Origin of the sequence: Eubacterium sp. AF34-35BH (assembly GCF_003477765.1) — a bacterium.
In the GTDB taxonomy this organism is placed as follows: domain Bacteria; phylum Bacillota; class Clostridia; order Lachnospirales; family Lachnospiraceae; genus Eubacterium_G.
The window spans coordinates 173,014-230,684 of sequence record NZ_QUDZ01000006.1; the positions used below are offsets into that span (position 1 = coordinate 173,014).

43 protein-coding genes, 1 riboswitch and 1 other annotated feature (2 of these 45 only partly in view) are annotated in these 57,671 nt (G+C 33.8%); of the genes, 38 read left to right on the top strand and 5 right to left on the bottom strand.

Translation table 11 applies throughout. The annotated features are described in order from the left end of the window. The 4 genes from DWZ69_RS08550 to DWZ69_RS08565 form a co-directional block, all read left to right on the top strand. Positions 1-720: the 3' portion of a carbohydrate ABC transporter permease gene (locus tag DWZ69_RS08550; protein ID WP_243002597.1), read on the top strand. Its footprint begins 204 nt before the window's first position; only the last 720 of its 924 coding nucleotides appear in the window; the start codon falls outside the window, past its left edge; it ends in the stop codon at positions 718-720. Between the two features lie 20 nt (positions 721-740). Continuing rightward, positions 741-2,231: a 4-alpha-glucanotransferase gene (gene malQ / locus DWZ69_RS08555; protein ID WP_117999780.1), complete on the top strand. Its 1,491-nt coding sequence runs from the start codon at positions 741-743 to the stop codon at positions 2,229-2,231. A 143-nt stretch (positions 2,232-2,374) separates the two neighbouring features. Continuing rightward, on the top strand, positions 2,375-3,403 hold the full coding sequence (locus DWZ69_RS08560) for a LacI family DNA-binding transcriptional regulator (protein ID WP_117999781.1): 1,029 nt from the start codon (positions 2,375-2,377) through the stop codon (positions 3,401-3,403). Positions 3,404-3,415: 12 nt separating this feature from the next. Next, a complete protein-coding gene (locus DWZ69_RS08565; RefSeq protein WP_022164838.1) occupies positions 3,416-4,030 on the top strand; it encodes a DUF624 domain-containing protein in 615 nt (204 codons plus the stop codon). A 162-nt stretch (positions 4,031-4,192) separates the two neighbouring features. Here DWZ69_RS08565 and DWZ69_RS08570 read toward each other — a convergent pair whose 3' ends face one another. After that, entirely contained in the window at positions 4,193-5,179 is a 987-nt protein-coding gene (locus DWZ69_RS08570; RefSeq protein ID WP_022164837.1) for a sigma-70 family RNA polymerase sigma factor, read from the bottom strand. Between the two features lie 128 nt (positions 5,180-5,307). Between DWZ69_RS08570 and DWZ69_RS08575 the strand changes: the two genes are divergently transcribed. From DWZ69_RS08575 to metK, 9 genes are all read left to right on the top strand, one after another. Next, positions 5,308-6,447: a hypothetical protein gene (locus DWZ69_RS08575; RefSeq protein ID WP_118436739.1), complete on the top strand. Its 1,140-nt coding sequence runs from the start codon at positions 5,308-5,310 to the stop codon at positions 6,445-6,447. Between the two features lie 37 nt (positions 6,448-6,484). Then, positions 6,485-7,075: a flavin reductase family protein gene (locus tag DWZ69_RS08580; protein WP_118436741.1), complete on the top strand. Its 591-nt coding sequence runs from the start codon at positions 6,485-6,487 to the stop codon at positions 7,073-7,075. Positions 7,076-7,158: 83 nt separating this feature from the next. Beyond that, the gene (locus DWZ69_RS08585) at positions 7,159-8,397 is read left to right on the top strand and encodes a DNA polymerase IV (RefSeq protein ID WP_278286614.1); all 1,239 of its coding nucleotides are present in this window, start codon (positions 7,159-7,161) and stop codon (positions 8,395-8,397) included. Positions 8,398-8,423: 26 nt separating this feature from the next. Continuing rightward, the gene (locus tag DWZ69_RS08590) at positions 8,424-8,927 is read left to right on the top strand and encodes a shikimate kinase (RefSeq protein WP_117999836.1); all 504 of its coding nucleotides are present in this window, start codon (positions 8,424-8,426) and stop codon (positions 8,925-8,927) included. Between the two features lie 71 nt (positions 8,928-8,998). Then, on the top strand, positions 8,999-9,580 hold the full coding sequence (locus DWZ69_RS08595) for a M23 family metallopeptidase (RefSeq protein ID WP_158573374.1): 582 nt from the start codon (positions 8,999-9,001) through the stop codon (positions 9,578-9,580). Between the two features lie 294 nt (positions 9,581-9,874). Further along, positions 9,875-11,167, top strand: a complete 1,293-nt coding sequence (locus DWZ69_RS08600) for a UDP-N-acetylglucosamine 1-carboxyvinyltransferase (protein WP_117999786.1) — start codon at positions 9,875-9,877, stop codon at positions 11,165-11,167. Positions 11,168-11,254: 87 nt separating this feature from the next. Further along, positions 11,255-11,483: a binding site (T-box leader), on the top strand. 256 nt (positions 11,484-11,739) lie between these two features. Then, on the top strand, positions 11,740-13,728 hold the full coding sequence (locus DWZ69_RS08605; RefSeq protein ID WP_117999787.1) for a 2-isopropylmalate synthase: 1,989 nt from the start codon (positions 11,740-11,742) through the stop codon (positions 13,726-13,728). A 198-nt stretch (positions 13,729-13,926) separates the two neighbouring features. After that, positions 13,927-14,847 carry a hypothetical protein gene (locus tag DWZ69_RS08610; protein WP_118436745.1) on the top strand — a complete coding sequence of 307 codons (921 nt, stop codon included), beginning with the start codon at positions 13,927-13,929 and terminating at the stop codon, positions 14,845-14,847. Between the two features lie 87 nt (positions 14,848-14,934). Beyond that, a riboswitch (SAM riboswitch) is annotated at positions 14,935-15,040 on the top strand. Between the two features lie 166 nt (positions 15,041-15,206). Beyond that, the gene (metK, locus tag DWZ69_RS08615; RefSeq protein ID WP_118436747.1) at positions 15,207-16,397 is read left to right on the top strand and encodes a methionine adenosyltransferase; all 1,191 of its coding nucleotides are present in this window, start codon (positions 15,207-15,209) and stop codon (positions 16,395-16,397) included. 125 nt (positions 16,398-16,522) lie between these two features. On the opposite strand, the gene DWZ69_RS08620 is transcribed toward metK, so the two are convergent. After that, a complete protein-coding gene (locus DWZ69_RS08620; RefSeq protein WP_118436748.1) occupies positions 16,523-17,359 on the bottom strand; it encodes a pyridoxamine kinase in 837 nt (278 codons plus the stop codon). Between the two features lie 373 nt (positions 17,360-17,732). On the opposite strand from DWZ69_RS08620, the gene DWZ69_RS08625 reads away from it, so the two are divergent. From DWZ69_RS08625 to ispE, 8 genes are all read left to right on the top strand, one after another. Then, a complete protein-coding gene (locus DWZ69_RS08625) occupies positions 17,733-19,124 on the top strand; it encodes a hypothetical protein (RefSeq protein ID WP_118436750.1) in 1,392 nt (463 codons plus the stop codon). Positions 19,125-19,452: 328 nt separating this feature from the next. Further along, on the top strand, positions 19,453-20,859 hold the full coding sequence (locus tag DWZ69_RS08630) for a PLP-dependent aminotransferase family protein (RefSeq protein ID WP_347497501.1): 1,407 nt from the start codon (positions 19,453-19,455) through the stop codon (positions 20,857-20,859). Between the two features lie 24 nt (positions 20,860-20,883). Beyond that, positions 20,884-22,254 carry a CCA tRNA nucleotidyltransferase gene (locus DWZ69_RS08635; protein WP_118436753.1) on the top strand — a complete coding sequence of 457 codons (1,371 nt, stop codon included), beginning with the start codon at positions 20,884-20,886 and terminating at the stop codon, positions 22,252-22,254. Between the two features lie 55 nt (positions 22,255-22,309). After that, positions 22,310-23,293 carry a CotS family spore coat protein gene (locus DWZ69_RS08640; protein WP_117999793.1) on the top strand — a complete coding sequence of 328 codons (984 nt, stop codon included), beginning with the start codon at positions 22,310-22,312 and terminating at the stop codon, positions 23,291-23,293. Between the two features lie 173 nt (positions 23,294-23,466). Further along, positions 23,467-25,206, top strand: a complete 1,740-nt coding sequence (locus tag DWZ69_RS08645; protein ID WP_347475110.1) for a phospho-sugar mutase — start codon at positions 23,467-23,469, stop codon at positions 25,204-25,206. Between the two features lie 83 nt (positions 25,207-25,289). After that, complete coding sequence (locus DWZ69_RS08650) at positions 25,290-25,703, top strand: protease complex subunit PrcB family protein (protein ID WP_117999795.1); 414 nt, start codon at positions 25,290-25,292, stop codon at positions 25,701-25,703. Between the two features lie 51 nt (positions 25,704-25,754). Then, positions 25,755-27,299 (top strand): SPOCS domain-containing protein, encoded by a 1,545-nt coding sequence (locus tag DWZ69_RS08655; RefSeq protein ID WP_118436755.1) that lies wholly within the window; start codon positions 25,755-25,757, stop codon positions 27,297-27,299. 190 nt (positions 27,300-27,489) lie between these two features. Next, positions 27,490-28,350, top strand: coding sequence for a 4-(cytidine 5'-diphospho)-2-C-methyl-D-erythritol kinase (ispE, locus tag DWZ69_RS08660; RefSeq protein ID WP_118436757.1), 861 nt, complete (start codon positions 27,490-27,492; stop codon positions 28,348-28,350). Here the strand turns inward: ispE and spoIIR are convergent. Then, entirely contained in the window at positions 28,347-29,030 is a 684-nt protein-coding gene (spoIIR, locus tag DWZ69_RS08665; protein ID WP_158573375.1) for a stage II sporulation protein R, read from the bottom strand. The genes ispE and spoIIR overlap by 4 nt on opposite strands. A 163-nt stretch (positions 29,031-29,193) precedes the next feature. Here spoIIR and murI point away from each other — a divergent pair, with 163 nt between their 5' ends. The 3 genes from murI (at position 29,194) to DWZ69_RS08680 (ending at position 31,153) form a co-directional block, all read left to right on the top strand. After that, positions 29,194-30,009 carry a glutamate racemase gene (murI, locus tag DWZ69_RS08670; RefSeq protein WP_118436790.1) on the top strand — a complete coding sequence of 272 codons (816 nt, stop codon included), beginning with the start codon at positions 29,194-29,196 and terminating at the stop codon, positions 30,007-30,009. Positions 30,010-30,046: 37 nt separating this feature from the next. Then, a complete protein-coding gene (locus DWZ69_RS08675; protein WP_118436761.1) occupies positions 30,047-30,466 on the top strand; it encodes a DUF1934 domain-containing protein in 420 nt (139 codons plus the stop codon). A gap of 345 nt (positions 30,467-30,811) precedes the next feature. Continuing rightward, the gene (locus DWZ69_RS08680; protein WP_118436762.1) at positions 30,812-31,153 is read left to right on the top strand and encodes a hypothetical protein; all 342 of its coding nucleotides are present in this window, start codon (positions 30,812-30,814) and stop codon (positions 31,151-31,153) included. Positions 31,154-31,665: 512 nt separating this feature from the next. Here DWZ69_RS08680 and DWZ69_RS08690 read toward each other — a convergent pair. Continuing rightward, a complete protein-coding gene (locus tag DWZ69_RS08690; RefSeq protein WP_117999808.1) occupies positions 31,666-32,130 on the bottom strand; it encodes a hypothetical protein in 465 nt (154 codons plus the stop codon). A gap of 240 nt (positions 32,131-32,370) precedes the next feature. Continuing rightward, positions 32,371-33,087, bottom strand: coding sequence for a lysophospholipid acyltransferase family protein (locus DWZ69_RS08695; protein ID WP_117999809.1), 717 nt, complete (start codon positions 33,085-33,087; stop codon positions 32,371-32,373). A gap of 438 nt (positions 33,088-33,525) precedes the next feature. Here DWZ69_RS08695 and DWZ69_RS08700 point away from each other — a divergent pair, with 438 nt between their 5' ends. The 14 genes from DWZ69_RS08700 to DWZ69_RS08765 form a co-directional block, all read left to right on the top strand. Further along, positions 33,526-34,320: a hypothetical protein gene (locus DWZ69_RS08700; protein ID WP_118436764.1), complete on the top strand. Its 795-nt coding sequence runs from the start codon at positions 33,526-33,528 to the stop codon at positions 34,318-34,320. A 484-nt stretch (positions 34,321-34,804) separates the two neighbouring features. After that, entirely contained in the window at positions 34,805-36,493 is a 1,689-nt protein-coding gene (locus tag DWZ69_RS08705) for a hypothetical protein (RefSeq protein WP_118436766.1), read from the top strand. A gap of 84 nt (positions 36,494-36,577) precedes the next feature. Further along, a complete protein-coding gene (locus DWZ69_RS08710; protein ID WP_118436768.1) occupies positions 36,578-39,700 on the top strand; it encodes an extracellular solute-binding protein in 3,123 nt (1,040 codons plus the stop codon). Beyond that, positions 39,700-40,653: a sugar ABC transporter permease gene (locus tag DWZ69_RS08715; protein ID WP_118436770.1), complete on the top strand. Its 954-nt coding sequence runs from the start codon at positions 39,700-39,702 to the stop codon at positions 40,651-40,653. The genes DWZ69_RS08710 and DWZ69_RS08715 overlap by 1 nt, the downstream gene beginning before the upstream one ends. 16 nt (positions 40,654-40,669) lie before the next feature. After that, positions 40,670-41,539, top strand: a complete 870-nt coding sequence (locus DWZ69_RS08720; protein WP_118436772.1) for a carbohydrate ABC transporter permease — start codon at positions 40,670-40,672, stop codon at positions 41,537-41,539. Positions 41,540-41,549: 10 nt separating this feature from the next. Next, complete coding sequence (locus tag DWZ69_RS08725) at positions 41,550-43,613, top strand: L-dopachrome tautomerase-related protein (protein ID WP_117999815.1); 2,064 nt, start codon at positions 41,550-41,552, stop codon at positions 43,611-43,613. Beyond that, positions 43,597-46,116, top strand: a complete 2,520-nt coding sequence (locus DWZ69_RS08730; RefSeq protein WP_118436774.1) for a DUF5696 domain-containing protein — start codon at positions 43,597-43,599, stop codon at positions 46,114-46,116. Before DWZ69_RS08725 ends, DWZ69_RS08730 begins: the two co-directional genes overlap by 17 nt. Further along, positions 46,116-47,204, top strand: a complete 1,089-nt coding sequence (locus tag DWZ69_RS08735; protein WP_117999817.1) for a sugar ABC transporter permease — start codon at positions 46,116-46,118, stop codon at positions 47,202-47,204. Before DWZ69_RS08730 ends, DWZ69_RS08735 begins: the two co-directional genes overlap by 1 nt. After that, complete coding sequence (locus DWZ69_RS08740) at positions 47,194-48,150, top strand: carbohydrate ABC transporter permease (protein ID WP_117999818.1); 957 nt, start codon at positions 47,194-47,196, stop codon at positions 48,148-48,150. The genes DWZ69_RS08735 and DWZ69_RS08740 overlap by 11 nt, the downstream gene beginning before the upstream one ends. Positions 48,151-48,210: 60 nt before the next feature. Then, positions 48,211-49,614, top strand: coding sequence for a family 16 glycosylhydrolase (locus DWZ69_RS08745; protein ID WP_117999819.1), 1,404 nt, complete (start codon positions 48,211-48,213; stop codon positions 49,612-49,614). A 72-nt stretch (positions 49,615-49,686) separates the two neighbouring features. Beyond that, positions 49,687-50,685: a LacI family DNA-binding transcriptional regulator gene (locus DWZ69_RS08750; RefSeq protein ID WP_117999820.1), complete on the top strand. Its 999-nt coding sequence runs from the start codon at positions 49,687-49,689 to the stop codon at positions 50,683-50,685. A 13-nt stretch (positions 50,686-50,698) separates the two neighbouring features. Beyond that, on the top strand, positions 50,699-53,878 hold the full coding sequence (locus tag DWZ69_RS08755; protein WP_118436776.1) for a cellobiose phosphorylase: 3,180 nt from the start codon (positions 50,699-50,701) through the stop codon (positions 53,876-53,878). Positions 53,879-54,370: 492 nt separating this feature from the next. Next, entirely contained in the window at positions 54,371-57,067 is a 2,697-nt protein-coding gene (locus DWZ69_RS08760; protein ID WP_117999822.1) for a cellobiose phosphorylase, read from the top strand. 213 nt (positions 57,068-57,280) lie between these two features. Further along, on the top strand, positions 57,281-57,671 hold the 5' end (the start) of the coding sequence (locus DWZ69_RS08765) for a glycosyl hydrolase (protein ID WP_118436778.1). The gene runs 512 nt beyond the window's last position; only the first 391 of its 903 coding nucleotides appear in the window; it begins with the start codon at positions 57,281-57,283; the stop codon falls past the right edge of the window.

Below are 57,671 nucleotides of genomic sequence, written 5' to 3' on the forward strand. Positions count from 1 at the left end.
ACAGATACATTTGCATGGCCTATAGGAAAAGCTTTAGTAGGTTGGGCTAATTACATCAAAGGTTTTACATTTGGAAATTATCCGTTTTTTAAATCAGTATTATACAGTTTTGTAATTACAGTTTTATCAACGGCTTTAATATTAGTTTGTACATCAATGGCAGCATGGTATATTGCCAGAGTTGATAGTATAGTTTGTAAGATTGTTTACTATCTGTTTGTATTCTCAATGGTAGTGCCATTCCAGATGGTAATGTTCACATTGTCAAATACAGCAGATTCATTGGGACTTAACACACCTTGGACAATCCCGGTTATATATTTGGGATTTGGAGCCGGTATGGCGGTGTTTATGTTTACGGGATTCATCAAAGGTTTGCCACTTGAAATCGAGGAGGCAGCAGCAATTGATGGTTGCGGACCTATCAGAACATTTTTCATCGTTATTGTACCAATGTTAAAACCAACATTAATTTCAGTAGGTATTCTTGAGATTATGTGGATATGGAACGATTATCTTCTTCCATATTTAGTTCTTGACTTGGATCGATACAGAACTATTCCAATTCATATTCAATACTTACAGGGAAGTTACGGTTCAGTAGATTTAGGTGCGATAATGGCACTTATTATATTAAGTATTATACCTGTTATATTATTCTATCTCACATGTCAGAAGCATATTATAAAAGGTGTAGCTGCAGGAGCAGTAAAGGGTTAAAGATTATTTAAGGAGGAACTATGAGGGCTAGTGGAATTTTATTACCAATTTCAAGTTTGCCTGGAAAGTATGGTATAGGAAGCTTTTCAAAAGAAGCATATGAATTTGTGGATTTTCTAAAAGAAGCCGACCAGAAATACTGGCAGATATTGCCTATAGGACCTACAAGCTACGGAGATTCACCTTATCAGTCTTTTTCAACATACGCAGGAAATCCTTATTTTATTAGTTTAGAAGACTTAATAGAGCAGGGACTTCTAACAGAAAAAGAATGTGATAAAGTGGATTTCGGTAGCAAAACAGATAAAGTAGATTATGAGAAATTGTATAATGGCAGATTTGAACTTTTAAAAACTGCTTATGAAAAAAGTGATATAAGCGAACGTGAAGAGTTTAAAAGATTTAAAGCTGAAAACGCTTATTGGTTAAAAGATTATGCAATGTTCATGGCTATTAAGGAAAGGTTTAATGGGCAGAGTTTTGACCATTGGGCGGAGGACATAAAACTCAGATGGGAATATTCCATGGAATATTACGAAAGTGAATTAGCTGATGAAATTACTTTTTATGAGTTTATTCAATATGAGTTTTACAGACAATGGTACAAACTGAAAAAATATGCAAACGATAATGGAATAAAAATTATTGGTGATATTCCAATATACGTTGCATATGATAGTGCTGATGTGTGGGCACATCCTGAATTATTCCAAATAGATGATGAGAGAAATCCAATTGCAGTTGCAGGATGTCCACCGGATGGATTTTCAGCAACAGGACAGCTTTGGGGAAATCCATTATACAAATGGGATTATCACAAATACACTAATTATGACTGGTGGATAAAGAGAATAGAGAGAAGTGTGAAATTATATGATGTTGTAAGAATTGATCACTTTAGAGGTTTTGATGAATACTATTCAATACCGGCAAAGGACAAAGATGCTATAGGCGGGCATTGGGAAAAAGGCCCGGGTATAGATTTGTTCAATGGAATTAAATATTGTTTGGGAGATATTAATATTATTGCTGAGGATTTAGGTTATATAACTGACACAGTAAGACAGTTAGTTAAAGACTCAGGTTTCCCTAATATGAAGGTATTAGAATTCGCTTTTGATAGTAGGGACTCATCAGGACCAAGAGATTATTTGCCATATAATTATGATAAGAATTGTGTAGTTTATACAGGCACCCACGATAATGAAACATTAAAGGGTTGGCTTGATGACATTGAACCTGAAGAAGTACAAATGATAGAAGAATACATAGGAAGAAAAGTTGAAACAAAAACACAGTTAGTGGATGAGATTATAAGAATGGCTCAGGCTTCAACTGCAAATACTTGCATAATTCCTATGCAGGACTATTTACATTTAGACAATAAGTCGAGGATGAATACACCATCTACATTAGGAGACAATTGGAGATGGCGTTTGAAATCTACACAATTAACAAAAAGGTTAAACAACAAAATTAAAAAGTTGACTGTTCTTTATGGCAGAGCATAACAGAATACAGATAATAATTTCTTAAAAGAGCTGCGAAGGGACAACTTTCGCAGCTTTTTGCATAAAGTACAGCTATGTGGTAAAATGCTAAATTGTGGAAGAAATGAAACTTATTAATTTATGCTAAATGAAAGGGGAAAGACATGGCAAATCTTACTATCAAAGACATAGCAAGAATATGTGGGGTTGGAATTAGCACTGTTTCCCGAGCAATTAATGATGACCCGGGAATTAATCAAAATACAAGAAAAAGAATACTAAAAGTAATTAAAGAATATAATTATGTTCCAAATAACAGTGCGAGAAATCTAAAAATGACAGAGTCAAATACAATAGCATTGTTAATAAAAGGAATTGACAATCAGTTCTTTCAAGGAATGCTTAAGATATTTGAAGAAGAATTGAAGAAGTTAGAATATACATTTTTAATTCATGCGCTTGGAGAAGACCAGGATGATGTAAGTGTAGCTATACAGCTTGCTAAAGAAAAAAGATTAAAAGGCCTTATTTTTCTTGGGGGCCAGATGGATTCTCTAGACAACAGACTGGAAGAAATCGGTGTACCTTATGTTTTGTGTACAGTTGCAGTTAATATGATGGCACCAAAAAGAAATTGTTCATCTGTATCAATTGATGACGAAAAGGAAAGCTATAGAGCAGTTGATTATTTATGTAAAAAAGGCCATAAGAAAATCGCAATGATTTCAGGCAGAAGCAATGATCAGGCGGTTGGTGGTCTTCGTTTAAGAGGCTATAAGAGAGCTTTGAAAGACAACGGCATTGAAATAAAAGATGAGTTAATAAGATATATGAAGGATGATATACCGGAATATTCAGTAGCAAATGGTTATGAAGTAACTAAAGAATTGCTTAAATCTAATGTAGACTTCACAGCGCTATATGCAATTTCAGATTTAACAGCTTTTGGGGCGTACAAGGCAATTATGGAAGAAGGTAAAACAATTCCCGGGGATTATTCGGTTTTAGGATTTGACGGCCTTGATATGTCAAGATATTTTCAACCATCATTGTCAACAATGAAACAGCCTTGTGAACAAATGGTTAAGTCGTCAATAAAACTTTTAATGGATGCTATAAATGGAAACGATGAAAAGAAACAACTGATTTTTGAAGCTGAATTATTAGAGAAAGAATCAGTAAAAGAATTGTAAGGAGAAATATTTGTGTTTGGAATTGACAGCAAACTATATGAGTTTTTATCAAAAATAGCAGATTTAATAATAGTAAACCTGCTATTTATTATATGTTCGTTACCTATTGTTACTATAGGAGCGTCAACAACGGCTCTTTATGGAGTAACAAAAAAAATGGCAAGTAACAGTGAAGGCTACATATTTAGGTCATACTTTAAACTGTTCAAGGAAAATTTCAAACAATCAACAATAATGTGGATTATTTTATTGGTGCTTTCATTAATCCCAACAGCCGATTTATATATAATCAATTATATGCCAAAAGGTCTGCTACCTACAGTATTAAGAGGGTTTATGTTAGCAGCAGCTTTAGCAATACTTTTCGTATTCCTTTATGCCATGGCATTACAAAGCACTTTTGAAAACACAGTGAAAAATACATTGAAAAATGCCTTCTTAATGGGAATAGGTCATTTTCCATGGACTTTGTTAATTGTGACCATTACATTACTCCCTATTATTCTACTGGTAACATTAGGAAGCGCAGCATCCTCTGTTATATATGTAATGTCATTTGTCGGATTTTCGGTACTTGCATATTTGAATTCTTTTATATTTAACAGAATATTTAAGAAATATATGTAAAGAATAAAATGTTGTTAAAGTTGAAGGTATATGTCCTGAATTTCAGATACATATCTTCAAAGTTAACAACATTTTTGATATTTGATAACCAAATACGTTTATGAAAAAATATAACTCTTTTAAAATAATAAATTACAAAATACTATAAATTACTGTACTGAATTATCTTGTATGTTTTCTCCAGGTTAAAGGATCACTACCACTTGCCGGTTTAGTAATATCCATTGAGTCATCTGTAGAAGCATAGCTTTGTCCCATAAATCCATCTGCAGAAACAGAATTATTATTAATTAAGTCTTCAACGGAAACAGTACCTTCTTTTGCAATTTCTTCAGCTGTTTTGGCATCTGTAATCTGGGTATCCTGATTAACTGATAAAGTATCAAGTGATGTTTTAAGCAATAAAGAAGCCTCATCTTCTGTAATTCCCATTGCATCAGCAAGTTCAGAAATTTCAGGCACACGACCAAGCTCTTTGCTAAGCTTGCTTGTTGTGTTGTCAAGCTGATTTAACTTGTCAGCAAGATGCTGTCCGATTCGATCAGAATTAATCTGACTGTTAATTACGTTGCGGATACCCTGTTCAATGCGTTTATCAATATAATTATTAAAATCACCACATTCCTTAGTGTATTCAGAAACGGCAACCATAAGTTCTAAGTTACCTTCCTGAATTAAGTCACCAAAAGTAACTCCCTTTCCACAATATTTTTTTGCAATATCTGCAACCTTCTTTAGTTTAGACTCTACAAGTGGAGTAGATGCAGATGCATCTCCGGCTATTAGTTTATTTACAAGCGCAGCCTGTTCTACATCTGATACAGTTTGAAGAGCGTCCATATCATCCATATACATTTTTATAAAATCAGTCTCTTCCTGTGACTGCCCATTTTCATCTTTTGCTATGTTTTCTGAGATGGCATTCATTCCATGACTGTCGTCAAAAATATTGTCGTCACTAGGAGTAAAGCCTTTAATTTCTATTTTATTAATTGATAGATAGTCGTATATAAGTTTGTACTGACTGTCATCGTCAATAAGACCATTAAAGAAAGATTTAACATCCTCCATAGTAATTAAATTATCGTGAGCTGTAGCATAAGAAACTAATTTTGCTAAAGCTTCATTAAACATTGTTTTTTTATCCATGTTTTTTATAACCTCGTCTTTAAAATATTACATCATACTTATGTAAATGATACATAAAAGCCTTGCAAAAATCAAGGATAATGGGTAACATTTAAGGTGTATGCCTTGAAGGCAAAAAAGGAGTAAATATGAAAGAATTAATTAATAAAATAAGAAAAAGCAGAATCTTTTCCCTTATATGTATTTTACTGTTTATAAGTATATGTTTTGGGATAGGGGCAGCGGCAGCATATATTAACCATGAATCAGATCCAACAGATGTGGCATCTAATTATTTTAGAGCTTTCGTTGCCATGGATTATAACAAAATGTACAGTTACATAGACAAAGAAGATGCGTATGTGGAAAAAACATTATACACTAAGAAAATGGAAAATTTGAGAAAACAATATACCATTGATTCTTATGATATAAATAAGCCTGAAACAAAAGATGGGCAGAAGTCAGTAACAATTAAATGCAAAAACGAAGAAACAGGAAAAACAAAAGATTTCGTAGTAAAAATAACATCCAAAAGAAAAGGTTTAAATATTGTACCTGACTTTTATGTAAACATAGATGATATTTTAACCAACAATTTTCAGGTTACTTTACCGGCAGGTAATGAATTACAGTTAAATGGCATTACAATTACAAACAGCAATGCAAAAGTTTCAAAAAATTCAAGTGGCCAGGAAGTATATCTTTTTAATAAAACTTTAAAAGGAAACTACAAAGCTGTAGCTACAAATGCAAGTTACGCTATGGTAAAAACTTTGAATGTAAGTAAAGACGATACAAAACTTGATTTGTCAAAGATTCAACCTGTAGCTAATGATAATTACACTAAGATAATTAACAAAAATTGTGATAGTCTTGTAGACCAGTTCTACAAAGCTGTTAGAACAAAAGACAGTAAAAGAAAAGAACTGTTGAAGTTATTTAGCACAAAGAAAACAAAAAATAAAGTCTCATCACTTGTTGACCAATCAATGGAAATCACATATCCATCTGATGACAGAAATGTATCAAAGCTAAAAGTAATTGATATGAAAATTAATAAAAAGGACAGCAGGATTGTTTATAATAAGAAAAACAAAGAGTACACTTTAACTTACAAATATTCTTACAGCTATGTATCATCAACAGATACATCCCTTACAAGCAGTTACATATACAGCATATCAGGTAAATGTGACAGCCAATTAACTGTTGTTTACACAGCTGATAAAAATCAGGTAAAAATAAAGAATATTAAGTTAAAAAATAAGGATAAAAAGAGTCAATAAGATTTAATAAAAATAATCAATTTTTAGGGAGAAAAATATGGCAAAGGAAACTTGGAAACCGGGCAATATGTTATACCCACTGCCTGCTGTTTTGGTAACAGTGGCTGACAATAGTGGCAACGAAAATATATTTACAGTAGCATGGACAGGAACTATATGTACTGATCCGGCAATGGTTTATATTTCAGTAAGACCATCAAGATATTCTTACGATATGATTAAGAAATCAGGCCAGTTTGTAATTAATCTTACAACAGAAAAACTGGCTAAGGCTACAGATTATTGTGGCGTGAAATCAGGTCGTGATGAAAACAAATTTGAAAAAATGAATTTGCAGACTGAAAAGGCTGAGTATGTTAAGGCACCACTTTTAACAGACAGCCCTGTAAATATTGAATGTGAAGTGACAGAAATTAAGCATTTAGGAACTCATGATATGTTTATTGCAAAAGTTCTTTGCGTTCATGCAGGCAAAGAGTATATGGATGAAAAAGGCAAGTTTGATTTGGCAAAAGCAAAGCCTATAGTTTATTCTCATGGTCAATATTACAGCACAGGCAAGAAACTTGGTAAATTTGGATTTGCAGTTAGAAAAACTCAAAAACCAAAAAGAAAGAAAAATAAGTAGACAGCAAATAAGTGGACAGAAAAGAAATAGACAACAAGGAAATATAGACAGTTTAATGAAAAATTATTAATAGGAGAATAGTGTTGAAGCATGATAAGATAATTTTTCATATAGATGTAAATTCAGCGTATTTAAGTTGGACAGCAGTTAAGATGTTAAAGAACGGTTATCCAAAAGACATCCGAAATATTCCCTGTATTATAGGTGGAGATAAGAAGAACCGTCATGGAATTGTTCTTGCAAAATCAATTTCTGCAAAAAAATACGGTATAGTTACAGGAGAACCTGTAGTAAATGCTTTGAAAAAATGCCCCGGTTTGGAAATTGTTCCACCGGAGCATGATTATTATTCTGAACAAAGTCATAAGTTAATGGAACTTTTGAAATCATTTACACCGGATATAGAGCAGGTAAGCGTTGATGAGTGCTATATGGATTATACAGGAATAAGAAACAAATTTTCTAACGAAATAGAAGCTGCATATACAATAAAAAACAAAGTAAAAGAACAATTTGGCTTTACTGTAAATGTAGGAATTTCAGATGTAAAAGTTTTGGCAAAAATGGCATCAGATTTTGAAAAGCCGGATAAGGTACACACTCTTTACAAAGAAGAAATCCAAGAGAAAATGTGGAAGCTTCCTGTGGAAGACTTATTTATGGCAGGAAAATCCAGCGTGAATGTGTTACATAAACTAGGAATTTTTACAATTGGTCAGTTGGCAAAAAGCCCTGTTACCATATTAGATGCTCATTTAAAAAGTCATGGCAGGGTACTGTGGGAATATGCTAACGGAATTGACGAAAGCGTAGTAAATACCAAAAGGGAAGATTTAAAAGGCGTAGGAAATTCCACAACCCTTCCAAAGGATTTAGACAATATTGTTGAAATAAACAGAATTCTTCTAAGACTTTCAGAAAAAGTTTCAGGAAGGTTACGAGAGGGAAAACAAAAGGCAAAAACAGTTGCTGTTGAAATTAAATATAATGACTTTACAAAATGTTCAAAACAAATTACAGTAGATATTGCTACTGACTCCGGAACAGAAATATATAACATTTCAAAAAATCTCTTTAAAGGTTTGTGGAGTGGCAGACCGGTTAGGCTTTTAGGTGTGAGAACAGCTAATTTAATAGAAGAAGACGAGCCGGAACAACTGACTTTTATGGATATTGATTCATGGAACAAAGAAGAAAACAATATATCCAGAGAGAAAATGAAAAAATTGGACAAGGCATTAGATTTAATTAATGCAAAGTATGGAAGCGGTGCTGTTAAAAGGGCAAGCCTGCTTAATGAAAATAGGACAAAAAATAAATAGTATACTTAATGGAAAGGGACACAATTATGAATAAAGAAAACATCGTATTAATAGGAATGCCTGGAGTTGGAAAAAGTACAATAGGAGTAGTGCTTGCAAAGGTTTTAGGTTACAAATTCATGGATTCAGATTTAGTTATTCAAGAACAGACAGACCGTTTGTTAAAGGATATTATTGCAGAAGAGGGAATTGATGAATTCATCAATATAGAAAACAAGGTTAATGCTTCAATTAACACAGAAAAATCAATTATTGCAACAGGCGGCAGTGTGGTTTATGGAAAAGAAGCAATGGAGCATTTGTCAGAAATAGGAACAGTTATTTATTTAAAACTTGATCTTGATTCACTTTCAAAAAGACTAGGAAGCTTGGAAAAAAGAGGGGTAGTTCTAAAGGACGGACAAACATTAGAAGATTTATTTAATGAAAGAACACCGTTATATGAAAAATATGCGGATATAATAATAAATGAGCATGGACATACAATACAGCAGACAGTAAAACTAATTGAAGCAAAATTGGGGGTATAGAAATTAACAGATTTAAACTTTTTAACAGGCAGATGAAAATATTGTTTCTGCCGATTTTATGTGTTTTACTTATGATAGGAATCATTATTTTTGAACAAACTACAATGGAAATATATGCATACGGTTACGTTATTAATAGAAACACAAGAGAAAAAGATTTAAATGAAAAAAAGATTAACCCGAAAATTTATAAAAAGAAAATAAAAAACAAGTCCAACAAAACATCAAAAAAGAATTTAAAAGATAGCACAAATGACAAATTAAAGAAATCATCTGTGCTATTTTTTATAAAACCGGTTAAGGGTGGAATTACATCTTCGTATTTCGGAGACGTTGTTGACAGAAATGCCTGCCACAAAGGACACGACTGGGCAGTTCCCGTTGGAACAAAGGTGTATGGCGCAGAGGCTGGCATTGTAGAACTTGCATATTATAGTGAAAGCTATGGTTATAACGTGTTAATAAAGCATAAAGATAATATGGAAACCAGGTATGCACACATGAGTTCTTTGTGTGTCAAAAAAGGTGACATTGTAAACAAAGGAGAGTTAATAGGCTTTTCAGGAAATACAGGTGACAGCACAGGACCACATTTACATTTTGAAGTAATCAAAGAAGGAGTGAAGGTCAATCCTTTGAAATATGTAGAGTAAAACAAAAATGAAACATAGCGCATAGTTTAAACTTAATTTAAGCATGCTGTATAGGTAACATAATTTGCAAAAAAACATATATATAACAATATATATTATTTAATAGTGAAAAATTTATAATAATTGGAAGAATTTGCCTTGAAATTGTGTTACTTATACAGTTTACAAAGTTGCACTTTATGTTATAATAGATGAAAGTGCGTAAAAATATATTTGTATTAGTGCGCGCAAAAATAAAAAACGATAATTAACATTTTTTAGATATAGATTTTACATATAACCAGAGGTGCATAAATGGAAAAGTATGTTATTAAAGGCGGAGTTGCCTTAAAAGGTGAAGTAGAAATTAGTGGTGCAAAGAATGCAGCATTGGCCCTTATTGCTGCAGCAATTATGGCGGATGAGAACGTAACAATAGAAAACTTACCTGATGTAAGTGATATTAATCAATTAATAGATGCAATAGAAACAATAGGAGCTACTATTAACAGAGTAGACAGACATACAGTTATTATTAACGGAGCAACAATTACTTCTCACATTGTTGAAGAGGAACAAATGAGAAAAATTAGAGCTTCATATTATTTGCTTGGAGCTTTACTTGGTAAGTTCCACAAGGCAGAAGTGGCTCTACCGGGTGGCTGTGTAATTGGAGCACGTCCAATTGACCAGCATTTAAAAGGTTTTAGAGCTTTAGGCGCCGAAGTAATTCAGGACCATGGAATGCTTAATGCATTTTCAGAACAGCTTAAAGGAAATCACATTTTCTTTGATGTGTCATCAGTTGGAGCTACTATTAACGTAATGTTAGCAGCAGTAAGAGCAGAAGGTAGAACTGTTATTGAAAATGCTGCAAAAGAACCACATGTAGTAGACGTTGCCAATATGCTTAACAGCATGGGAGCTGATATTAGAGGTGCAGGAACTGATAAGATTAGAATTACAGGTGTTCCAAAATTACATGGAACAGTTTATTCAACTATTCCTGATCAGATTGAAGCAGGTACATTTATGTGTGCAGCAGCAGCTACAGGGGGAGAAGTTCTTGTAAAAAATGTAATTCCAAGACATTTGGAATGTATTACATCAAAGCTTATAGAAATGGGTTGTTCAGTAGAAGAATATGATGATGCCGTTAAGGTAAAAGCAGGTGAATTCATTAGATGTGCAAATATTAAGACATTACCATATCCGGGCTTTCCAACAGATATGCAGCCACAGATGGCGGCAGTCTTATCAATGGCAAACGGTGTAAGTACAGTTACAGAAAGTATTTTCGAAAACAGATTTAAATATATGTCAGAACTTGGAAGAATGGGTGCTGTAAACAAGGTTGAAGGAAATACAGCAATTATAACAGGGGTAGGCAGTTTAGAAGGAGCCAGTGTGGCAGCACCTGATTTAAGAGCAGGAGCAGCATTGGTTATTGCAGGATTAGCTGCAGAAGGATTTACAACAGTAACAGATATTGTATATATCAAGAGAGGCTATGAGAAATTTGATCAGAAATTAGCAGGACTTGGTGCAATTATTACTGAAGTGGACACGGATAAAGAAGAACAGAAATTTAAATTAAAAGTAGGATGATATATTAAAAAAAATCAATAAAACTGATTAAATTTGTCACTACACAAAGAAAATGGCTTATGTTAATATATGTTCATCCTAAGAATTATAAAAGCAGTGAAGAGGAGTAGTAATTGTAGAGTGACCTTTAGAGAAGCATTGGTTGGTGCAAAATGCCAGGCACGAAACAACGAACTCGCCTTAGAGTTTCCCGCTGAAAACGTCAAGTAGGTTGGGACGGTTTTCTCCGTTATAGGAATCGGATGCATTATCATCTTGAGAGCATGTAACACATGAAACAGAGTGGTACCGCGTATGTAAAGCTTACGTCTCTGTGCTGAAAAAGCACAGGGACGTTTTTATGCATTAGGAAATTGTTTAGGAAGTTCTAATACATAAAAAACGTTCCGCTAGGGATGCACATTTCCGCGAAAGGAAAATAGTTGCTGGAGCAACCGCGCTCAGTGCATAGAATGTCGCAAGCGACATTCTATCTTATTCCGTTTATTTAAATAGGTTTTACTTGAAAAAAAGTACCATAAAGTATAGGAGATATATTGGTTTTTAGATATAAAGAAAGAAGAGGTTTTACTATGAATTGCAAAAAGTATACAAGACAGTATTTTATGCCACCGGAAGTCACATATGACTGGGTAAAAAAAGAGTACATTGATAAGGCTCCAATTTGGTGTAGCGTAGATTTAAGAGATGGAAACCAGGCTTTAATTGAGCCAATGAGCTTAGATGAAAAATTAGAGTTTTTCCAGTTACTTGTAGACATTGGATTCAAAGAAATAGAAGTAGGTTTTCCTGCAGCATCAGAAACAGAATACAATTTTATGAGAGCTCTTATTGAAAGAGATATGATTCCTGATGATGTAACTGTTCAGGTTTTAACACAGGCAAGAGAACATATTATTAAGAAAACATTTGAAGCTGTAAAGGGAGCAAAACATGCAGTAATTCATCTCTACAATTCAACATCTGTTGCACAGCGTGAGCAGGTATTTAAGAAGAGTAAAGAAGAAATCAAAAAGATTGCTGTTGACGGAGCTGTACTTTTAAAACAATTAGCAGACGAAGTAGATGGAAACTTTTCATTTGAATATAGTCCTGAAAGTTTCTCAGGCACAGAAATAGATTATGCATTAGATGTATGTAATGCAGTTCTTGATGTATGGGAACCAAAGGAAGACAACAAAGTTATCATCAACCTTCCGGCAACAGTTGAAAATGCAATGCCACATGTTTTTGCAACACAGATTGAATATATACACAAGAATTTAAAATACAGAAATGCAGTTACAATTTCAGTTCATCCACATAACGACAGAGGATGTGGCGTAGCTACAGCAGAGCTTTCAATATTAGCAGGAGCTGACCGTATTGAAGGTACATTATTTGGAAACGGTGAAAGAACGGGTAATGTTGACATTATTACATTAGCAATGAATATGTTATCACATGGTGTAGATCCAAAGCTCGAATTTGGTAACATGCCTGAAATCGTAAAATTATATGAACGAGTAACAAGAATGAATGTTAGTCCACGTCAGCCTTATGCAGGTGATTTAGTATTTACAGCTTTCTCAGGTTCACATCAGGATGCTATTTCAAAAGGAATGGCTTGTAAGGCAAAGGATCCTGAAGGAAAGTGGAATGTACCATATCTTCCAATTGATCCTGTTGATGTGGGAAGAACATATGATTCTGATGTTATTAGAATTAATAGCCAGTCAGGTAAGGGTGGCGTAAGCTATATTTTAAAACAGAACTTCGGATTATCCATACCTGAAAAAATGAGAGAAGAAATCGGATATAGTGTAAAACATGTATCAGATGAAGAACATAAGGAATTATCACCTGAATGGGTATACCAAATATTTGAAGATAAATATATTAATGAAAGCAGTGTATTTACAGTTCCAGAAGCACATTTTAAACAGACAAACGGAATCGTTGCAGAAGTTACTATTGCACAGAATGATACAGTTCGTATCGTAAAAAGCACAGGTAATGGACGTTTAGACGCTGTAAGTAATGCTTTTAAACAATACTTCAATATTAGCTATGAACTTGCTGTATATGAAGAACATTCATTAGCAAGAGGTTCATCATCAAAGGCTGTTTCATATGTAGGAATTAATTATCATGGAACAATGTATTGGGGTGTTGGAATTGATGAAGATATTATTAAGTCATCGATTCATGCATTAACTGTAGCAGTTAACCATTTAGTAAAGGCAACAGGTGATACAGCACTTCAAGATGAAAGATTAACAGAAATCATTAATTATATTAATACAAATTATTTAACAGTAACACTTGATGAATTAGCAGACCAGTTCCATTTATCAAAACCATATTTATCAAAGTACATAAAAGATAAATCAGGAAAAACATTTGGAGAATTGGTTAAGGCGGTAAGAATGAAAAAAGCCAGAACTTTATTGAAAGGCGGTAATATGACAGTTGAAGCAATTGCTGAAAATGTCGGCTACCAAAATGTAGAACATTTTAACCGCTTATTCAAAAAGAAATACGGAATGACACCGGTACAGTTTAGAAATAGTAAAAATTAATATAGGATGTGTATTGCAATAAAAAAGGTGGAACCTTTAGGGTGACACCTTTTTTTATTGCAAAAAATAACCATTTTATATTTATTTTAAACTTGAAAAGTACACAAATAGTATGTATAATATAAAAGCAACCTTACAGTTTATGTGAATTAATATAAACTATAAGGGATAATTAACTGCTAAGGAGGAAAAGAAAGTATGAATTTTAACAGACAACACAAGGATAGAATATTCTGCATGATTTTTGGGTATGAAAAGTATAAGGGCAATTTATTGGATTTGTATAATGCATTAAATGAAACAAATTATACAAACTTAGACGATTTAGAAATTACCACAATGGAAAACGCAGTGTATATGAGTATGAAAAATGATGTGTCCTGTATCATTGCCAACAACATGGCTTTGTTTGAACAGCAGAGCACATGGAATCCTAACATGCCACTACGTGGATTTATGTATTTCAGTGATTTGTTCAACAAATATGTATCAAAATATCACTTTAGACTTTATGATGATAAGTTCATAAAAATTCCAACGCCGCAATATTATGTGTTATATAATGGTTCCAGGAAAGTCCCTGACAAACAAATCTTGAAACTTTCTGACGCATTTGTCGCACCGCCTAAAGATGGGATATTCGAATGGACTGCCACTGTCTTAAACATCAATCCGGGTTATAACGAAAAACTTCTATCTGCTTGTAAACCTTTAAAGGAATATGCTATATTAATAGAAACAATAAAAGAGTACAGGCAGAAATATGATGATAAAAATGTTGCTATCGAAAAAGCTATTGAAGAGTGTATTAATTGTAATGTTTTAAAAGATTTTCTGCTGGAAAGGAAGGCTGAAGCTATGCATACACTTTTAACGGAATATGATGAAGAAGAGGCAATGGAATATTTTAAACAGCGTGCGTATGAGGATGGTATTGTGAAAGGCGAATTGCAGCTTATTGTTTCTAATATTTGTAAAAAAATGATTAAAAATAAATCTATAGAACAGATTGCTGATGAGTTGGAAGAAGATGTTTCTAAGATTCAAAAAATTTATGACATAGCAAAGGAGTTTGCACCTGATTATAATGTTGAAAAAATAATGGCTAAATTGGGATAGTGAGCACATAAATACTATGATGTCAAAATTTACTACTTGACATATGGCAACTATAATAGTAGTATAGCCATTGCAAATAAATATTTTCTCTTATTCAGAGTAGTGGAGGTACAAGGACCTAAGAAGCTACGGCAACCCCGACATTAGTCAGGAAGGTGCCAACCTGAGCAAACAGAAGTTTGATCAATAAGAGGATTTGATACCTTGATTTCAAGTCCACTGATTGTCAGTGGGCTTTTCTTTTTAATAAAATATAAAAAGGTATACTATAATAATAAATTCTCAAAAGAAGAAAATAAATATTTGTAGGATACTATAGTTAAAGCAGAAATGCACAGTAGAAAGTAAAGGAGACGTAAATGGAAAAAAGATTATTTACATCAGAGTCAGTAACAGAAGGTCATCCTGATAAAATCTGTGACCAGATTTCAGATGCCATTTTAGATGAATTAATGAAACAGGATCCCATGAGCCGTGTTGCCTGTGAAACAAGCATCACAACAGGACTTGTTTTGGTAATGGGTGAAATTACAACAAAGGGATATGTAGATATCCAGAAAATTGTAAGAGAGACAATTAGAGAAATCGGATATGACAGAGCAAAATATGGATTTGATTGTGACACATGTGGAGTTATAACAGCTTTAGATGAACAGTCAACAGATATTGCAATGGGTGTAGACAAAGCGTTAGAAGCAAAAGAAAATAAAATGTCTGACGAAGAGTTAGATGCAATTGGTGCCGGAGATCAGGGTATGATGTTTGGTTATGCAACAAACGAAACAGAAGAATTTATGCCATACCCTATAGCTTTAGCACATAAGTTGGCACTTAAGTTAACAGAAGTAAGAAAGAATGGTACTTTAGATTATTTAAGACCTGATGGAAAAACACAGGTTACAGTAGAATATGATGAAGATGGAAAACCTGTAAGACTTGATGCAGTTGTATTATCAACTCAGCATGATGCTGAAGTTTCACAGGAACAGATTCATAAGGATATTAAGAAATATGTATTTGATCCTGTATTACCAAAAGATATGGTAGATGAAAATACAAAGTTCTTCATTAACCCAACAGGACGTTTCGTAATTGGGGGACCAAATGGAGACAGTGGTTTAACAGGAAGAAAGATTATTGTTGATACTTACGGTGGATATGCAAGACATGGCGGTGGTGCTTTCTCAGGAAAGGATTGTACAAAGGTTGACCGTTCTGCAGCGTATGCAGCAAGATATGTTGCAAAAAATATTGTAGCATCAGGACTTGCAGATAAATGTGAAATCCAGTTATCTTATGCAATTGGTGTGGCACATCCAACATCAATCATGGTAGACACATTTGGAACAGGAAAGTTAAGTAACGAGAAGTTTGTAGAAATTATTCGTGAGAACTTTGACTTAAGACCAGCAGGCATTATCAAGATGCTAGACCTTAGAAGACCTATTTACAAGCAGACAGCAGCTTATGGTCATTTTGGAAGAAATGATATTGATGTACCATGGGAGAAAACAGACAAGGTTGATGTTTTAGCAAAATATGCAAAATAATTAGAAAATAATCTGTTGTAAAATATGTAGTAACAAAAGGGAAAAATGGAACTTATGTAGGTTTCATTTTTCCCTAAATTTTTACTGGAAAATATTGATTTGCATGGAAAATATAGAACATAATTTTATCTGTTTAGTAATTTCAATAAATTAGGAATCTGTGTTTCGAAATTTACTGCGTAATCAACTGCATTAGGATCCTTATAAGTGTCTTCTATACACAGGTAAGTGAAATCAGCTGCAATTTTTAAAGCGTCAAAAACACTATAGTCATTCATTAAGGCACCGGTAAAAGTGCTTGCAAAAACGTCCCCTGTTCCATGAGATTTAATAGGAACCTCCTTAGTTCCATACATAAAAAAGTCTTTATTACTGCTGTCGTATCCAATGAAACCAAGTTCGCCCTTTGGAAGTGTGACACCTGTAATTACAGCATATTTGGAACCAAGTTTAATTAACTCCAAAAGCAGTTCCTTAATAGTTACCAAAGAAGCATTTTCTCCAACATATTTTCTGTTGAGCATAAAGCATGCCTCTGAAATATTAGGTAAAATAATATCTGCCTTTGAACAAAGCTGTGACATTGTAATTGCAAAGTCAGTTGTAAAACCAGTGTACATTTTTCCGTTGTCTGCCATTGCCGGATCAACAATAATATAATTATCATTATTCCCAAAAGCAGAAAAAAAGTCAGAAACTATATTTACCTGTTCTTCACTTCCAAGATATCCGGTATATATGGCATCAAAATTAAAACCTTCTTTTAACCAGTGATTTTTTATTCCTTCCATATCATCGGTCAAATCTCTAAAGGTAAAATTGTTAAATTTGGTATGAGTAGATAAAACTGCTGTGGGAACAATGCTTGTTTCAATTCCCATTGCAGAAATAATAGGAAGGGCAACAGTTAGTGAACATTTTCCTAAACAGGAAATATCCTGAATACTTAAAACTCTTTTCATATAAAACTCCTAATTATTATTTGTAAATTAGTTTCTCAAAGTAAAGTCGTTACTAATTACAATGCTTTCATAAAATAAAAATACCCGGATTTTATATTGGAAAGTATAATCCATATGGTATTACTGCTAATATAATAACACAAAAAACAGTGATTGGTAGGTTTTAATTCTAACCACATAATGTACGACAGTTTTCCTTTTTCAATTTGGTAAAGGATAATGAGACAAACGCTACTTGACAGAGAGAATCCGTTTTTGTTAGTTTTGCATTCAACTTGCATTCAACTAATAAAAAGTTAATGCAATAAAATACTAAAGAATCTCGTTATACATATATAACAACATTTCAAGATGGATAAATAGGAGGAGCAAAATGAAAAAGAAAATTTTAAGAGTATGCTTAATGCTGGTTATTCTTTGTGGAGGGATTCTTTTAACTAATGGAAGTGTTCAGGCAAAAACACAGAATTATTACACAAAAGGAAAAACGTTAGTAGTAACAGGTCAGTTAAGGAATGGTACACATATAAAAAATGCGAAAAAGATTAAAAAGATTGTAGTGAAAGACAATATAAAAATTTTACCTACAAAACCTTTTAAGGGTTGTATAAATGTAAAAACTTTGGAAGTTCCGGGAAAATTGATATTTGTAGATGATTTTTTGGGGGAAGTATATGATAATGATAATTATGAGAACTTTCCGATAACTGTAAAAACAGTTAAATTTACAACACAGTTGTCAGATAAACCAATGTATAAGTTTTATTTAACACATAAGTTCATTGTAAGCAAAAAGGACAAAAAATACAGAAGTTACAAAGGAAGCATTTATACAAAAAACGGGAAAAAATTTGTGGCAATGCCAAGCGAATGCAAAATATTGAAAATTCGAAAAGGGTGTAAAATAGTTAATGTTGTTGGATTTTCGTATGAATCTTATAATGAAGAAAGTTGTAGTGATGATCCGGATTATTATATATTGACTTGTTGTAAGAAACTAAAAAAAGTTATTATTCCATCAACTGTAAAAAGTTATTATACAAGTGACAGCAATTTTAAAGATTATATGCGAGAGGCAATTAATGATGTTGCTTATAGGGCAAAATATGTAATAAAAAATAAAAATATATCATGCGAGGGCATGGAAGCTTTGTATGAAGTATTGGAAGATAGAATTTTTAAGATTTTTAAAAAGCAAATAAAAAAACAGGGAGATTTTTATATTTATAATAACAATATTTTAGTTGGATATGATGGATGTCAGCTGGTTGTAACTATTCCAAAAGGAATAAAGTATGCTATGAAAAATTCTCTTAGTGTAATGAAAGAATCTTCTTATAGCATAATTAGAGCTGTTAAATTACCAAAAGGTTTTAAAGATAAAAAATCAAAAATATGGAGAGGACATTCTTACTATTCAGAATGGTATAATCAGGATAAAATTGTATTAAGTAATTATTATCATTATGTTCCGTCTTCGCATGGTGTGGGGTATAAATATAATACTTTTTATACATTTGAATATTGTAAACATTATTATGGTAAGACAATACAAATTATATCTGACATAGATGGAATTATTATATTTTCAACAGATGTTCCTGTAAGGGTAACTGATAAAAATAACAATATTGTGGAAAGAGATTTAGATGGAAGTTATACGGTGTATGTAAATAAAGGAGATGCAATAAATGTACAGCTTCCCGATAAAGTTAAAGATGACGAATTCATTTGCTTAAAAGATTTTAATGGAATAGAGAACTAAAGGAGACGGAATTAATATAGTTTAATATAAATATAATGGAACATAGTGAAACCTCCGGTTGATTTGGGGATTTTTATCTGTTAAAGATAAATACCTCTATATACTGTGAGGTTTCACTTATTTTACATTTGAAAAAATATAAAGTATAATCCATATGGCATTACTGATAATATAATAACACAAAAAAACAATAATACCAGTAGATGATATAAGGTAATATATTAGTAGCTAAAATATGTTATTAAGAATTTATAGATGAAATAAATAATTAAAAAGTAACAGAGGTAAAAACTATATGCTAACATATGATTTTGAAAAAAGAGGAAAAATGTCTCTGTATGAGTATTTATATAATTGCATAAAAAATGACATTTTGTCAGGCAAAATCAAAGCGGGGGAGAAACTGCCATCAAAAAGGACCATGGCGAAAAATCATAGCATAAGTGTCATCACTGTGGAAAATGCTTATGCCCAATTGCTTGTAGAGGGATATATTTTTTCGAAAGAAAAGCGTGGATATTTTGCCAGTGAAATAAGTGGACAATATTTAAACAATGGTGGAATTAACGGAAACAAGGAAAAAATAGTAGAAACAAAAGTATCCTTGAGAAGTGGGCAAATCAAAAAGAAAATCCAGGATACAAAAAAGCAGTGGCTAGTAGATTTCAATTCCAATCACATAATGTACGACAGTTTTCCTTTTTCTATATGGTCAAGGATAATGAGACAGACTTTACTAGACAGAGAGAATTCATTTCTTTCAAGCCCATTACCAAACGGCGTAGTGGAACTTAGGGAAGCCATAGCAAACCATTTAATGGAATTTCGCGGTATGGAAGTAGATGCAGAGAACATAATAATTGGTGCAGGAACAGAATATTTATATAGCATTATTGTTCAGTTACTTGGAAGAGATAGTGTTATTGCCGTAGAGGACCCGGGCTATAGAAAAATTGGAAAAGTTTATGAAAGTAATGGAGTGGAATGTTTACATTTACCAATAGATAATTCAGGAATTCAAACAAAGGCGCTGTTAGGAAAAAAGATTGATGCAGTACATATTTCTCCATCTCATCATTTTCCAACAGGTAGAGTTATGCCTGTATCAAGAAGACAGCATTTAATCCATTGGGCAATAGAAAAAAATGGTTTTATTATTGAAGATGATTACGACAGTGAGTTTAGATTTTCAGGCAGACCAATTCCTACAATGGTTGGAATGGACAAGGAGAGAGTAATATATATGAATACTTTTTCGAAAACTCTTGCACCATCAATAAGAATTGCCTATATGGTTTTGCCGGACAGCTTAATGGAAAAATTCCATACCAAACTTAATTTTTATTCAGGTACTGTTTCAAGTTTTGAACAGTATACCTTGGCAAATTTTATTGCAGGAGGTTATTACGAAAGACATATTAACCGAATGAGAAATTATTACAGGGATTACAGAAACAAAATAATAAATGCCATTAAACAGTCAGCATTATATCCTAAGGTTACAATAGAAGAGGAAAACGCAGGACTTCATTTTATTTTAGGAATAAAAAAAGAAATCGACGATAACCGGTTCAAAAAGATACTAAGGGAAAACAATATAAATATTTCATGTGTATCTGATTACTGTTATAATGATTTAAAAGAGTTTGACCATAAGTTCATTATTAATTATTCTGCGGTGCCTGAAGACAAGCTGAAAAAAGCACTGACTATTATGAACAACGCGTTGGAATAAAAAAGAAAGAGTGAGATTATTATAGTGAATAAATATAACGGAAACAAAGAATTTAAAATAGACATTCCAAAGTCTGTAAAATTAATAATAGATATTTTGGAAAAAAACGGCTACGAGGCGTTTGCTGTTGGTGGATGTGTAAGAGATACTATTTTAGACAGAAAACCTCAGGATTGGGATATTACAACTTCAGCATTGCCTAATCAGGTAAAGGAGTTGTTTTACAGAACAATTGATACAGGAATTCAACATGGAACGGTTACAGTTTTAATTAAGGGAGTAGGTTACGAGGTAACTACTTACCGAATTGATGGTGAGTACAATGACAGCAGACATCCTGAAAGTGTAGAGTTTACAGCAGATTTAATAGAGGATTTAAAAAGAAGAGATTTTACCATTAATGCCATGGCATACAATCCGGGAATTGGTTTGGTAGATGCTTTTGACGGAATTGGTGATATAGAAAAGAAAGAAATAAGATGCGTAGGGAATCCAAGAGAAAGATTCAGGGAGGACGCCCTTAGAATACTTAGAGCAGTAAGATTTTCGGCGCAGCTGGGATTTCATATTGAAGAGGGTACAATGGAAGCCATAAAAGAACTGGCAGGCACTCTTGAAAATATTAGTGCAGAGCGTATTCATGTGGAATTAGAGAAACTGATAATGTCAAATCATCCTGACAAACTTATAACAGCTTATGAGGCAGGCATAACTAAGGTGGTGCTTCCTGAATTTGACGCCATGATGGAATGTCCGCAGGTAAGCCCTTATCATATGTATAATGTAGGGGAACATACAATTAAGGTAATGGAGAATGTGCCACCAACAAAAGAAATGAGATGGGCTGCATTGTTACACGATGTGGGAAAACCTGATTCAGTAACTTATGACAAGAAGGAGCCAACAAGAATGCACTTTTACGGTCATGCTCATGTGGGAGCTAAGATGGTTTCGACCATTTTAAGGCGACTGAAAATGGATAACAAAACAATTAAGCTTGTAACAAGACTGGTGGAACATCACGATGACAGACCGGTGGCGGACAAAAAAGAACCTGTTCAGATTCGAAAAAGTGTAAATATAATTGGCAAAGATATTTACGATATGTATTTGCAACTTGCGTATGCTGACATTCAGGGGAAAAGTCAATACGGCAGAGAAAAAGGCATGGGGGCATATATTTACTCAAAAGAGCAGTACGAATACATTGTGGAAAATAATATATGCACCTGCAAAGGTGACATGGCTGTATCAGGAAGAGACTTAATAGCAGCAGGCTGTCCAACAGGTGAGATAATCGGAAACATACTTGATGAACTGCTTAAACGTGTAATACAGAAACCACAATTGAATAACAAAGAATCGTTAATGGAAATAGCAAAAACAATGTTCTAAACAGGCTTCTTTTTTCATATTTTTAGATAATGTATTAAAAATATGGAGGGAAGGTATGAACGAAAAAGCATTAACAGTGTTAGAACAATACGATTTAAACATAAAAGGTACTTACAGAACAAAAGGAAACTATGGTTGTACAACAGATGAAGGAAAATATCTCCTAATGGAATACAACAATAGCAACGAAAAAATGGTTCTAATGAGTACCTTTTATGATTATTTGGAAAAAGCAGGGTTTGTAACGGATAGTGTTATAGCAAACAAAGAAGGAGTATATGTTTCAATAAGTGAGGACGGCTATGCGTATATTCTGAAAAAATGGTTTGATGGAGAAGACTGCAATAACACAAATAGAAAACATCTGCTACTTACAGTGGAAAATCTGGCAAAATTTCATAACGCAACAGAAAATACAACGGATATTTTTAAAGAGCAGAAATTTCATAAGGGAAGAAATCTGCTTGAAGTTATGAATAAACATAGTAGTGAAATATTGCGTATAAAAAATTACATAAAAAAGAGAAAAAACAAAAATGCTTTTGAAATGTACCTTCAAAACATTATAGAGGAATATTACATACAAAGCGTGGAGGCTTTAGGTGCAATTAAGAATTCCCGGTATGAACAGCTGTATAAGGAAAGCATTGCCAGCGAGACAATTTATCATGGAAGTTACAATTATCACAATGTACTAATTAAGGAAAATAAAATAATCATGATTAACATGATGAAAATTTCCTACAGTCCGTCAGTTCAGGATTTGTATGACTTTATCAGAAAAGTGCTTGAAAAAAATAACTGGAACATTGCTTTAGGAAATGAACTTATTAAGGCATATGATTCAGTAAGAAAATTATCAGATATGGAGAGGGCAGTATTGAAAAGTCTTCTTAGTTATCCGGAAAAATTCTGGAAAATAATAAATTATTACTATAATTCTAACAAAGCCTGGTATTCTGAAAAAAATGAAGATAAATTGAAACAGTTCAGAAAAATGGAAAAATTAAGACGAAAATTTATAGAAAATATGGGATAAATAGCAAAAGTAAAACATAAAAATGATTTTATAGTTTTAATTATTTAGGGTTTGTGATATTATGTGTAATGATTGTAAAAATATATAAAAAGGTCAAAGTTTGAATTAGTTTGAACCTTATGCCTGTAGGATGAAAACAGTTACAGACATTTCTGATTGAAACATAGGAGGTAATTATGGACTACAGAGAGTTGTATAATGAATGGCTTACAAACCCTTATTTTGACGATAACACTAAGAAAGAATTAGAAGCAATAGAAAACGATGATAAGGAAATTGAAGATCGTTTTTACAAGGAACTTGAATTTGGTACAGCAGGTCTTCGTGGAGTTATTGGTGCCGGAACTAACAGAATGAACATTTACACAGTTAGAAAGGCAACACAGGGATTAGCTAACTATATTATTAAGATGCATGGAGAAGACAAAGGTGTTGCAATAGCATACGATTCAAGACACATGTCACCCGAATTTGCTGATGAAGCAGCATTATGTTTAAATGCAAACGGAATTAAGGCTTATGTTTTTGATTCATTAAGACCTACACCTGAATTATCTTTTGCAGTTAGAGAGTTAAAGTGTATTGCAGGTATTAATGTAACAGCAAGTCATAACCCGGCAGAATACAATGGCTACAAAGTATATTGGGAAGATGGTGCACAGATTACACCCCCACACGATGTTGGAATCATGGATGCAGTTGCTGCATTAAAGGATTACAACAAAGTAAAAACTATGGACAAAGATCAGGCAGTTGCTGATGGATTATACATCCAGATTGGCAAGGAAGTTGATGATAAATATATTGAAATTCTTAAGACTCAGGTTAAGAACCCTGATGCAATTAAGGAAGTACAGAAAGATATCAAGATTGTTTACACACCACTTCATGGTACAGGTAACATTCCTGTAAGAAGAGTGTTAAAGGAACTTGGATTTGAAAATGTTTATGTAGTAAAAGAACAGGAATTACCTGACGGTGATTTCCCAACAGTTGGTTATCCAAACCCTGAATCAGCAAAAGCATTTGAATTAGCGGTTAAATTAGGTAATGAAGTAGGAGCAGATTTACTTCTTGCTACAGATCCTGATGCAGACAGACTTGGCGTTTATGTAAAAGGTAGCAAGCCTGGAACATATCACATCCTTACAGGTAACATGTCAGGCTGTTTACTTGCTGAATATGAAATCAGCCAGTTAAAGGAAAAAGGACAGCTTCCAAGTGATGGAGCTTTCATTAAGAGTATTGTTAGTACAAATCTTGCAAATGATATTGCTAAGTATTACAACATTAATTTATTTGAAGTTCTTACAGGTTTCAAATACATTGGTGAAAAGATGCTTGATTTCGAAGTTAATCACACAGGTACATATGTATTTGGTTTTGAAGAAAGTTATGGTTGCCTAATTGGAACACACGCAAGAGACAAGGATGCTATCGTTGCCTCAATGGCTTTATGTGAAGCAGCAGCTTATTACAAGACAAAGGGAATGTCTCTTTGGGATAAGATGAAAGAAATGTATGAGAGATACGGCTACTGGAGTGATGGCGTTCAGTCAATCGAATTAAAGGGTAAAGAAGGAATTGAAAAGATTCAGAATACTCTTGAAAAATTAAGAGAAAATGTACCAACTACAGTTGATAATTACAAGGTTCTTTCAGTAAGAGATTACTTAGCTGATACAGTAACAAACATGGAAACAGGTGATGTTACAACAACAGGTCTTCCAAAGTCAAATGTTTTATATCTTGATTTAAGTGAATGTGCGTGGGTTTGTATCAGACCATCAGGAACAGAACCAAAACTTAAATTCTACTATGGAGTTAAGGGCGAAAACTTTGATGATTCAAAGGCAAAATTAGCTGACCTTGGTTCATACATGATTAACATGGTAAATGAAATGCTCAAGTAATATTATTAAAACAAAAACATAATAAGAATAAAAATAAATCACTATAATATATTTTAATAAAGGTATATTATGGTGATTTTTTTATGAGAAAAAATAAAATAAAAATTCTGCTGGTACTAACGTTAGCTATTGTTGTTACATCTGCCTGCGGCTATGAAAAAATCAAAAAAACAAAAGTAAAAGACATGGACTATACTGTTGTGGCAGAAAATGAAATGCCAAAAGAAGTGAAGGAGATAATTGAAAAAAGAAAAGACAAGGAGTTTCAGGTTACATACAGCAACAATGAATATACATATATTATTATTGGGTACGGTAGACAACAGTACGAGGGTTATTCCATAAAAGTTAAGGAAATGTATGAAAGTGACAATGCCATATATATAAAAACTCAGTTTAACGGCCCAAAAGAATACACCAACGAGGAGAATGTAACTTATCCCGTAATTGTTGTTAAAACAGAGTATAGCGATAAAAGCGTAATTTTTAATGAATAAGAAAATGAAACAATGCATAGATTATAGAAGATTTAAAGGTAAGGGGGAAATATGGAATTAGAGAAAAGTAATATTCATATGAATAAAATAGTAGAAAGTCAAAGGGCAACTTTTTATGTAACAAAGGAGTGTAATTTACCAGAGCAATCAATGGAAAGCATAATAAATCATCAGGAAAAGATTACATTAGACAGTGGTATCATTAGAGGAAACCAGGTTATAATTAATGGCAATATTTCCTACGGAATAATGTTTTACGGAGAAGACAATGCACCATCAGGAGTTACAGGGGAGATTCCTTTTGAAGAAAATATTAAAATTAATACTACAGAAGAAAATATTAAGGCAAGCGTGGATTTAATTATTTTATCGGGTTCAATTAAAATGATTGACAACCGAAATTACATATATAAGATTCAGGTTATGGCGAATGTTAATATTGAAAAAATAGAAGATATTGAGGCGGTATGTGCTATCTCAAGAGAAAATACAATGACTAAATATAAAACGATTGAAAATCTCATGATATTAGCAGACAGAAATGAAACCTTTAGAATTAATGAAAGGATTTCGTTGCCATCAGGTAGTCCCGCAATAGAGAAAATAATTTGGAGCGATGTAAAAATCAGAAAACTTACAACCAAAATGTTGGAGGGCATGATTCATTTATCAGGTCAGCTGAAGGTTTTTATTATGTACACTCCGGAAGAACAGTCGATTCCCGTCCAGTGGTTTGATACTGTTATAGATTTTAGCGGCACATTAGAGGCACCTGAGGCAAGAGAAGATTTAATATCTTATATTTGCGGGGATATTCATAATGTAGAACTTGAAGCCACAATGAATCAGGACAACGAGATGAAAGATTTGGATATTAGTGCATTACTTAAATTATCTATAAAGATATACGAAGAAAACAAGATGGATGTTTTGGAAGATATATACGCACCGGATGTGGATTTGTGCCCAATGGAAAAAGAACAGAAATATGAAAAGCTGTTAGTAAAAAATGAGTCCAGAACAAAGAATATTATAAAAATTGATGTAGACCAAAGTAAGGGACATATTTTACAAATTTGCAATAGCGATACAAGACTTCAAATTGATAATATTTCAGTAGGGGAAAACAACCTTAGGGTAACAGGTAAGATTCGGGCAACAATAATTTATATTTCCTCAGATGATATTTATTCAATTTGCTGTCAGACAAAGGAAACTGATTTTGAGCATAGAATTGATACTGAGGGAATTTCCAAAGACGACAAATACTATATTAACTGGAAAGTTGAGCAGGTAAGTTCTAACATGATTAGTACAAACCAGGTGGAAGTAAAATCAGTAATAGCTTTAAAGGCTATGGTTTTTAAAGAAGAAAAATGCAATTTCGTTTGGGACATTGAAGAAAAGCCTGTTGACTGGGCAAAGTTTAATGACGCCCCTATCCTTAAAGGATATATTGTAAGAAAAGGCGATACCCTGTGGAAACTTGCAAAGGCCAATTACACCACCGTTGACAATATTATGAAAATTAATCAGTTGGAAAATGAAAAAATAAGAGAAGGGGATAAACTACTTTTGGTTAAAAATTGTCAGTAGAACTTAAAAACATTTACAAAATAAACATATAAAGATAATACTTTAAAGAAAGCCTAATTTTACAAAACAATAGATGACAAAGAGTTAAAATGTGAACAAACTTGTAAATAAATTATAAAAAAAGTATACTTAAACAGTAATTAAAAAAGAAAATATGAAAAATAGAGATTAACGAAAATAGGAGAAATGTATGGATAAGTTACAGCTAAAAGCCTATGGAAAAATAAATCTAGGTCTTGATGTTATTAGAAAACGACCTGATGGCTACCATGATTTGGATATGATTATGCAAATGGTAGATGTTTATGATGACGTTATTATTGAAAAAAAAGCAGGAGAAGAAATTGTTGTAAAAGCTGATGCAGCAGTGCTTTCCAACGGTAAGGATAATTTGGCATATATGGCAGCCAAAATGCTTTTTGATGAATTTGGAATTAAGTCAGGAGTTGAAATAACAATTCACAAAAGAATACCAATTGCAGGTGGAATGGCAGGCGGTAGCTCTGACTGCGCAACAACTTTAATTGGCATTAACGAAATGTTTAATTTAGGTTTGTCAAAACAACAGCTTATGGAACGTGGAGTTAAGCTGGGAGCAGATGTTCCTTACTGTGTGCTTGGTGGAACTGCAATAGCAAGAGGGATAGGAGAAGTTTTAACACCGCTACCTACACCACCACAGTGCCATGTAATCATTGCAAAACCGCCTATATCAGTTTCAACAGCCTATGTTTACGGGCATATCAGACCTGACGAAATAACCAAAAGACCTGACATTGAACAGATGACTTTAGCAATAAAAGAACAGGATTTGAACAAACTTTCAGATCTTTTATATAATGTTATGGAAGAAGTAACTGTGTCAGAGTATCCCGTTATTGAAAAACTAAAAAGCATTATGCTTGAAAATGGCGCGTTAAATTCAATTATGAGTGGTAGCGGCCCAACAGTTTTCGGACTTTTCGATGACAGGGAAAAAGCACAGGCTGCAATGAAAGCTCTGGATTCTAAAGAACTAACAGAGCAGCTGTATCTAACAAAGTTTATTTAATCCAAAAAGTTATTTAAAAACTTTAAATACTTAAATTTAATAATTGTTTTGTATTCCCGCTCGCCCAAGGAATCCTTCAAACGCTCTTTTGAAGAATCCGGGACAGTGCCGGAACTTGCATCTACAAAACATAATTGAGGATAAAGGACGCACCACCAGTTGTGTCCTTTTCCTTTGCCAATATATATGGTGTATGAAGTGTACTCACCTTCAGGGTAAACTACGTCCCCGTAAGTTTTCTTTGGAAAGTCATCTTTGCCAAATTTAGAAGTTACGTTATAATCAAACCCGTTCTCGTCAATTGTTTTTTGAGCAATGTTCAAAATCTTTTCGTTGTGAGTAGTAATGAACAAGCTGTATTCTTTAAGAGAATTAAGTTCCTTGGTTTCTCTGTAAATATAGTCAACAACTGCATCTTTTACCTTTAATTTGAGAGTCTGGTCAATAACGGTATCACTGTTTGCCCTAACATGAAATCTGATTGTGTTTTTAGCAAGAGCTGTACTTGCAGCTGAATATTCCATTTTGTAAAAAAGAATAAATGACATAAACCCTAGAAATAAAAGTATGTAAGGAAGCAGTAGCTTATTACGTTTAAATTTTGATTTTATTGAATTTAAGTAATTATGTTTTAAATGTTTAGACATATTGTCACTTGAACTTAAAAATTTATTTTTCATTTTTAGAATTCCTTTCCAATTAATAATCATGTTACATAAAGAGTGTTGCCGATTATTTTTTTTATATTCAAAAATCAACTCAATTTATATAAGAGTATTGAATAATTTATTGAATAAAGGTAAAATAAAAAGACGTGAAAAAAAGAAGGGTGAAAGTATTTTTATGGATAGATTTGATAACGCACCAGTTGGTATATTTGATTCCGGAGTTGGAGGATTAACTGTTGCGAGAGAAATAGCAAGACAGATTCCAAATGAAAGTTTTGTTTATTTTGGGGATACAGCAAGAGTTCCTTATGGAAGCAAGTCAAAGGAAACAATAATTAGATATTCCCGCCAAATTGTTAGATTTTTACAGACAAAGAAGGTTAAGGCAATTGTTGTTGCCTGTAATACAGCCAGTGCTTTTGCATTAGATACAATTGAGAAAGAATTGGATATTCCTGCAATAGGCGTTGTAAAGCCGGGAGCAAAGAGTGCCGTTGAGAATACAACTAATAAACGAATCGGAATTATTGGAACAGAAGGAACAATTAATAGTGAGTTATATACACAGTACATTCATAGCATTGATTCGGAAGTTACAGTTTTTGGAAAAGCATGTCCCCTTTTTGTACCATTAGTTGAAGAGGGAATGTTACATGATCCGGTTACTGATGAGATTACAAGACGATATCTTGATGAAATGAAGGAAAAAGATATAGACAGTTTGATTTTAGGCTGTACTCATTATCCACTATTAAGAAGCACAATCAGGAAAATAATGGGTGAGGGGGTTAATTTAGTAAACCCTGCCTATGAAACAGCCATTAGTTTAAAGAAAATGTTAAAAGAAAATGGTATAAGTGCTGAAAATAATGCAAAGCCACATTATGAATTTTATGTAAGTGATGCGGCTGAAAAGTTCAGAACATTTGCTAATTCAATTATGCCGTTTGAAATTGACGAAACAAACAGAATTAATATTGAAGAATATTAATTCCATGCAATGAGATTAAAGTTTAAGGAAATGTAATATGGATGAGAATGTAGTAATTAAAATTTCAGGATTACAGATAGTTGAAAATACAGGTGATAATGTTGAAGTAATTGCGAAAGGCAAGCATTACTTAAAAAAAGACAAACATTACCTACTATATGAAGAATATGAAAATGACGAAAACACAAAGACAAGCAATATGATTAAGTTTAACAATGATATTGTTGAAATTACAAGAAAAGGTCAGGTAGATGGAAAACTGATTTTTCAGGAGAACCAGAAGAAGCAGTCATTGTACAGCACTCCTATGGGAGATTTGTTAATTGAGGTCCTTACCAAGGAAATAGAGGTTAGCGATGATGACGATGATGTGAATTTAAAAATCAAGTATCAGATTCATGTGGATGGAAACAAAGTTTCTGATAATGAAATTGATATTAGTGCCATGCACAGTTAAGAAAAGTTGAAATCTTGAGGATAGATAGCAGGGAATGTAGTTATGTATCATTTGAAGATTTCAACTTTTTTGATTTGTTTTCGCGTATACTTTCATTTCTATTTCCCACTCTATCTACGTTTTCTATTTCGTGATCCTATCTCGATTTAACTCTATTTCCTTTTAGCCTGACTTTGTATACTCATTTACGTTTCTATTGCTATATATTTTATGTTAAATCAAAAATCTAATATTTCCACATTATCTTTTAAAATTTGATACAAAATCATTTTTTTTATGACATTATATAGGAGTATGCAAAAATTTAAGGAGGATATACTATGAAAAAAAGTATTAAGCTATTTGATGGCGATAGCTTTAATCGTTACCAGTATTTCATTTGTTGGAACCGATAAAGTAAGTGCTCATCAAAAGTACACAACCAAAGGTTTGGTTATTGACACATCATTAGTGCCGCAGGATTCTAATATCTCAGTTAAGAACAAAGACGGCAATGAAGATTTTGTTAATGTTTCAAGTGACTTAAACACATTGACAGTAACAGGTAAAATATCTAAACTTGGACTTTACGAAGAAGTTGAACCTTCATATATTTTGGATAAGAAGGTTACTTATTCTGTAGACAATTCAAAAGTTGCTACAGTAGGTGAAAGCGGAAAAAGTTTAACAACTCTTTCTCAAGGGTAGATTTAGATTTCACATCATATGATGAAGAAAACAAAGATTTCAGTGTGCATTAAACAAGAAATTCACTAAATCTGTAAAAACAGTTACTACTTCAAAATTATCTTACAAGTTTAAAAAGCTTAAGGCTAAGAAGAAGTACTATGTAAGAGTACGTGGAATAAACGGTAAGGTAAAGGGACCATGGAGTTCTGTTAAGAAGGTAATTATTAAGAAGTAGCTAAAAATAACCGGATATAATTGGTATAATCGGTAATCAGCTAAAATATAAGTATACAAAAACATAATAAATTATGTAAATGTAAAGAAAATATATCCATTGTAAAATGCCAAAAGCAATTTGCATACGATTGTAATAATGTATTAAGCAAAGAATATATGATTAAAATAATAGGGAAGCGTAAAGCTTCCCTAAAACAAAAAATAAGCTACATTGAAAGATTAATTCGATGTAGCTTATTTCTATTAATGTAATGAGAAATACCTTCAAAATTTCTTATTACATTAAAACTATTCTATTTATTCTTTCGTCCAAAACGTTTCTTCTTCTTTGGAGCTTCATAAACAGGTCCGCGGATTCTTTTAAATGATGTGATGTAAATTCCGCTAACTCTTGCTTTAACTTCCTGTTTAGGAAGAATTGTTTCGTAAACCTTTGCATCAGCAATAAGATTCATAACTCTAGGACCGGCTTTAACCTTTACAATAGGTAATTTAGCACGTCTTGCATACTTAGGTGTCTGCTCTAAAACAATACTAGGAAGTCCTGCATCTTTTAACTTCAGTTTCTTTTTATCTAGAACGTATAAACTAATTAACTGTGAGTTTTCCTGCATAGTTTTCTGCTGCTCTGCCTGCTTCTTTTCTGCTTTTCTTCCAATAAAATATAGCGCTATAACGGCAATCAAAAGAATTACTACGATTACAATAAGTGCAATTGATAGTCCGCTTAGAGCTAACAATGGTGAAATGTTATTCATTTTGTACCTCCATATAAACTAATCTTGTGATATTCTATCATTTTATCACTTAATTGACAACATTAACGAAGAATAAACATAAATAAACGTTCCACTAGGGATACACCCTGATGCAAAAAGAAAATAGTTGCGGGAGGGCACGCATTGGGTGCGTAGAATGTCACAAGCAATATTCTTTGTCCTAAAACTATCTCTGAATCAAACAAGAATGATGAAAAAATAATCTGTTTTGTAAATTGATTACTGATTTGATAAAATTCGAACCTGTTCCTTAACAATAGAAGGAAGCTGCTTTTGTCCTGCTCTGTCTAACTGGTCAGTATAGATAGGTTTGCCAAAAGTAACAATAACCTTCGAGGACTTGATTCGTGGCTGCTGCTTTTCGAAAATATTATATGTTCCCTGAATCCCTACAGGAACAACAGGGCATTTTGCCTTAGTGGCAATCTTAAAACTACCTTCCTTAAATTCTCCAAGTTTGCAGTCTTTTGAACGTGTGCCTTCAGGAAAAAGAAAAATTGATATACCATTTCTAATCATGTCAGCAGCATTAAGTACCGATTTTAAACCGGCACGTGGATCTTTTCTGTCTAAAAAGATGCAGTTTACAAAATACATCCACCAACTTAAAAATGGAACCTTCTTAATTTCCTTCTTTGCTATATAACCTGTAGGTCGCTTCATTAAAGGGTATGTGACAATAATATCGTAGAAACTTGTATGATTACCTACGAACAATACTGCCTGGTCTTTTGGAATATTTTCATAGCCATGTACCTCCAGTTTGACTCCTGAAATAAGCTGAACTATTCTTAAGCCAAAGTTGACAAAAGCAAGGCTGCTTTTATTGCGGGCATTCATATTAAATCTTTCTAAAATTAATTCCAATAATTGAATAGGTAAAGAGACAATAAAATATACAATTAAAAAAACAAGTAAAATAATTAGTCTTATCATAAAAACTCCTTTGTAGAAATATTATTATAAATATGTACAACCTGGTACTTCCGTATACAAATATGTTTCATGCATAAAGTAACGGCATTGTAGTAGATTCTGCATAATAAATAATGTTACCACAATATTTAATAAATAAAAAGATTCGAAGATTAAAAGGTCAGTATTACTTCACTTGTATACTTATATTATGTATATACCGGCAGATTACTATGTTTGCCCTCCGCCTTTATTCTAACATAAATACGGGAAGAATTTTTGACACGGTAATTATAATGAGATGTTTGGTGAAATTATACAGTATTTTACCAAAGAAATTGTAAAAAGTAATAGAAACACTAATAAAAACATTTTTATTTGTTGAATTGGGTACATGTTCGTGCTATAGTAACATTAAATAGCGAGTAGTTCGCGTTTTTATTAAGAGGAGGAAATAAAATGAAAGCATTAAAGAGATTTACAGCTGTAGTAGCTTCACTTGCACTTACAGTTGGTATGTGTGTTAGTGTATTCGCAGGATCTACATGGGGAGATTACATTGGATTCGATGGCAAGCCAGGACACACATGGTACGAAGCAGCAGATGGTAAGTTTACACAGAACTCAGATACATCATGGACATGTAAGATGAAGACAATCGGTTGGGGTGGTGTCTGGGGATGCCAGGTATTCCAGGATTCAAAAAAGGGCAACGGCAAGGTTGACATTAAGAAAGGTCAGGAATACAAATTACAGTGTACATTAAAGTCAAGCGACATGGATAAGTGGATTGTAGTTAAGGTTGCAACAAAAGAAAACATTGCATTTGCAAAGTGGGTTAAGTTAAAGAAAGGTCAGAACACTACAATTAACGAAACATTCACAGCTAAGTGTGATGCAACATCTATCTACTTTGGTTTAGGTGGAGACTTTGGTGATAGAGCAGATGAAAAAGATTTATATACATATGCTGAAGGTGGCGCTAAATCAATCAGTGATGGTAATGGTGATGCAGCTGGTAAGGGTACAACAATTACATGTACAGGATACTCACTTGAATCAACAGCAGCAGCTGGACAGACAGCAACAACAGCAGCAGCCGGACAGGGTACACAGTCAGGTCAGACTGGTACAGTTAGCACAGCTCCTAGCACAGTAGCAACTGGTGACTTCACACCAATCGCTTGTGCAGCAGCAGCCGTAGTAGCAGCTTCAGTTATTGTTGTATTCGCTAGAAAAAGAGAAAACAACTAATTAAGAACTTAACTTAATACAATATATAAAAAGAAGATTTGCTTAATCCCTTTTTGGATGGCAAATCTTCTTTTTTTGAGCAATAGGTATTTATATTGCATAAAAAATTCACATTAAAGATTGTCAAAATAACAAAAAATAAGATAAATTAAAAAAACATTTCAATCCTAGTAAATATAGGCAATTAAGCTTTTATGTAAAACAGAAAAAAATGAGCAAAAAGTATCAAAACTCCCTGAACTGCCCATTATATGGTAATTGTTAATAAATTAACAATAAAAATGAATCAACTATAGTTTCAAAAGTGTGAACATTTTATGTAAACAGAAAAGAACTGTTGTTAAAATAGTACAATAAAAAAGAACCTAAAATCGTTTTTTATTGTTGATTTGTACATATTGTTGTGATAAAATCGTTATTAAGGAAGTCACTATGTGAATTCTAGTGTAGGTGAAAAAATTTTTTCAATAAGGAGGAGAATAAAATGAAAAAATTAGGCCGTAAAGCATTAGCTTTATCACTAACAGTTGTTATGGGAACATCAATGTTATTAACAGGATGTGGCTCAGGTAGCTCAGATGGAAAGGACGGAAGTGTTGATAGTCCAAAAGATTTAGGAGTTACAACAGGATTGAATGCTGATACAAAGGGCGACATTTCAATTATGGTATGGTCAGGTGATGGAAAGTATTACGAAGATATCGGAAACCCTGACAGCACAGCTGGTAAGAAATTATCAGATGCAAAGAACATTACAGCAAGCAACGTTGCACAGGTATATGCAGTGGCTCAGAAGTTCCATGAAGCATATCCTAACATTAAGATTAATCTTTGGTCAAAGAGCGGTGACCCAGATCAGTACAATACAGCAACTTGGGAAGAAGAAATGGAAAACTTCAAGGCTAAGTACGGTAAGTATCCTGATATTTGGGCTTCAACAGATGTTACATCAGATGTTAAGAAAGGTTTAGTTGCTGACTTATCAGTTTACAAAGATGATGAAACATATAAGTCATACAATAAATCTCTTATGGATAAGTTAAACTATTATGGATTCCAGGCTGGTATTCCATCATACACAATCCCTTGGGGTGTTTGGGTTAACAAGTCTTTAGCAGAAGATAACAACATTAGCATTCCAGACCCAGATTGGACAATTGATGAATTTACAAGATTTGTCACAAAGGCTGATGATAAGACATTCTGGGGAATTAAAGCAATTCCTGGAACAATCATCAACATCGGAACAGAAGCAATTGCAAGAAACATTACTAAGGAAAACAAAGTTGATTTAAATAATGAAGAAGTTAAATCATTATTAAGTTACATTCCTAAGTGGTCAGATCACACAATCGATTCTGCAGAAGGTTCAGGTGCCTTAACTAAGGAAATCGTTCAGGAAAGCCAGGCTTATACATGGTACTACTTCACAAACAACAGAACATTAGTTAACACAACAGAGCCTTGGTTCTTAACAGCAGGTGCTGATGAATCAGCAAAGGACAGCGATGCATACATCAAGGCTGCTGATTGGGATTATTATCCATTCCCATCAACTAAGTATACAGAAAACAGCGTTAAGATCGTTATGGATCCAATGTGTATACATAACTACGCACAGGATGATGGAAACACAGAATGGAGCAAGTCAGAAACACAGAAGAGAGATGTAGCTTACACATTCGCATCATTCTGGACAGCTTCAACAGTAGCAAAGAAAGCAATTAATGCTCAGAAGTTCTCTGAAAACGGAGAAATGAAACTTGCAGCTGGAGATTCATTCCCAGTTGTAACAGGCAAGGCTTATGATGAACAGATGGATTTATGGAACAGCATCGATGCTCATAAACTTTACAAAGACAAAGCAGGATTCCAGGAAGTTCTTAAGATCTGGAAAGAAGGCAAGAACACAGTTGTTGACTACGGCGATACATGCGAAAAGTGCTGGACTAAGTCAGTTACTGAAAACGGAGAAAAGAAAGATACATTATATGAATGGAATCATAATGGTGATGAACAGGTAGTTGGAGCATGGCCTGGAGATAAGGATTGGGCTGATAATGTTAAGGCTAAACTTTCAGATTGGAATTCAACAATCAACAAACGTATTGATAAAGCTCAGACACAGCTTAAAGATGCTTTAAAGAAATACTATAATATTGAGGCTAAATAGTAATTACTAATTAATTATTATAAACATAAGAGCGGAACTGCCGTTAAAGTAGTTCCGCTTTTGTGAAAAAGGGAAAGGACAACAATGAAAAAGAAGATTACTACTATTATAATAGCTATAGTTTGTATCGTTGTTGCTGCACTTGTTTTAACACAATTTGTTTTCAAAACAGAAACATCACATATCAAAGATGTAGATAGTAACACTTTTGAAAAAGCATATAATTTACTTTCTACAGCTTATCTAAGCGATGGAGAAGAAGCAGAAGTTTACTACACCGATTTCATAAAGAAGAACACAACAATTGGTGAAGGAACTCATGTTGCTAGTTTGAAAGACGGAATTGATACAAATAAGTTCTATAACAATAAGAAGAAAAACAGCACTGATGACACAACACCAAAGGCTGTTACAAACTATGATTCAACAATGACTGAATTGAATTATAATGATAAGGCTGAATATACAGTCAAAGTAGATAAAGAAGGTTTATATTACTTGAACCTTGATTACATTTCTATTGGCGAATCATTGTCTGATTATACTGTAAAACTTGCAGTAAATGGAAAACAGCAGTATTCAGAAATGAACACTATTGCATTACCAATCATATGGGCAGATGAAGACACAAAAACATATGTAGGTAGTGATAAGAAAAAGAGTTTTCCACTAGATAGCTATGGCGATGAAATCGCACCAAGTCAGAATAGAGTTCAGGAATGGACAAATACATATTTATATAACAATACATACGTTTCAAGTTTGCCCCTCTCGTTCTATTTAAAGAAGGGTGTTAATAAGATTACAATTGAAAACGTATCATCAGGTGGTTTAGCAGTTGGTAAGCTTCAGGTAGAAGCAGGAAAAGACAGCACTAAGTCATATAAGGAATACGCATCAGAACATAGTAACGCAGAATTAGTAAAAGATAGTGATGATGCATTACAGGTTGATGCAGTATACTATACTAAGAAAAATTCATCTGATGCAGTATATGGATCTGAAACAAAATCTTCACTTACAAGATTCAACATAGATAAAGAAAAATTGAATACATTACAGTGGAATGCAGCAGGTATTGAAGTTACATATACTATTAATGTAAAAAAAGCGGGTAACTATAATCTTACTTTCCATTACGATAATGGAAAGAAAGAATTTGATTCTTTCGAAACAATTAAGATTGATGGAGAAGTACCTTTTAGCGAACTTTATAACTACGCATTCGCACCAGTTTCATCAGGTTACGCTAATGAAACATTATCAGACAAAGATGGTAATGCATATAGCATTTATTTAACAGAAGGTAAACATACAATTTCTATTAAGCAGGAAAACCAGCCTGTAATGGAAGCTTACAGATATGCATTATTACTTCAACAGCACATTACTGATTTTGAATTGGAAATTACAAAGATTACAGGTAGTGATGTTGATACAGAACGTAACTGGAAAATGACAAAATATATACCGGAAATTCCAGAATATTTAAAAGCATATAAGACAGTAATTCAGCACATTAGATATATTCTTCAGGATTATTCACCTAATGGAAACTCAAGTGCAGTGCTTACATATTTAGATGAAGCGGAACAGTTTATTAAAGATATGCAGAAATATCCTGATGAAATTGCTTTGCACACAGCTGACTTAACGGGAGCTAATAACTCTATCTTAGTTTCATTAAGTAATTTCACAACAGAAGTTACAGCAAATGAATTTACTTTAGATAGAATTTATGTAACTGCTGATAAAGGTCAGATTGAAAAACCAAACCCATCAGCAGGTAGCTCAATGTGGACATCAATTAGAACATTGGTAAATACATTTACATCTGATAAATATGCTACAGGAGCAACTCAGGACAGCAAGACTTTAACTATTTGGGTAAATAGAGCTATCACTCATGTAGATTTGTTACAGAAAATGGTAGATACAGAGTTTGTTCCTTATTACAAAGAAAAAACAGGAAAAGACATTAAGGTTAAAGTTTCTACAATGCCTGATGTTGCAAAATTAACATTGGCTATTGCAGCGAAAGAAACACCTGACGTAGCATTAGGACTTATGTCTTATGTACCTTTTGATTTGTCAAGTCGTGGTGCTTTATATGATTTAACAAAGTTCGATGATTTCTGGACAGTGGCAAGAAGATTCCCAACAGGATCTTTTGTATCATACGTATACAATGAAGGTATGTATGCAATTCCTGAAACAACAGACTTTAACGCTATAGTTTACAGAACCGACATTTTTAACAACTTAGGACTTAAAGTTCCAAGTACATGGAATGAATTAATAGATATTTTACCAACATTACAGAGATATGGTATGAACTTCTACCATAACATTGCATTAGGTACAACAGGTTACAAGTGGTTCTACCAGACATCCCCAATGATTTTACAGAATGGTGGAGAATTATATACTCAGGACGAAAACGGACTTGTTACAACAGGTATTGATTCTAAGAAATCTGTAAAGGGATTGTCATTGTTAGGTAACTTATTTACAAAGTATTCACTTGAAACATCAGTACAGACCTTCTTTAACTCATTTAGATATTCAACTGATCCAATTGGTATTATTGGAATGGAAGATTATACATTGATTAACAATGGAGCAAAAGAATTGCAGGGCAAATGGGCTATCGCTCCATATCTTGGAACAGAACAGGAAGATGGTAGCATTGACAGAACATTCGTTGCAAATGGTACAGGTGGAGCAATTTTCAAGACTTCAAATAAGAAAGATGAATCTTGGGAATTCTTAAAATGGTGGACAAGCAAAAAAGTTCAGACAGAATATACTTATACATTACGTTCATCTTATGGTAAGACATTCTTCTGGTTATCAGCTAACAAGGCGGCATTACAGAATAACCCAATGGATGAAGCTGATAAGAAGGTTATTACTGAACAGCTTGACTATGTAACAGACGTTACAAGAACACCTGGTCAGTACCTATTAGAAAGAACAATTTCTAATATTTGGACAACAATGGTATTCGACGGAACAGCCGGTCAGGTAGCTGTTGATGAAGCTAAGAATGATATTAACAAGGAAATCGTACGTAAGATGCAGGAACTTGGATACTACGACGAGAACGGAAAAATGGTTAAGAAATTCAAACTTCGTGGATATGATTGGATAAAAGAAAATCAGGATAAAGCGAAAGCTAATCCGGAAGAGGAGGTAAGCAAATAATGAGTAGTGCAGCTGCAGCAGTAGAGAAAACAGCCACAAAGTCAAAAGTCGGTAAAAAATTCTACCAGACTGAAGGATTTCATTCATTTTTACTTTTGCTTCCTTACGGATTGTTATTCTTTACATTTATCTTATTACCAATAATTATAGCTATTGGTTTATCATTTACATACTTTGATGTTATAAATACACCGAAGTTTGCGGGATTAACAAACTACATTACTCTTTTTACAGGTGATGAAGTTTTCATGAAATACGTTTTACCTAACACTGTACTTTATGCTATTGTAGTTGGTATTGGTGGTTATGTATTATCGTTTATTATGGCATGGATTCTTGCTCAGGTTACTCCAAGAGCAAGAACACTATATGCTTTAGCAATGTACACACCATCTATGGCAGGTCAGATTATGATTCAGGTTATATGGAAAACAATCTTCTCAGGTGACCAAAGTGGCCTTGCTAATGCATGGTTGCAGAAATTAGGCTTTATAAATCAGCCTATTCAGTGGTTAATATCATCTGACTACTTTATGCAGATTATGATATTCATATCATTATGGTCATCAATGGGTATTGGATTCTTATCCATGTTATCAGGTATTATGAACATCGACCAGGAATTATACGAAGCAGCTTATGTGGATGGTATCAAAAACAGAGCCCAGGAAATTATTTATATTACAGTCCCATCAATGAAACCACAGATGTTATTCGGTGCGGTTATGTCAATTGTAAACGCATTTAACATGGGCTGGATAGGTGTAGCGTTGGCAGGTGCAAACCCAACACCTGATTATTCAGGTCAGTTGATAGCCAACCATATTGATGACTATGCATTCGTCCGATACGAGATGGGTTATGCAGCTGCAGTATCAGTTGCACTTCTTGCATTGGTATGGGTATGTAGTAAAGTAGCTAACACATTATTTACAGAAAAAGAAGAATATTAGAAAGGAGGATACATAAATGGCAAATTTTCAAGGTAACAGAATTAATCCATCACGTTTTTCTCGTGGTCAGATTAAGTTTCATATAATTGCATGTCCTTTATCAATATTTATGATCCTTCCGGTAATATTTATGATAAATAATGCATTTAAACCTTTGGGAGAATTATTTAAATTCCCACCAACATTGTTTGTACAAAATCCAACATTGGATAACTTTAAGAATTTATTGAACTTATCAGGAACAACAGGAATTCCAATGTCCAGATATTTCTTAAATTCATTAATCGTAGCAGTATTAACAGTAGTGCTTGGAATTCTCATTACAATTATGGCAGCTTACGTTTTCTCAAAGAAGAAATTCAAAATCAAAGGTGCTTTATGGGAAGTAAACCAGATGGCTCTTATGTTCGTAGCAACAGCCGTAGCTATTCCAAGATACTTAATTATCGTAAATTTAGGCGTGTACAATACATGGTTTGCACATATCTTACCATTGGTTGCAATGCCTGTAAGTTTATTCTTAGTAAAACAGTTCGTTGATGGTATTCCAGATGCGTTAATTGAAGCAGCGGTAGTAGACGGTGCAGGAGATATTACTATATTAAGAAAGGTAATTATTCCTTTAACAAAACCGGCTCTTGCAACATCTGTGGTTCTTACATTCCAGCAGGTATGGAACAACGTGGAAACATCAAACAACTATATTACAAACGAAGCATTAAGAACATTAACATACTATTGTAACTCCATTGGTGTAAACAATGCTGTAGCGGCAGCCGGTATGGTAGCTGCATCAAGTTTGATTTTATTCTTGCCAAACTTGATTATATTCATTTGTATGCAGTCTAAGGTTATGAACACAATGGCAAGTTCAGGTATCAAGTAAGGAGGCAGAAATGAAAAAAATTATGAAAAAAAGTTTAGTTCTGTTTCTAGCCTTGGTATTTGTGGTAATGTCAGTGTTACCAGTGGCAGCATCACAGGCAACCAGTTACTCATATACAGAAGATGATCAGGGAGAATTGGTTAGAACACAGGATGCATATTTGCCTGACAGAACTATAACAAACTTAGAATTATCAGATCCTGAAGATATGGTAATTGATGATAACAACATTGCTTACATAGCAGATACAGGAAATCAGAGAATTGTTATTTACGATTTAAACACTGAGAAAATCGTAAGAATCCTAAATGGTAAAACAGTTAACGATAAAAGATTCCCTGGATTCAAAAGTCCTAAGGGTGTATTTAGAACAAATGCCGGTGAATTATATGTTGCTGACGTAGGACAGAAAGCGGTATTCAAATTCACAAAGGATTTTAAATTCGTAAGAAGTTATTTAAAACCAACAGCAGCTATTTTTGCTGATACAAACTACGAACCAAGTAAGGTTGCAGTAGATAGCGGTAACAACATCTACATCGTTTCAGAAGGTGTTTACGCAGGTGTAATTCAGTTGGCAAACACAGGTAAGTTCTTAGGATACTTCACATCAAATAAGTCAAAATTAACACCACAGCAGATGTTCTTAAAATTAATTTATACAAAAGAACAGGAGAAAAAATCAGAGCTATTAAATACTCTTCCATCTACATTCTCTAATGTTTTTGTAGATACAAATGGTGCAGCATATTCAACATGTATGGGTATAGGAAATGACTTACTTAAGAAGCATAGTACAAATGGTACTAATATGCTTGGAAATGTTAAGACTTCTTCAGCATTAACAGATGTTACTGCAAACAAAGACGGTATTATTTACGCAAGTGATTCACATGGTATGATTTGGGTATATACAAGTCAGGGTGAAGTAATCTTTCAGTTAGGTGCAGAAGCAGCAGACAAAGATATTTCAGGTTTATTTACATCACTTACAACAATTGCTGTAGATAACAGTGGAAACATCTGGACAGCTGATGGTGAAAAAGGATACTTACAGTCATTTACACCAACAGAATATGCAACGACTATTTTCAAGGCTTTAAAAGAATATGAAAATGGTGATTATAAAGAAGCCCTTACAGATTGGAATTATGTATTAAGACTTAACCAGATGTCAGTTCTTGCTCATAACGGTGTAGCAAAAGCTTACTACAATGATGAAGTTTATGACAAAGCAATGGAACATTTTGAAATTGCCGGAAACAGAGACGGTTATTCAAACGCATTCTGGGAAGTAAGAAATAAATCAATCCAGAAGTGGTTAGGAACAGTTTTAATTGTTTTAGTTATTCTTATTGCAATTAAGATTGCTATCGGATTCATTGATAAGAATCATGTACTTAAGAAAAAGAAAAGAGCTCTTGGACAAAAACTTAAGAATACACCTGTTATTGGTGAATTAGGTTATGCGTTCAAGATAACAAAACATCCAATTGACAGATACTATGATATTAGAGTAAACAAGAACGGTTCAGTGATAGCTGCAACGATCTTATACATTGTTTTCTTCGGAGTATACATGTTATACCAGACAGGTAAAGGATTTATTTACCAGTATTCAAAAGTAGAAGACATGGATATGGGAGCGGTTATCGTAGGTTTCTTTGCAATATTAATTTTATTTATTATTTGTAACTATCTTGTAACATCAATTACAGATGGTGATGGTACATTTAGACAGGTTTACTTAATACCTGCATACGGATTAATACCTGCAATGATATCAATGGTAGCAACAGTTATTATGTCATACGTATTAACATACAACGAATCATTTATCTTAACAGTTATTATGATAATTGGTGTATGTTGGAGTATTGCTCTTATATTTGAAGGTCTTTCAACAGTTCATGATTATGACTTTAAACATACAGTAGTAAGTTTGATAATCACAGTAGTATTCATGCTTATTGCAGCAATCGTTGTTTTAGTAGTTATTATCATGTGGGAACAGTTAAAAGATTTCTTAGTAACAGTAGGAAAGGAGATTATAAGAAATGTTACAGGCAGCTAAACATAAAAAGATTAAAATTACAGCACTTGTGGTATGTCTCTTATGCGTCCTTTCACTTAGCGCTGCAGTAGCAGCTGCGTTCTTGAATACCAATAGAGATACAAGACCTGCACCTGACAAGGTAACATCTAATATGAAAGTAACAAACGCATATCAGTTACTTTGTAAGAAAGGTAATTATGAATATTATTTCAGAGATGACCGCGATATTATCTTAGTTAGAAACACAAAGACAAAATATGTTTGGAAAACAGGTGTAGATGTTGCACTTCCTAAAGAAATTGAAGAAGCTTTAGATGTTGTAACAAGTGCAAAAGAAGATAAAGATCCTTCAGAAATCAAAGATTACGCTGAGGAAAAGGGAATGACAGTTGCGCAGGTTAAAGAACTTGCCAACACACCAAAGGATTCATCATTTACTAATGACCAGTATGCAGCATTTGCAAACTCAATTGTTACAGTTGAGTATTATACAGGTTCAGGTAAGAGTATGAAGATTACAAGAGTTTCATCAGCAGCAGCTAGTGAGAATGATGGAAAATCAGGACTTAGCGAAGTTGATAAAGAAAAGGGAGAATACAAATTAGAATGTGTATTCAAACTTGGTGATGATGATTTAGGCATGAATGTATATATTACATTCGGTGATGATGGAAATATCAAATACGATATACCATATAAAGAACTTACAGGTTCAGGCATCAAGAAAATCGCTAACGTAATCATTACACCGTTCTTAGGAACAAGTGGTGGTGCTACATTAGCATATGATGAAGAAGAAGCTGACTGGGTTAAGTTACAGGGAAAAGAATTAACACCTGGTTATGCATTAATACCTGACGGAAGTGGAGCTTTAGTAAGATTCGCAACAAACAATACAAAGTTCAGTGAATATCAGGGTAAGGTTTATGGAACAGATCCATCAACAAACTTAACATATTATGCAACAAGCGATGACGTTGTTCCTGTACAGGAACCAACAATGCCGGTATTCGGTATTTCACATGGTGATGGAACACAGGCAGCATTTGTTGCTTACGCTGATAAGGGTGATGAATACATGAGCATAAATGCAGTCCCTTCAACAACAGCAGAAGGTGAAGTAAGATATACATACGCTTACCCAACATTTAAGTTCAATTCAGAATATTATCAGGTAACAAACCAGAAGGGTGATTCTTACAGAAAGACACAGGATACACCAAACAAGGTTGATATTTCAATGACATATCAGTTCTTAAGTGGCGATGGAAGTGATGGAACACCATCAGCAGATTACGCAGGTATGGCTCAGGCATACAGACAGCATTTAATTGATAATGGAACATTGAAAGAAAGAACAACAGAAGGTTCAAACATTCCAATTAGAGTTGACTTCTTAATGTCAGATTCAAAGAAAGGTGTATTCTCAACACAGCAGGTAACAGTAACAACTGCTGATGATGTAAGAAACATCTTAAGCAAGTTAACAAAAGATGGAGTTGAAAATATTAATACAGGTTTAATCGGATGGCAAAGCGGTGGAGAAACATTATCAAAGCCAAACAGCACAAGTTTTTCAAGTGCCGTAGGAAGTGAAAGTAAGTTTACTTCATTAATATCTGATTTTGCTAAGAAGAATGTTGATATTTCATTCTCAAGAGAGTTTACAACAATTAATGAAGATATGGTAAGTTACTACAGCAACGCTGCTAAGCACTTAAATACAAAATACCTTCAGGTTGATAAAACAGATATTTTACCAAAGAATGCTCCTGTAACAGAATTTGGTTATGCACTTCCTAAGAAGACAGCACAGTGGATGGATGACTTATATGAAGACTTAGGAGAAGACAGCAAGTCATTTACAATTGACGGAGCATCAAATGTATTAGTTAGTACATACAGTAGTGATGGTGTAGAAACAACAGTAAGCGATGCAATTAAGTTATATCAGAATTCATTACAGAAAATGAAGAAGAATGGTACAACACTTAACTTAGTAGCACCAAACAAATACTTATGGAAATACACAGACAGATACTTACAGTCACCTGTAGGAACATCACAGTATGTATACGAAACAGATACAGTTCCATTTTTACAGATGGTACTTAACGGTACAATGGAAGTATATGCACCATATGCAAACTTTTCATTCTACTCAACAACAGACCAGTTAAGAATGATTGACTACAATATTTGTCCTTCATTTGTATTAACACAGGAACCATCATATCTTTTAGCATCAACAACTTCATCAGACTACTATTCAACAGAGTTTGAACAGTATGAGCAACTTGTAAAAGATATTTACAACAAAGTCAACACACCATTATCTAAGGTTGTTGGATATAAGTGGTCAGGCCGTAAGGTAGTAAGTGACGGTGTTATCGTTAATACATACAAGAAAGACGGAGATACAAAGAGTATAGTAATTAACTATACAAAGGATAAAGTTACTGTAGGAAATACAGAAGTAGCTGCACAGAGTGCAGAAGTAATTGAAGGAGGTGTTAAATAATGGCTGAAGAAAAGAAGACAACAGAAGTAAAGACAACTCCGAAAAAAGACAAGCCAAAAAAGGCTAAGAAAATGCGTACATACCAGCAGAGACAGGACAGAACAGGTTATATGTTCATGGCTCCTTGGATTGTAGGTTTTGCATTATTTACATTGTTTCCATTTGTATTTACTATTTATTTAAGTTTTACAAATGTAAAGAGAACAATCAGAGGATATGAAATTGAATGGACAGGCGTAGGAAACTACGTTAAGGCGTTCATTGGAAACAGTGAATTTACACCTGCGTTAATTAAGTATTTACAGATGATTATACCTTACACATTTATTGTAGTAGTATTATCATTTATTATCGCTTACCTTTTAAATAAGATTAAAGTAGGTAAGGGTGTTTTAAGAACAATTTATTTCTTACCTGTTATTATCATGTCTGGTCCGGTTATGACACAGATTATGGAAGTGCAGGGGGCCGCAGGACAGGCCGCAGCTCAGGCTGCTACATCAGCCGCGGCGCCAGAAACAACCAATGCATATTTAAATATATTTATTATGCAGATTATAGACAGTTATTCACCGGCACTTGGAAATGCCCTAGCAGGTGTATTTGATCAGTTATCAATTATACTTTGGTTTACAGGTATTCCAATTGTATTATTTATCAATGGTTTACAGAAAATCAACCCAAGTGTTTACGAAGCAGCAAAGATTGACTCAGCCAATGCTTGGCAGATTATGTGGAAGATAACAATTCCAATGTTAAAACAGATTGGACTTATTATTACAGTCTTCACAGTAATACAGCTTGGTATGTTCAGCTCAATTAACCCATTATATGAGTTAATTCAGGAAAAGACAGGTGAAACAGGTTCAGGTCTTGGATATGCCGCAACTTACGCATGGATATACGCGTTAGTGGTACTCTTACTTGTTGGATTTGTGTTCTTACTATTTAGAGATAAGAAACCAAAAGATATCAAGGCAAGACAGAAGCAGGAAAAGAAATTAAAGAAGCTGGAAAAACAGCAGAAGAGAAGATTAAATTCTCAGAAGAGACATCAGGCAAAGGAGGCAAAGTTATATGGCAAATAAAAATAACAGTGCAAAGAAGATTGATTTGTCATCAGTTAAGAAAATCAACTTTGCCAAATTAAAGAGATTAAAAGCTGTAAACATTATTTCAAAATTTGCAATTTACTTTGTATTAATTTGTATTGGATTCATTTTCTTAGAGCCAATCTTTGAAATGATTTCCAAATCAATTATGACAACAAAGGACTTAATTGATCCATCAATTACATGGATTGCAAAACACGCAACATTAGATAACTTTAAAAATGCTATTGGAACACTTGATATTCCAACATCAATTTTAAACTCAATTTGGTACTCAGCATTACTTGCTATTGCTCAGACATTTGTATCAGCAACAACAGGTTTCGCATTATCAAGATACACATTTAGAGGAAGAAACTTCTGGTTTGTAATGTTAATTATGGCATTCATTCTTCCGGTACCACTTTTAACAGTACCAAGAATTATGATGTTCAGTACAGTTGAAAGCATTTTAGGATTTAAATTAATTAACACAGTTGTTCCACAGTTCTTATTAGCATTATTAGGACAGGGAACATACTCAACAATGTTGGTATTGATATTCTACAATTTCTTTAACATGATACCAAAGTCACTTGATGAAGCAGCAATGATCGATGGTGCCGGTTCATTAAAAGTTTTCTATCATGTAGCAATTAGATTATCAATTTCAACAATCTTAGTTGTATTCTTATTCTCATTCGTATTTAACTGGAATGAAACATATACAACTAACATACTGACAGGTGATGCTTTAGAGTTATTACCGGGAAGATTATCATTATTTGATAACGGTTCAACTTCAAATGCCGTAAGTGAGTTAAACGAAGCCATCAAGATGGCAGCTACACTTATAGCAATTGCACCATTGTTAGTATTGTACGCATGCGTACAGAGACAGTTCATCGAAGGTATCGAAAATACAGGTATCACAGGTGAATAAAACATTTTAGAACAGGTGCGTAAAGCATCTGTTCTAACAGATGAAAGTAGAGGGCAAAATATGAATAAGATGTTAAAGAAAATCACATCTGTTGCATTAGCAATCGCTATGGTTGTTACTACAGTTTATGTAGGAAATCCAACAACAGCACAGGCAAAAGTAACAATCAAGTCTAAGAAGACAGTTACTTTAATCGCAGGAAACAGCAGCAAAATTAAAGTTAAACAAAAAGGTGCTAAGTTTACATCAAGCAATAAGAAAATTGCTACAGTTTCAAAAAAAGGAAAAATCAAGGCTAAAAAGCCTGGTACTTGCAAAATTACAGTAAAAGTAAAGAAGAGCAAGAAGAAAGTAACTGTTAAGGTTACACCTGGCGCAACATCAATTGATTACGCAAAGAACACAGCAACTAATGGTATTTCATTAGAGTGGACTGGTGTAAGCGGTGCAACAGGCTACCAGATTTACTATTCAACAAACTCAAAGAGTGGATTTAAAGTAACAACAGTTGGAAAAGTTACAAGAACAACAGTTAATGGTTTAACAGCAGGTTCAACTTATTACTTCAAGATTAAACCTATTGCAAAAGTAAGAGGTAAGACTTATGTATGTTCAAAGTTCTCAAACGTAGTATCAGACAAAGTTCGTAAGATGGTTTGGAATGATGAATTTAGTGGAACAACAATTGATTCAACAAAATGGACTACAGAAGGCGCAACTGGTAACGGTGGTCCGGAAAATCCTGGCTTTGGAAACAAAGAAAGACAGAATTATCAGCCGGAATATTCAGAAGTTAAAGATGGAAATCTTATTATTAAGCCACAGTTCGAATGGAATCCTAGAACAAAAACAGTTGTAAATAATTCAATTTATTCAACAAAACTTTGGACAAGAGGATTATATACATTAACATATGGTAAGGTTGAATTTAGAGCTAAGTTACCGAAAGGACAGGGAACATGGGCTGCATGTTGGATGTTAGGTAATGATAGTAATTATGGTACATGGCCAAAATGTGGTGAAATTGATGTTTTAGAAACAATGAGTGAAGCATCAAAGACAGTTATTCCACAGTCAATTCATAATACAAAATTCAATGGTATGCCAACAAGTTCAGGTAACAAATACAAGCATACTACAGTAGCTACAGCAACAAGCGAATATCATACATATGGTATTATTTGGAATGCCAAGGAAGTTACATTTACAATTGATGGTAAGGTAACATGGTCATATAACCCATCAAGATATATGGCTACAGGAAATGCTTGGGCTAACAGCAGTATTTGGCCATTTAACAAGCCATTCTACTTAATTATTAACTGTGCTATTGGTGGAACACTTGGTGGAAATATCGGAACAAACTACTGGACAAAAGTAGGCACAAAGACTTACCCGGACGGCGGAGTTAATGATGTATATCAGGATAAGATGTACGTTGATTATGTAAGAGTATATCAGTAAAAATAAAGTAACAAGGAGGCTTTAAGCCTCCCTTGTTGCTAAACTTTCCAAGTAGATTAGGAGGATTATTGTATGGTTACAATAAAAGACGTTGCCAGAGAAGCGGGAGTGGCAATATCAACAGTTTCAAATGTGTTTAATAACGCAGATATCGTTAGTGAAGAGACAAAACAAAAAGTATTAAATGCAGTAGAAAAACTTCATTACATACCAAATATGAATGCAAAGTTATTAAAGTCTAATAGAAAAAATACAATAGGCCTCTTTTTAACAAGTTTACAAGGTGATTTCTATAAGGTATTAACACAGGCAATTCATTTACAGTGTAAATTAAATAATTACATGTTAAATATTTATATAAGTAATGACAACTCACCGGATGAAATATACAGAATGATTATTGCATCAGGTGTTGCAGGCGCAATTATTTACCATGAAGACTTAACAGGTGATTATGTAAAAAGAATTGCAACAGTAAATATCCCTATGGTATTTATTGACAGAGATAGCAAAGGTAAGAACATTTCAGGCGTTTTAGTTGATGACAAATTGGGCGCATCAATGGCAATTGATTACTTATTAAAATTAGGACATAAGAGAGTCGGTTACATGCACGGAAATGATACGGGAGATGACAAGCATCGTTATCAGGGATATGTTGAAATGATGCAGAAGCATAATCTCCCAATTGATGAAGACATTGTTTTAAGAGGTTACTACGAAGAGAGCCTGGCATACAGCGAGATGCGCTCTATGCTATCAAGTGGAATAAAGATTCCTGATGCAATGTTTTGTGCCAATGACGAAATGGCTTGGGGTTGCATAAAAGCGCTACAGGATGTGGGAATTAAGGTTCCTGAACAGGTAAGCGTAATAGGATACGATGACAGCACAATTAGTGGCTATTATGGCGTTCCACTTACAACAGTACACAGCCCAATTACAGAAATGGGTAGTGCAAGCGCAAATGAATTATTCAGATTATTAAACGATGATGGTGACAGGAGCGGTACAGTTACAAAACTTTCACCAAAGATGGTTTACAGAAGTTCATGCGGAAAACGCAAATAAAAAGGAGATTATTATGGAGAATTATAGACTTGAAGGTAAGACATTTGTTATAGATGATTATGACAGATTGCCAGCTTTTTCAAGCTTTTTACCTGGTCTTGCAGGTGTAAAGGGTATTCCAATGTGGACGTTCTACACAAACAGAGGACAGGGAATGAACAGTTTTGGTATTGATAACAAGGGCAATGCCATTATGGAATTTAATTCAGCTAATACAGCTTTTGAAAACACAACAGTAAAGGGTTTTAGAACATTCTTAAAAATTGACGGCGAATATTATGAACCATTTTTCAAATATGAAAAAGAAGCAAAACGTCAGATTAGAATGAATAAAAATAGTTTCAAGATTATTGAAACAAATGAAAAATACGGTATTGAAGTAACGGTTAATTACTTCATTCTTCCAAACGAAAGTATTGGAGCATTAGTTAGACAGGTTTCAGTGAAAAACATTTCTGATTCTGCAAAAGATATTGAAGTTATTGACGGACTTCCAAAGATTATTACATACGGAATCTCAAATGGTGAATTCAAGGAAATGTCAAACTTATTTAAGAGTTGGGCATACATTAAGAACATTGATAACAAGGTTCCATACTACACACTTAGAGCATCAACAAAGGATTCAGCAGAAGTTTCAGATGTTGAAGGTGGTTACTACTATCTTACAATTAAAGGTGGAGAATTACAGGATGTAATCTACGATGTGGATACAGTATTCGGATATGATCTTTCATTAATGACACCTGTAAGATTTATCGAAGGTGGAATTGATAACGTAAAAGCAAAAGAACAGTGTTTCGCAAACAAAGTTCCTTGCGGATTTACAGCATTCCATGAAACAGTAGCTGCAAACGAAGCAATCACATTTGATACAATGATGGGATTTGCAGGTTCAGAAGAACAGATTAATTCAAAGGTTTCTACATTTACAAAGCCTGGCTATATTGCAGACAAGTTTGTAGAAGCAGAAGAATTAGCAGATAGCTTCACATCTGACATTAAGACACATACATCTGCCGGAAAATTTGACCAGTACATTGAACAGTGTTACTTAGATAACTTCTTAAGAGGTGGTTATCCATATGTTCTTAACAAAGATGGTAATAAGTCTATAATTCATTTATTTAGTAGAAAACATGGAGATCCGGAAAGAGATTACAACTTCTTCTCTATTGCTGCTGAATATTATTCACAGGGTAACGGAAACTTCAGAGATGTTTCTCAGAATAGAAGAAATGATGTATTCTTCAATAAAGATGTTGGAGAATTCAACGTTAAAACTTTCTTCAGTTTAGTACAGGCTGATGGTTACAACCCATTAGAAGTACGTCCAAGTTTATTTAACGTAATTGAAGGAAAAGAAGACGAAGTTAATGCTTATGTAAAAGAAAACATTGACGGAGATGCAACAGCCATTGAAAAAATTGTTGCAGGTAAGTTTACACCTGGTCAGATTTCAAACACAATTGCAAAACTTGGTTTAAAAGTAAAAATTGATGATGGTGATTTCATTGCAGAAATCTTAAATGATTGTGACCAGAACATTGAAGCCGGATTTGGTGAAGGTTACTGGAGCGATCACTGGGATTACAACATGGATTTAGTAGATAACTACTTAAGTGTATTCCCTGATAAGATTAACGAATTATTATTCGAAGACAAAACATACAAGTTCTATGACAGCGTTGCATACGTTGTACCAAGAGATGAAAAGTATGTTATTAATAAAAAAGGTGACGTACGTCAGTACGGCATGGAAGTTGAAGATGAAGAAAAACTTGCACGTCCGGGATTTAACAAGTGGGCAACTAACTGGTTAAAGACAAAAGACGAAAAGATTTATGAAACATCTTTAGCTGTTAAGATGGTTATTTTAGCACTTAGCAAATTTGCTCAGCTTGACATTGACGGAATCGGTGTTGAAATGGAAGGTGGAAAGCCGGGCTGGAATGATGCCATGAACGGTCTTCCTGGATTATTCGGTTCAGGTACACCTGAAACATTTGAATTAAAGAGATTAGTAAACTTCATCATTAACAACTTTGATGGAGAAGGTGAAGTTACAATGCCTGCTGAAATTGCAAAATACTTAGATGATGTTAAGGCAGCACTTGACGAATACAACAACGGAACAATTAATGACTTCCAGTATTGGGATAAGGTTGCAACAATCAGAGAAACTTACAGAGAAACAATTAAACTTTACTTAAGCGGTGAAGAAACAGTTGTATCAAAAGCTCACATTGTAGAAGTATTCAAGGCATTCGAAGCTAAGATTGAAAAAGGTATTGCAAAGGCTGTTGAAATGGGTAACGGACTTGTGCCAACATACATTACACATGAAGCAGTTGATTTTGAACCAGTTGTAGATGAAAATGGAGAACCTGTAATTAGTCATTACGGACTTCAGAAGGCAAAGGTTAAGGAATTTAAAGCAGTTGCTTTACCATACTTCCTTGAAGGACCAGCCCGTATGATGGGTTACGAAGATGTAGATACAGCAAGAGACATGTACAACAAAGTTAAGAACACGGGTCTTTATGATGAGAAACTTGCTATGTACAAGACTTCAGCATCAATTGAAGAATGTTCAATGGAAAATGGACGTTGTCGTGCGTTTACTCCAGGATGGCAGGAAAGAGAAAATGTATTCTTACATATGGAATACAAATATCTCTTAGCTATGATTAAAGCAGGTTTATATGATGAATATTATGAAACAATTAAGGGGGCACTTATTCCATTCTTAGATCCAAATATGTATGGTAGAAGTACACTTGAAAATTCATCATTTATTGCATCAAGCGTAAATCCAAATGAAGATGTTCATGGTAGAGGATTTGTTGCAAGACTTTCAGGTTCAACAACAGAAATGATTTCTATGTGGATTCAGATGATGATGGGTGGCAAAGTATTTACTTATGAAGACGGTAAGCTTGCACTTAACTTTGATCCAAAGCTTGCAAACTGGTTATTTGATGAAGGAAAAGTTACATTCAGACTTCTTTCAACATGTGACGTAACATACATTAATAATACAGGAAAGAACACTTATGGCGTTGATGCTGCTAAGGTTTCAAAGGTTGAAATCAACGGTGAAACAGTAGCAACAGAAGGTAAGATTGTTGGCGAAATGGCAGAAGCTGTTCGTGATGGCAAGATTAATGCTATAAATGTTTACTTTGAATAAATCATTTTAAATGCTATAAATTTTTATAGAGCAAATGGTGGGGATGAGAATCTTTAGGGTTCTCATCCAACACACATTTGAAAAAGATATAAACTCTATAAGGTTCACAGCATTTTTTCTTTATAAAAGCTTGAAACGTTTTAATTTTTGGAAAGATTATAAAAGAAAGTAAATAAAAGAATTGAAATTATATCTTTTAGATTACCTAATACAAGTTCCTGCTAATTATATTTAAGAGCAAATAAAGGTATATAAAATAAATATGTAACAATTATAGTTTTTCCAAAAACTAAAAATATAATATAAAATATAAAAAGAAAATTTCCTAAAAATAATAAGCAAAAAAGACAATCTGCAAAGATGCAGACTAAAACAACTATCTGCAAAATACAGAGTAAAGACAACAACCTGCAAAAATGCAGTTTCAAACAACTATTTGAAAACTATTGAACAAAATCAATTTAAAATAAAAAGGAGAAAGGATTAGATTTTATGAGCGATTTAAAGTATTTGGACAAAAAGGGAACATTTACATTAGATGATCCTGATTTAACAAGTTATATGTACTTCCCACTTGCTAACGAAGCAGGTATGATGAGTGCAATCACACCGGATTTAGGAGGCGACATTAAGCTTGACCAAAACACATTTTTACTTGAACCGGTAAGTAGCGAAAACTTACACAACAACAAGTCTTCAAGAAACTTCTGGGTTTATGTTGAAGGAAAGGGAGCTTGGTCTGTAACAGGCCGTTCAAGCAAACAGCAGGCAAAACTTTTTGAGGATGACAAGGAAGACGTAAAACTTACAGCAGGTATTATGTGGCATCAGGTAGAAAGACAGTCACAGGAAATGGGCTTAAAAGCTGTAATGACAAGTTTTGTACCTGAAACAGAAGAAAAAGTAGAACTTACAAAGTTTGAAATTACAAATACATCTGATAAGGCACAGACAATTACATCAACAGTTGCAATACCAATGTATGCACGTTCGGCGTCAAACATCAGAGATCACAGACACGTAACATCATTGCTTCATAGAACTTTTACAGTAAAAAACGGAATAATGATTTATCCAACTCTTACATTTGATGAAAGAGGACACAACAAAAACAAGATTTTCTATGGCGCATTAGCAAAAGAAGAAGTTAACGGAGAAATGGTTTCACCTGTAAGTTTTTGCCCTGTAACAGAAGAGTTTATCGGGCGTGGAGGAAACTTCGAAAATCCATATTACGTTGTAAAAAATCAGCCATTACCATATAAGGCAGGCGAAGAAGTAGATGGATACGAAACAGTGGCTGCAATAAGATTTGCTGACTGTACATTAGAGCCGGGCGAAACAAGAACTTATATTGTAGCTTTAGGCTATGGTGAATCAGAAGCAGAAATCACAGAATTAAGTAAGAAATATTTAATAAAGAAGCATTTTGACAAATATTTAGAAGAAACAAAAGAATTCTGGCAGGAAAAAATCAACGTAAGTTACAATTCTGCTGATTCAGATTTCGATAACTGGATGCACTGGGTTAATTTCCAGCCAATGCTTAGAAGAATTTACGGTTGCTCATTTTTACCGCACCATGATTACGGAAAAGGTGGTAGAGGCTGGAGAGATTTATGGCAGGATTGCCTTGCACTTCTTATTATGGAACCTGAAAAAGTTAGAGAAATGTTAATAGACAACTTTGGCGGTGTAAGATTTGACGGTACAAATGCAACTATCATCGGTTCAAAACAGGGTGAGTTCATAGCAGACAGAAACAACATTGTAAGAGTTTGGATGGACCATGGTGCCTGGCCATATCTTACAACAAGATTATATATGCAGCAGACAGGAGATATTGAATTCCTTACAGAAGCCAATACATATTTCAAAGACGCACAGATTTGTCGTGGTGAAAAACGTGACGACCGTTGGAATGACACAATAGGAAATAAGCAGATGACAGAAGACGCACTTCCATACGAAGGAACTGTTTTAGAACATTTACTTATTCAGCATTTAACATCATTCTACGATGTTGGCGAGCATAATCATATAAGACTTCGCGGAGCAGACTGGAACGACGGTCTTGACATGGCAGAAGAGCGTGGAGAAAGCGTTGCTTTTACAGCTCTTTACGGCGGTAACTTGAAGAATCTTGCTCAGGATATTAAGGATTACAGTGACAAAACAGGAAAAGATACAGTAAGCATAGCAAAAGAAATTTTGGTGCTCTTAGAAGCAGATAGCAGCATTTATGATAGCATTGGCGAAAAGAATGCTTTACTTGAAAAATACTGTGATGAAGTTGGTCACATTATTTCAGGAGAAAAAACAGAAGTTAAGTGCGACTGGTTAGCCGATAAATTAACAGAAATGTCAAATTGGATTACAGACCACATTAGAAACACAGAATGGACTTCTGACAAGGAAGGAAATTCATGGTTTAACGGTTACTATGACAACAGCGGAAAAGCTGTAGAAGGTGACTTTGAAAGTGGAGTAAGAATGATGCTTACAGGTCAGGTATTTACAGTAATGTCAGGTGTTGCCACAGACGAACAGGTAGCAGAAATCGCAAAAGCTGCTGACAAATATCTTTACGATGAAGCAATTGGCGGTTACAGACTTAACACTGATTTCAAGGAAGTAAAAACAGATATGGGTAGATTATTTGGATTTGCTTTTGGTCACAAAGAAAACGGTGCAGTATTCTCACACATGGCTGTTATGTATGCAAATGCATTATATAGCAGAGGTTTTGCAAAAGAAGGTTACAAAGTAATCAACACATTGTACAAGCATTGCGCAGATTACCACAAGAGTAACATTTATCCTGGTGTGCCTGAATATGTAAATCAGAGAGGACAGGGAATGTACCATTACTTAACAGGTGCAGCAAGCTGGTTACTTCTTACAGTATTAAATGAAATGTACGGAATTAAAGGTGAACTTGGTGCCTTGAAACTTGCTCCAAAGCTTTTAGCTGAACAGTTCTCAAACGGAATGGCAAGTGCCACATGTATGTTCAGAGGTGCAAACATTACAGTAACATACCAGAATCCATTTGGTTTAGAAGCAGGAGAATACACAGTAAAAGAAATCTACATTGACGGTGATTTATACGGAAACACAGACACAATTGCAAAAGAAGATGTAGACAAACTTGGTGACAAGAGCCAAATTACAGCAATTTTAGGTTAGATGTTGAATATATTCCAACGATGGAAAAATATTATCGAAAGCACGCTCCCGCTGCGTTTCGCTCGTAGCGGTTCTACAAAGCCGACTTCGCTGCCTTTGTGAACCAACGGCTTCACAGCACTTTCTTATAATATTTTTTCCACGTTGGAATTATAAAATACCAGATAAAATAGTTGTAGTACGGGTAAATAATAGTATAAAAGGAGAAAATAAATGTTTGATTGGGGCAGAGCAATTTGCTATTCAGGATATAGAGAAGGACAAAGTCCAAAAACCTGTACATATCCAACATACGACCAGATTGTTGAGGATTTAAAAATTTTAGATGAAATGGGATTTAAATACATTAGAATGTATGATCCAATTAGTTATGCTGAAATGACATGTCAGGTAATTCGAGATTTAGGTCTTGATATGAAGGTAATGTTAGGACCGGATTTAATTTCAGAAGTAAATAATCCGGGATGTCCATGGTTAAAAGAAACTTACACAGATGCGGAACTTGTTAATAGAGCAAAAAGAAATGATAATAACATTGAAAAATTAATTGAAATTGCTAATAACTACTCTGATGTTATTAACGCTGTTTCAGTTGGAAACGAAA

Bases quoted from the DNA above. Each gene is read 5' to 3' on its own strand.
- DWZ69_RS08570 (WP_022164837.1), bottom strand. From the start codon at position 5,179: ATGGATAAAAAAACAATGTTTAATGAAGCTTTAGCAAAATTAGTTTCT.
- DWZ69_RS08650 (WP_117999795.1), top strand. From the start codon at position 25,290: ATGAGAAAAAATAAAATAAAAATTCTGCTGGTACTAACGTTAGCTATT.
- malQ (WP_117999780.1), top strand. From the start codon at position 741: ATGAGGGCTAGTGGAATTTTATTACCAATTTCAAGTTTGCCTGGAAAG.
- DWZ69_RS08560 (WP_117999781.1), top strand. From the start codon at position 2,375: ATGGCAAATCTTACTATCAAAGACATAGCAAGAATATGTGGGGTTGGA.
- DWZ69_RS08725 (WP_117999815.1), top strand. From the start codon at position 41,550: ATGAAAAAAATTATGAAAAAAAGTTTAGTTCTGTTTCTAGCCTTGGTA.
- DWZ69_RS08720 (WP_118436772.1), top strand. From the start codon at position 40,670: ATGGCAAATTTTCAAGGTAACAGAATTAATCCATCACGTTTTTCTCGT.
- DWZ69_RS08675 (WP_118436761.1), top strand. From the start codon at position 30,047: ATGGATGAGAATGTAGTAATTAAAATTTCAGGATTACAGATAGTTGAA.
- DWZ69_RS08590 (WP_117999836.1), top strand. From the start codon at position 8,424: ATGAATAAAGAAAACATCGTATTAATAGGAATGCCTGGAGTTGGAAAA.
- DWZ69_RS08710 (WP_118436768.1), top strand. From the start codon at position 36,578: ATGAAAAAGAAGATTACTACTATTATAATAGCTATAGTTTGTATCGTT.
- DWZ69_RS08640 (WP_117999793.1), top strand. From the start codon at position 22,310: ATGAACGAAAAAGCATTAACAGTGTTAGAACAATACGATTTAAACATA.
- DWZ69_RS08655 (WP_118436755.1), top strand. From the start codon at position 25,755: ATGGAATTAGAGAAAAGTAATATTCATATGAATAAAATAGTAGAAAGT.
- DWZ69_RS08755 (WP_118436776.1), top strand. From the start codon at position 50,699: ATGGAGAATTATAGACTTGAAGGTAAGACATTTGTTATAGATGATTAT.
- DWZ69_RS08680 (WP_118436762.1), top strand. From the start codon at position 30,812: ATGGCGATAGCTTTAATCGTTACCAGTATTTCATTTGTTGGAACCGAT.
- DWZ69_RS08735 (WP_117999817.1), top strand. From the start codon at position 46,116: ATGGCTGAAGAAAAGAAGACAACAGAAGTAAAGACAACTCCGAAAAAA.
- DWZ69_RS08740 (WP_117999818.1), top strand. From the start codon at position 47,194: ATGGCAAATAAAAATAACAGTGCAAAGAAGATTGATTTGTCATCAGTT.
- DWZ69_RS08600 (WP_117999786.1), top strand. From the start codon at position 9,875: ATGGAAAAGTATGTTATTAAAGGCGGAGTTGCCTTAAAAGGTGAAGTA.
- DWZ69_RS08745 (WP_117999819.1), top strand. From the start codon at position 48,211: ATGAATAAGATGTTAAAGAAAATCACATCTGTTGCATTAGCAATCGCT.
- DWZ69_RS08605 (WP_117999787.1), top strand. From the start codon at position 11,740: ATGAATTGCAAAAAGTATACAAGACAGTATTTTATGCCACCGGAAGTC.
- DWZ69_RS08730 (WP_118436774.1), top strand. From the start codon at position 43,597: ATGTTACAGGCAGCTAAACATAAAAAGATTAAAATTACAGCACTTGTG.
- DWZ69_RS08750 (WP_117999820.1), top strand. From the start codon at position 49,687: ATGGTTACAATAAAAGACGTTGCCAGAGAAGCGGGAGTGGCAATATCA.
- DWZ69_RS08715 (WP_118436770.1), top strand. From the start codon at position 39,700: ATGAGTAGTGCAGCTGCAGCAGTAGAGAAAACAGCCACAAAGTCAAAA.
- DWZ69_RS08575 (WP_118436739.1), top strand. From the start codon at position 5,308: ATGAAAGAATTAATTAATAAAATAAGAAAAAGCAGAATCTTTTCCCTT.
- DWZ69_RS08610 (WP_118436745.1), top strand. From the start codon at position 13,927: ATGAATTTTAACAGACAACACAAGGATAGAATATTCTGCATGATTTTT.
- DWZ69_RS08620 (WP_118436748.1), bottom strand. From the start codon at position 17,359: ATGAAAAGAGTTTTAAGTATTCAGGATATTTCCTGTTTAGGAAAATGT.
- DWZ69_RS08630 (WP_347497501.1), top strand. From the start codon at position 19,453: ATGTCTCTGTATGAGTATTTATATAATTGCATAAAAAATGACATTTTG.
- ispE (WP_118436757.1), top strand. From the start codon at position 27,490: ATGGATAAGTTACAGCTAAAAGCCTATGGAAAAATAAATCTAGGTCTT.
- metK (WP_118436747.1), top strand. From the start codon at position 15,207: ATGGAAAAAAGATTATTTACATCAGAGTCAGTAACAGAAGGTCATCCT.
- DWZ69_RS08695 (WP_117999809.1), bottom strand. From the start codon at position 33,087: ATGATAAGACTAATTATTTTACTTGTTTTTTTAATTGTATATTTTATT.
- DWZ69_RS08625 (WP_118436750.1), top strand. From the start codon at position 17,733: ATGAAAAAGAAAATTTTAAGAGTATGCTTAATGCTGGTTATTCTTTGT.
- DWZ69_RS08700 (WP_118436764.1), top strand. From the start codon at position 33,526: ATGAAAGCATTAAAGAGATTTACAGCTGTAGTAGCTTCACTTGCACTT.
- murI (WP_118436790.1), top strand. From the start codon at position 29,194: ATGGATAGATTTGATAACGCACCAGTTGGTATATTTGATTCCGGAGTT.
- DWZ69_RS08580 (WP_118436741.1), top strand. From the start codon at position 6,485: ATGGCAAAGGAAACTTGGAAACCGGGCAATATGTTATACCCACTGCCT.
- DWZ69_RS08705 (WP_118436766.1), top strand. From the start codon at position 34,805: ATGAAAAAATTAGGCCGTAAAGCATTAGCTTTATCACTAACAGTTGTT.
- spoIIR (WP_158573375.1), bottom strand. From the start codon at position 29,030: ATGAAAAATAAATTTTTAAGTTCAAGTGACAATATGTCTAAACATTTA.
- DWZ69_RS08760 (WP_117999822.1), top strand. From the start codon at position 54,371: ATGAGCGATTTAAAGTATTTGGACAAAAAGGGAACATTTACATTAGAT.
- DWZ69_RS08690 (WP_117999808.1), bottom strand. From the start codon at position 32,130: ATGAATAACATTTCACCATTGTTAGCTCTAAGCGGACTATCAATTGCA.
- DWZ69_RS08595 (WP_158573374.1), top strand. From the start codon at position 8,999: ATGATAGGAATCATTATTTTTGAACAAACTACAATGGAAATATATGCA.